Here is a 57,671-nt window from a genome sequence, read left to right as displayed (position 1 = left end):
ATGTGGCTCGGCTCATCGCAAAACGCTCCGCCACCGACTCTAATGGATGTTTCTCATCTGGTGAATGTGAAAGGTAATGGCTAAGCTTTTGGCTAAACGAGACGTTGGCACTGACAAACAATAGATGCAACACCCCTTTTTCAGCTAATTGCTGGTACAAGCCCTGCAACCAAAACTGTTGAGTCTCTTTGCTCATGCTCTGTGTATCAAAAGAGAACAGAGCATTGAGTGAGTCTTGTAAGTTTCGATCCACTTTTACTGTAGGCAGTCCCAGATCATTCGACCGTTCCTCACTTAAATCAAGCATCGCCTGAGAAGGTTGGAATTGAAAGCTGAACACTCGCGACAAGAAGCGCCCTTTGTGGGGCATGTTCTCAAAACTTAGTGAAGCTGATGCCTCACACAACAACAGCTCAGAATGTGAGAGCTCAGCCGCTGAATCTTTCCAAAACAGGCGCTTACTGCCTGTAATAATCTGAATGATACTAGGGGATAGAATCCTCACATTACGCAGTTTTTGTAACTGCTCTGCACGAAAGATCGTCACTTGATATTGATGATTCATCTCATCCCCTTGTTTACTTATTATGCACGTGTATAAGCTTTAACGTACATAAGCTATTAACGTGTATAAGTTGCGGTCAGTTTAGCTTTGTCTAAAGCCATGCTGTTCAACGTGAATCCAACCACAGCCGACGGCGTATTTTCGTCGAGGTTAAGTTTGTCCGTTGGTAATGCCCAAACCGTGAACTGGTAACGGTGCATACCATCTTTTTCTGGAGGACAAACGCCACCGTAGCCAACTGTACCGTAATCAATGCGACCTTCTTTGCCACCGACTTTAGAGATGTCGACACCGCGAGGTAGCTCGTTCACAGTTGCAGGGATATCAAACGCAACCCAATGCCAGAAGCCACTTTCAGTCGGTGCATCTGGATCATAAGCTGTGATAGCAAAGCTTTTGGTACCTGCTGGTGCATCTTTCCACATCAATTGTGGTGATTGATTATCGCCGTCACAACCCCAACTAGAGTATTCAAAAGTCTTTGCCATTGGGTGACCTTCTTGAATATCGTTGCTGGTTAATTCGAACGCATGAGCAGAGCCTGTAGCCAAAATACTGATTGCCAATACTGATTTGATGATGAGTTTCATGATGGTTCCTCTTATTAGGTATGAGCCCAGTATAGTCCCCACATTTCGCCCAATAATGACAGTAAGTACACAATTATCTATTTTATTTCAAATAAATGATACTTACTGTATTTGTACTTTATTATTTAAAAGCATGACCCACTCGACAATTTGTTGTTAAAAGAACACTTGTTGACATTCAGGTTACAAATCGCGCCCAAAACTCTTTAGACTCGCCCCACGACTTTTAACGAGAATGATTGGATGCGCAGGTTTACATTAGCTCTTTGCTTGATCTTTTGGCTCCCAACCCTAGTCAATGCCCAAAGTTTGCAAGATAAGTGGCAAACTCTGTATCAACTGAGCTGGCAATCATCCCCACTCTTAGTATCTCAACAAGAGTTGGCTCAGTATCCGAAAGTTCTGCTCCATGAAAATAGCCGCTATCCTGATTTCAACCAATTCAGTTGGGACGACATCGCAGCGTTAGCGTCAATACAAGATCACTGCCAAGCGATTGAAAGCAGTAACCCTTCATTACATGAAGCCATCGAGTTCGAGCTCGCTTTGTGTCAGCAACAAGCATTGGATTCCATTTGGTTTGCAGCACACTCCAAACGACACCCTGCAGGTGGCAGTTTTGCTGATCGTTATTTAGCCGCTTACCCAGATGTGACCGAGCAGATACGCCCATTTCTGAGTCTTACCAACCCTCAGCACCCTTTATATAACAAGCTAGAAAACCTAAGTGCACAAGGCAGAGAAGCACTGCTCAGTGGATACCGAGTTTGGCAACAGGACGATGTGCTTTGGTTAAGTGGCGAACAAGGCTGGAAAGCCATTCCCTTAAATATTTGGCAACCTATTGCAGAGCGGCAAGAGGTATCTTTGACGGGTGAAACCTGTACTTTTCGTTACAGCAACGTGTGCTTAAGCGAGCCTAGCAATGACAATCTGATCATGAAAACGTTGATCTTTACATTGCTGTTAACGTTGCTTTCCGGACTCGGTAGAGTCTTATACCTAAGAACAAAACAACGAAAAGAGAGGCAGTTCATTTTACAGCTTCTTACTCATGAACTGCGCACGCCCATTACTAGCCTAGGCTTAACCGTCGAGATGTTTAGAAATCGCTACGATGACTTTTCTGATGAAACTCAAAATGCGGTTTGGCGTTTAATATCCGACTATCAAAGGCTTTCTCAGCTCACCGAAAACAGCAAAGTGTACCTAAGTTCGGATCAGTCAGAGCCTTTGTTGAAGCAAAACGCTTCATTAAAAGAGTGGCTCGATCATGTCTGTGAAAAGCACAATATTTCTTATCAATGTGAAGCGCGTGAAGTTGAACTGAACCTTCCCTATTACTGGCTAACCATCTGCTTGGATAATCTAATCAAGAATGCCAAACAACATGGTAAAGGTGAGGTTTTGGTAAAGGTCGAACTCGGTGACAAGCTGACGATTGAGGTACAAGACGAGGGGCACTTCCCTTCACCGATACAACGGCTCATGTCTGGTGTCACGCCAAGTGAAACGCACGAACTGGATAACATGGGCATTGGCCTGACTATTGTCGAGCACTTGATGAAGCAAGCGAATGGCCGCCTCATTATTCTTCGTAACCCAACCCGATGTATTTTGGAAATTGCTTATGAACACCCTACTGCTGATTGAAGACGACCAACTGCTTGGACAAGGCCTCGTCAGCATCTTTGAATCCAATGGTTACCAATGCCTTTGGGCGAAGGATTCAGAGAATGCCAGTAAGAAATGGTTTCGAGCCGATCTTGTGATACTGGATCGACAGCTTGAAGATGGGGACAGCTTGCAACACCTTCCAAACTGGTTGCTCCTCAAAGCGCTGCCTGTGATTGTGTTGACCGCTAAAGTAGAAGTTCAACAACGTGTTGAAGGTTTAATGGCGGGTGCCAAAGACTATGTGACTAAACCATTTTCGAACGACGAATTATTCGCTCGAGTCATTACCCAGCTACGTCCGTTAGGTGTGAGCCTCTTAACTTACGCAAATATCCAAATCAACTTGTCGGAACGGATCGCTTATCTGGATGAAAGCCCTGTAACACTAAAACCTAAAGAGTTTCAGCTATTGGTACTGTTTGTTCAGAACCAAAGTCGTGTGTTTCACCGAGATGAATTACTCAATAAGATTTGGGGATATCAGGCTTTTCCTAGTACCCGAACTATTGATAATCACATACTGCGCTTACGCCAGAAGCTGCCAACATTGAATATAGAAACACATCGTGGCGTTGATTACCGCTTGGCCGGGGAATCATAATGAAAGTTACTTCGTTAACCGCACTGATCTACACATTGCCGCTCGCAAGTCATGCGGCATGGTTTACCGACACGCCATTGCAGCACACCTATCAATCTCTACTTGATGACCAACCTCAAGTTGCGTGGCAAGAGCTGCAAATCGCACTCGATCACAAATCACTCGATAGTGAGCTTTGGCTGCCAGTCAAACAAGAGATCCTGAGCCAGACTCAATGTGGAACCTTACTCAAACAAAGTGCTGAGCCAAAACACCACATCCAAGTCAGCTTCATTCGACGCTATGGCCTGTCGTCGCACGGTTATCAAATCAAAGTCTCTGCCGAGCAACTCAGCAAAGGCTCAGAAACTCAAACTCTTTCTTTGGTATCGCCTAAAGGTAAAGTCCTTCTCGATGGACAACTCGCTTCTAACACTGAGTATAAAGAGATTGAGACCAGTGAAATGTTTATCAAACCCGAATCTGGTGTTTATCAACTAAAGATAGGTTCAAACCACTATCCTATTGTTGTCGCTTTAGACAACAGCAAGCGATGGTTAACGCTCGAAAGTAAACTCAGCGAACCACATATCGTGATCACGCCACCGAAGGTGATCGACAACTGCCCTAACGCCAATGTGAGTTGGCAATGGTTTGATGATAACTACAACCTGTTAGGCTACAAAGTGCCAATCAAGACAACGCAAGCACCCGTTCCCACAGAAAGCCCGCTAGGGACTAATGCTAAGCATTTGAGTGCCTCGGTTGAAATGTTTGAATACCAAGGCGCGATTGAAGTCCAATATGTACAGCGTGTCGCGGTGCCTTTCTAATGGAAAACCACTAAAGCCAAACAGAAAATAGAGACATATAGGTGACAAAGCACTAGCGCTACTTAGGTGTAATAACCGTAGTTACCCTTTACGGAATCTAAATATGCTCAGCGTACGTCACCCACTCAATCTTTCTAATTTTGCCATTGTGGCTTTAACAACAGCTTGTCTGTTTTCATCCAACGCACAAGCGAGCCAAATAACGCTCACCAGTAACAACAATACCGTCGCTACCTCATCGAATACTTTAGAGGTCGATTGGAACGGCTTAAGCGTTAACAGTGCTGCTCTCACTGTTGATAGCCAACCTCAGAAAGCGACCAATCTGGTCATTGGCTTTTCCGATAAAGCTGACTCAGCAAAAATCGCCACTTGGACCTTAGTACCCAGTGGAATAAACGTTAAGGCAGAGCTTAATCAAGACCAGCTCACTTTTCAGTTCAGCTTACCTTCAAATATACAGGTGAAACGTAACCAGCCCGTAGAGTTGGCGTGGTTTGATCTTGCCGAACAACAAACTCAGACACTATTTCTTCCGTTTAGTGAAGGTATGCGCGTGCCTACTGACAACAAGCTTTGGGCAAGTTATCTCGTCGGTAACCATTCTGGAAGTAACACTACTCAAGACTTGAAGATGCCTTTTTGGACAGTACAGCAAAACAATCATTTCATTAGCTATCAAATGGTTAATGCAACCAACAATCAACTGCTCTTTTCAGATGCATCCTCTAATGCTTCCTCAAATACAAAAACCAAAATTGATATGAAGGCAGCACACCAATTTACGATGCTCAATCAGTCACAACCTTTTCTTGTTCGTATCACCCTCGGAGACTCGTGGTTAGATGGTGCCAAACAATACCGAGATTGGCGCATCAATAATGACCAGTCTGAAACGCTTGTAGCAAAGCAAAAGCGCAATCCAGATGTGACTAAGTTGATCGGCGCGAGCCACGTTTACCTATTTGGCAAAGACCCATTAAGCATCCAAGATGTGAGTGACTGGTGGGGATTGAAAACATGGTATCTAGAGGGCTCTAAACTCAATGTTTCTGCGGAAGCGAAAAGAGAGCTATCGTCACTCTCCAAGGGGAAAGATTGGTTCAGTCAGTACCACAAACAACTATTGTTGGACTCTATTAGCCAGTCATTGCAGGTGTTATATCCTGTTGGTAATCCGACACTCGAAGACAACACGATTAAAGCGCAATATAAAGCAGCACAGGATAAGAAGAACTGGTTGCTAGAGCACGCTTCCCCTTACCTAAACTCGTCAGAGACTTGGGGACAAGCGCTGTCTTCAGACATGGTCGCTAATCTAAATAAGGCAGGCTTAAACAAACTGTGGCTTGGATTCGATAATTGGATGCCAGCATTCTATCAACCTAACGCTGTGGGCCTGGCAAAACAGTCCGGATATCTGGTCGGTACTTACGATTCCTACAACACCGCAATTCCTGCGAAGCTCAATGACAACTGGCTAACCGCTCAATTACCAGAGCCGATGCGTCAAAGTTGTGCGATTGAAATGGCAGATGGGAGCCTAAAAAAAGGGTTTCGAGGTAACGGGTTCTATCTAAATCCGAACTGCCATTTAGAATACGTAAAACAGCGTGCTCAAGACATTATGAGATTCGGCAACTTCAACAGCTTGTTCTTAGATGTTGATGCAACCGCCATGGCACGTGAAGATTACCGCGTCTCTATAGACAGTAATGGCAATACTACCGAATCAGACATGCTTTCTGCGTTCAACAACCGAATGAAGTGGCTTAGCGAGCAACCTTCGTTAGTATTAGGCTCTGAAGACGGCAACAGCCTAACAACAAAAGGCATCGCGTTTGCACACGGCTTAGAAACGGTTGGTTTTGGTTGGACAGACAAAGACATGAAAGAGAACCGCCAATCTCCCTATTACTTAGGTCGTTGGTACCCAGACCACAAGCCCGACTTCTTCTTTAAGCCGGCCGAGGTTAAAGAGCCCTATAAGTCGCTACTGTTTTCGCCTCAATATCGAATTCCACTTTACCAAGCCGTTTTCCATGATGAAGTAATCAATACGCACCATTGGCATTCAGACAGCCTTAAGTTCACTAATGTACAAGCAGAACGTGACTTAACCGCCATGCTGTACAACACACCACCGATGGTTCACTTGACCAGAGATGAAGCTTTATCAAGTCCAAGGATCAAAGCACTCAAACACTATCAAGATGGCTTTGAACCGATGCACGAACAGTTATGGGATAAACAGTTGGTCGATTTCGACTGGTTAGACAAAAGCGGCGAAGTTCAACAAACCGAGTTCAGTGACGGGAGTAAGATCATTGCCAACTTCTCCAACAAGACCTTTCGTCACGATAACATTGATATTGCAGCCCTGTCGGTCAAAGCTATATTGGCGAATGGACAAATCGTCGATTGGCAGTCAACTTATCATTAGCTTCGATACGGTTTAGGCAAAAGCGATTAATAGGAAGCCTAAGCACTTATTTACCCGCTAAGGTTTTCCCCGTTACTTTTGCTTCCTATTTTGAAAGGCAGTCAGTAGATAGTCGATAAAGACCTTTTTACGTTTCGGCATCAACTGCCTGTCTGCATACACTAGGCTTACTGAAACTTCTGGCATCTCATATTCAGGTAACAAACGAATCAGCTTACCTGCCTTGAAGTGTTCCCGACAAATGAATTCAGGAAGCACCGCCAAGCCGAGCCCATCCACACACGCTGTTAGGCATGCCGTGATGGTATTCACCCGTAACTGACACGGCAGATCGATCAAAATCGACTCTCCGCCTTCTAATTGCAAATGCCACTTAGGTAGACGTGCCGCCTTGTTCACCACCTCAATCATTCTGAATGGCGGTTCAAGATCATTGGGCGAAGAGATTTCATCGAACTGCTCTAAATACTCAGGGCTGGCTACCAATACACGCTTCGATGTTGTGAGGTAGCGAGAAACCAAGCTCGAATCCACCAACTCACCAATTTGCGCGTAAAGATCGATCCCCTCTGCAATGATGTCAACTTCTCGATTCGACAGTTCTAAGTTCAAAGTCACGTTTGGGTGCTCTTTTAGGAAACTGTGGATGTATGTGGCTAATACTTGATGTCCCAATTCGACAGGCAACACAACATTCAACTGCCCTCGGATCAAATCCTGATTGGCAGAAACCTCTAACTCAGCTTGGTTCATGATCTCTTGCATCTGCATGCTCGACTGATAAAAGCGCTCACCCTCTGGCGTTAAAACTAAACTTCGTGTCGAACGAGTGATCAACCTCACACCTAGGTGCTGCTCGAGCTCATCAAGCTTTCGGCTGACGGTCGACTTGGTCATGTTCAATGCTTCAGCTGCGTGCGTGAAACTCCCACAATCAACAACTTGTGTAAAAACAGTCACAGCATTTAAGTCCATCGTATTTCTCCCAAAGCTATATTAGTAATGTTTTTGCAACAGTGTTTCCCTTTTTTCCTATCTTATCAATCAATCGAATTCATTTACAATTCGTTACATCTAAATAAAAACAAAATGAGAAAGAAAAAATGACAGAGAACAACAACGCTTCGCAAACAGTAAGCACAAAAAAACGTAAAAAAGCTCCGCTTATTGCTACTGCGATCATGCTGTCATTGGGTTTAGCCGGTGCTGGATACTGGTACGGCTATGGCCAGTACTTTGAATCTACCGACAATGCCTACCTACAAGGCGACATCACGAATATTAGCCCTAAGGTCTCTGGCTATATTGTTAAGTCTTATGTGAGTGATAACCAATCGGTTAAAGAAGGTGATTTGCTGGTTCAAATCGATGACCGTGATTACCAGTCAGCACTCGCTCAAGCAAACGCCCATTTAAGCGTCGTGCAATCAGACGTCAAAAATCTAGTGGCACAACAAACGTTACAACGTAGCAAGATCAATCAAGCAGAAAGCCGCGTTGATTCTGCACAAGCTGAATACGAACGCGCGATTCAACAAGTGGTACGTTCTCGTAGCTTACTAAAGCGTAACTACGCGTCTCAAGATGAAGTCGATAGCATGGTTGCACAACAAAAAGTAACTCAGGCAGATTTAGAAGAAGCAAAAGCAAACCTCGTTGCAACCAATGACCAATTAACCGTTATCGCTAGTGAGATTGAGCAAGCAAATGCATCCGTGACCGAAGCTCAAGCCCAGAGAGATCAAGCACAGCTTAACCTTGATTACACCAAAGTTTACGCGCCAGCAGATGGCGTGATTGGTAAACGCAGCGTACGTGAAGGCTTGCTGATTCAAGCAGGCGCACCACTGATGAGCTTGGTACCAAACAACCAAGTGTGGATTGAAGCCAACTTCAAAGAGACACAGCTAAGTGGTATTCACAAAGGTCAGACGGTTGAAGTAGAGCTGGATGCGTTCCCGGGGCAGCCTCTTGAAGGTGTGGTAGACAGTTTCTCCCCTGCGACTGGCGCTAAATTTGCGCTCCTACCACCAGAAAACGCGACCGGTAACTTCACTAAAATCGTTCAACGTGTACCGGTTAAAATTACTATTCCAGATCAGCAAGAGTTGAAAGGTCGACTGCTTCCTGGTTTGTCTGTGGTAGCGACCATCGATAAACGAGGCTAGACCATGAGTAACGCTGGTGTTGTCACCCAAACAAATGATGATGACGAGGTTTCGAGACGCCATTGGATCGCCCTATTTGGCGGCTTGATTGGCGCGTTTATGGCGATCTTGGATATTCAGATCACCAACTCGTCTCTCAAAGATATTCAAGGTGCGCTATCAGCCACCTTGGATGAAAGCTCGTGGATCTCTACGTCTTACCTAGTCGCAGAGATGATCGCTATCCCACTCAGTGGTTGGCTTTCTAAAGCGCTCGGTAAACGCCGTTATATCACGTGGACGACAGCCATTTTCACCATTTCATCTTTGTTGTGTTCGTTCTCTTGGAACATGACCTCGATGATCGTGTTCCGCGCGATGCAAGGCTTCAGTGGTGGTGCTCTAATCCCGCTTGCTTTCTCGCTGGTGATTCAGTTATTGCCGGTCAACAAGCGTGCTGTGGGTATGGCACTGTTTGGTGTAACCGCGACCTTTGCTCCATCGATCGGCCCAACATTTGGTGGTTGGCTGACGGAAAACTTTTCATGGCACTATATTTTCTATATCAATATTCCGCCTGCTTTGCTTGTGATCACCATGATCCGATATGGCTTGGACGATGAAAAGCTCGACCTTGGCACGCTGAAAAAAGCCGATTGGTTTGGTATCGCCACCATGGCATTAGGGCTAGGTTGTTTGGAAGTGGTGTTAGAAGAAGGTAACCGTGAAGAGTGGTTCAGTTCGAGCTTTATTATTGGCTTGAGTATCGTGTCGGCGGTGAGTTTGGTTTACTTCGTGATAAACGAACTCCAACACAAGAAGCCATTGGTTAACCTGCGGTTATTGCGGGATGGGCAATTTGCGATGTCTTGTATCGCCTATTTGATTCTAGGAATGGCATTGCTCGGCTCTATCTATGTTCTACCGATGTATCTCACTCAAATTCAGCAATATAACGCGATGGAAATTGGTGAAGTGCTAATGTGGATGGGTTTCCCACAGCTTCTGATATTCCCAATTGTGCCAAAGCTAACACAGATCATTAAGCCTAAGTACTTGGTTACCTTTGGCTTCGCGATGTTCGGTTTTAGTTGTTACGTAAATACACACATGACAATCGATTTTGGCGGGCAACAGCTGATTTTATCTATGGTTCTGCGTGCTATTGGTAGTCCGTTCATCATGGTTCCGCTGTCTTTGGTTGCCATGAAGAACATCAGCAAAATGGACACGCCAGACGCATCAACGTTAACCAACGTAATGCGGAACTTAGGGGGCGCTTTCAGCATCGCGATTATCGCTACGCTATTGGATAACAAAACCCGTGAGCACTTAGCACACATCAAGGAGTCGCTACCTTCAGTGAGTCAACTTGGTTGGCAGACGCTTCAGCAACAACAAGCGTTTTTCATTCAGTCAGGAAGTGATGCCGCAACTGCGATGCAACAAGCACAAGCAAGTTTGCTCGGCACAATGCAACGTGACGCAGCCATCATGGCTTACAACGATGTGTTCTTAATGATGACGGCGTTCTTGGCTCTAGCGGCAGTATTGATTCTAAACATGCGTGATTAACGCTAGAGTTTCGGTAAATAAAACTTCAAGCAAAGAACAACATTTCGAATAAAAACTCGAACAATAAAACAGAGAGGTGAGCTTATCGGCTTGCCTCTTTTTTATTTCTAAAACACGTATAACCCCACTAAAATCAGGTAAAAGTCACCTGCGTTTGAAGGCTTTCATAAATGTTATCTAATACTCTTTAATTACCAATAGTTTATTGAGTGTTTGTATGTGATATAGGCACCTTGACAATGTGCAACTTGACACCTAAATTAAAAAATAACATTTGGTATTAAGGAAAATGGATTTGACCTTACCAACAGACCTTCGAATTTTGATCGTCGACGACTCTAAAAGCGCAACAATACTTATTAAGCAGCAACTGGCTAGTTTGGGAGTTTCGCGCGACTGTATTTTTATTGCGACCGACTATCGAAAAGCCATTAAAGCGGTCGAGACACACTCTTTTCATGTACTCCTCATTGACTACCACTTAGAACAGTCTTTTACTGGCTTTGAGCTGTTGGGCATTCTGTATCGAAACCGCCTCATCGATCATACTGTGGCGACAATCTTGCTCTCTGGGGATATGCGTCAGGAAACAGTATTAACCGCCCTTTCAGGTGAAGCACACCACTTCGTTTCTAAACCGATTAATACTCAAACGTTGGGTAAAAAGATCCAAAGTGCCGTGTCCGTTTCAAAGAAACTCACCCAACTGAATGATTTGTATCCCATTGCCAGTCAAGAGAGATTAGCTCAAGCTTTGGCGATCTCCCCTAATGGTACTAGCGTTCAGTTCGAAGCGACATTGATTGAACATTTAATTGCAGGTAAGAAATGGCAGTTACTCTCTAGCGTCATTAACAACTCCAAAACCAACATGCACCCAACCAAATTGGTGGCTGAGGCGCTGATTCTCGACAGCTTAGGCAAGCCAAATTTAGCCATAGATAAGCTCCACAATTTTCTAATAGCACAGCCACTCTCATTGAGCGTGATTGACTGCTTAAGCTGTATCTATGAAAAACATAAAATGCTGCTGCCTGCTCTTAAATTAGCGATTCGTGCATTTGAGATGACTCCCAGCATCAGCCATCGTGCAATCAGGGCCATCGACTTAGCTGAGAACGCAGATAACACACATATGATCATAAAGTTAGGTGAGATGTATGCAACCCACATTTCAGCTGCTGACATTGATGTCATCCATTCCATTGGTGCGCACTTTAATTCCTTAAAAGCAACGTATCAGCGCGAGACGCAACTAAAGTACAAACGTATTTTGCTTGAGCACGCCAATCAATTCACCGAGTTGGTAAACCTGAAACTTCCGGTAAAACAACAGCAGCAAGTTTTGGCCAGCCTTGCCCTATTTCAGAGCAGCATATTGCTCATCGAAAATAGCCCTCAGATTGCCCACAAAAAAGTGATTAGAGCTTCGACACTGTTAGCGAACAATTTCCACAGCCAACCGACTTATTTGCTCACTCAGTTATTACCCATGCTCGCCCACTTTGGTGAGTACTCTCTTTATCATTTAACAGTGGAATGTCTCAAATCTCGTGGAGAAGCCATAAATCACCAACTTGAGTCCAAAAATGTCGACCCTTCAACGTGTATAAACATTGAAAATTTGGGTTCGATCCAAGAAATAAAGGACTACATTCACAGTTACCCATATTCAGTTGCCGCCAAACTTGACTATATATACGCCGTCAATAAAGCTCATATAGATGAGAAACTTAGCGACGACTATCTAGAAGAAATCTTACAGTTAGAACTTCCTCCAAAATGGAATCAATGGATTAGTGATTCATCAAGGTATGGTTTTTCCACTAAGCCGCCTAGCCCATTTTCAACATTCAGCCGACAGGAGTCCACATGCTAGACTTTGATGCTTTAAACGCCTATTTAGACAATGACAGAGACGTCATTTACGCCGTTTTGTCTACATATCAAGAAGACCATGGCAATTCGCTACAAGAGATCGAAGAGTTGGTTCAACAACAAGATTGGGGCAAGCTTCATTTTACCGTGCACACCTTAAAAGGCATTTTAGCCAGCTTTGGTGAAGAAACGGCCACAGTTGCATTGGAAAGAGTAGAACAAAACACACTCAATAAGCTTGCGCCGCAAGATGATGATCTTTCGGTTATCTACAGCGAAATGAAGATCATTAATCAGCAAATCGATGAGGTTCTTAGCACTTATTAGTCGATAGAATTAAAACGTGCATGGCGATACTTAACAGCCGACACAGCTAAAAGAGTTGAGGTGCTTGGAAACATTGAACCTCGACTCTTAACATTTTTCTCATCATTTCTCCTCTCAATTATAGTTCTAACCCACACCTATAAATTCACGTCATTTATCTAGATAAACCGATGTATAACACATGCTTTATAAACTATCCGTCTTAATGTTTTAAACGAAAAACCAACACACTTGATGAGATGCAAAATAGTTAAATATTTGTAGATCTTTTTGTGACATAAACATACGAAATTGCATTTTATTTATTGGTAAAGAAGAAATTGTTATCTACACTCTAATGAAACCAAGCGTTAATCACTTGGTGGCATAATAAAAAAACTAAAACGTTCAGTCGGCTAGATAAGGACAAGGAAATGAACAACGATAGTTTTGCTGCGTTTCAGGGGCTCACGGATGAAACACCCATTACCGAATCATTTTCTACCAGTGCAGACCCTTATGCTCATTATCTGAAAGATATTGTTGGCATTGATCTGCTGTCGCGTGAAGATGAGGTGTATTACGCAAAATTGAATCGCGCGGGTGATAATAAAGCGCGTGATGTCATGATCGAATCAAACCTGCGCCTTGTTGTGAAAATCGCAAAGAGTTACCTAAAACGTAAAGGCAATAATTTCACCCTGCTCGACCTGATCGAGGAAGGCAACATTGGCTTGATTAAGGCCATCGACAAATACGATCCAGAACCAGGCTATCGTTTTTCAACCTATGCTGTTTGGTGGATCCGCGAAAACATTGAAGCCGCACTCATGAACACGGGTCGAACCGTTCGATTGCCAGCCCACGTGTGTAAAGAAATAAACAGCCTCGCCTCAAAAAAGCTCGATGTAAGCAAAAAAATGAGTAAAGAGGTTTCAATTTCTGAGCTATCAGACAGTTCAGGTGTAAAGGCCGAACGCGTCGATCAACTGGTGGCGTTAAGCGGGTTTATTGACGTGACGACAACGGTTGGAACTAGCCATGCGCCTATGGTGCTTGATCAATGCGAAAGTGAATATATCCCAGACCCTCAACAAGATTGTGAGGATCAATCCTTTACCCAAGCTCTAGAACAAATCATCTATACACTTCCTCCAAAATTACAAAAGGTGCTCATCCACCGTTTTGGTTTCTTTGATAACAAGGTGAAAACGCTGTCTGAGGTCGGACAAATGTTGGATGTGAATGTTTCTAATGAACGTGTTAGACAAATGCAGAAAGAAGCGGTCGAAAGAATTCAAAAACGACTCAAATTTGATGGTTGGGTGTAAGTCGTAACCCAGTTGAGAATTAGTTGAAAATAACGTTAAGCCAAAACAAAGACCTTTAGGGTGAGCCTCCAAGCTTGCCCTTTTTGTTTGCTGATTCGTTAGAAAAATAAAAAGATCGTAAGCACACGAACCCTAAGTCGCTAATCCCTAATGCCTAATGCCTAATGAAAAATGACAAATGCCACACCATTAACTTACCTTAAAGAAGTGACTCGCTCACTGCGCAAAATGAGATAATTGATATAAGTGGTTTCAAGACAATCTTGTTCCCACACTGATAAAATCCGTTTAGCCGCAAAATAATAATCTTTGTTTCTCAACAACATCCCAACGGTGCGGCTAAGCTTTTCAAATCGAACGTGATCGCTCGCAGAGATGTAGTCATCGTCACTTTCAATAATGGGCGCTAAACCATCAGCAAACCAATTATTCAATATTTCTCGCATCTCTAATTCAGACTCAGGCACATCCACACTCGACAACTCTCGATGTTGAGGCGGTGGCACTATGTACTTCGACGCTTGCGGTGAACTGACATAACGATACATGCCCTCACTCCTTTTTAACTCTTTCTTATAGTAACTAAGAACATTCTTGTGGATTCTCAAGTTTTTTGAAGCCAAAGAATGAATCTCAGCGACAAATAAGAAAGCCATGCAAAGGTCACTCTACATGGCTTTGCTCAGGGCAACTTTACGCTGCCCTATCTCCTTGTTGGTTTAGACTAAATGTCGGTTCAGATTAAAACCAAGCCCTCTCGATTAAATTGAGCTTTGGTCGAAGTCGTTGCCTTGATCAGTTCCAGTTTGAGAATCTGAATCGAAGCTTCCAGAGTCGTCCGTGAAGTCAACACCTTGGTCTTGGCCTCCCGCACTTGTCCAGTCGCTGCCACCAGATTCCATACCCGCCATGTCTGGTTGCTGCTCTTGCGTAGAGCCTTGCATGGTGTATTGATCATCGACCTCAACTTCAACAGAACCGCTAGCACCGTCTATTGAGCTACCCAATTCGTCGTAACCTTGGAATTGGATCTCGCTAGTACCTTCATAACCTTCTGGAAGTTCAACGGATAAAGGCTGCTCTAGGTTGCCACTGATTGTGAAGCTACCATCACCGTTATCCAGTGCGTTGCTCACAGTAGCTCCCTCAGGTAAGCCAGACATATCAGCGTAATCAACCGATTCGTTACCACTCACCTCATCTGGAATCGAGATAGAGATGGTATCACCCGGTGCCGCGGTTACATCTGCTGTACTATCTTCAGTTTCAGCATCTTGAGCTTGGTCATCAGCTTGTTGAGCCACTTCCACTTGTTGCTCTTCTGTTGCTTGAGCAGCTTGGACTTGTGGTTCATCACTTTGTACTGAATCATCTTCAACTTGGATACTTAAGCTGTGGCTTGATACTTCACCGCCGTCGTTAACTTCAACATTCATCGCTAAATTGCCATCGAAGTCTTCGTTCGGCCAGTAAGTCCACTCACCTTCTCCTGATTCGGCAAAGAAGCCAGCATCGTTCGCGTCTGCAACATCAACAACTTGTGCAGAATCACTCACGCCCAATTCATCCACCAGCTGTGCATCAGTGATAGTTAGTGAACCATCATCAGCTAAGGCATAACCTTCGCTCGCCGCAGCTTCATCTCCGCCTTGGATATCCACATTGAAGAAGCTTTCGATACGATTTTCGCCATCGGTCGCTATAAACCCAATTTGAACATCACCGGTGTAGTCTTCAGCTGGTGTGAATTGATAGTTACCTTGGTTATCGCTCTCAATTACGCCCTGACCTTCCATCAAGCTCACAGACTCAATGCTCAAGCTATCGCCTTCTGCATCGCTCAGATTCGCTAACATGTCTTCATCAGTGAACGACAAGGTTGCATCCGCTGCGATTTCCGTCGTCGTGATACTGTTAACTTCTGGTGCCGCATTCTCTTGCGAGTCGCCTTCTTTCACGACTACGCCAGTTTGCTCATCATGAAGCACACCATCTTTATCAACCACGTAAGCTATATCTGCTTCGCCCGTGAAGCCTGGTGCTGGTGTGAACGTCCAAGTGCCATCGCCATTATCGACAATCTCACCTTGGCTGCGGTCGGCAAGATGAACCAGTTTCACTTCATCATCGCTGTCGGCATCCACATTCTCAGCCAAACCGATTAGGTCGTCCGCCGTTAGGATGATGGAATCACCCGCTACGGTTTCGAAATCACCAGAATCGATGCCATCTTCAAACGCTTCCGGCTCATCTCCGTAATCAACCGTTGTTGCGCTTACGGTTACGAAGAACTCACCATGGAAGTCTTCAGGAGGCGTCATTTGAATGTTTGAGATATCCCAATCGAACAGGTCGATGTATTGACCCAGCTCGGTGATCATCACGGTATTCACACCATCTGTTACCTCGAATCCAACAGGGAAACCTGTCATCACTAGGTTACTTAGTGTTTCTGAATCATCGACTAGGCCAACATTCAGTCCTAAGTGACCGGTTTCATCCTCACCGAACACCAATGGACCGTCATGGTCAGTTGAAATAACCGCGCCATCTGCGACAGGACGTACGTACACAGGAACATCGAGAACGGTTTCAAACTCACCGTCACTCACGACAACTTGTAGGTCAGAAACACCCGCAAAGTCGCCTGTTGGTGTGAATGTCCAAGTACCATCACCGTTGTCTGTTACTTCTCCGCCATCTTCACCGTCTGCGGTGATAATGCGAGAAACAACAAGGTCAGCGGTATCGATGTCACCGAACAAGTTCATCAAGTCGCCAGCATCGAAGGTGAACGCGCCATCTTCGTTGGTGGTCATCATTGCGTTGCCGACGTTAAACGGTGCGTCGTTAACAGGAATGACATCCACATTCAGCGAGCCATCAACCACTTCTTCGCCGTCAGTCGCTTGATAACCCAGTTCTACCAAGCCATTGAAGTCTTGCGTAGTCACTAAGTGATACATGCCGTCTGGTTGCTGAGTTAAGGTCGCGTTCGCTGGAGCTCGAACTGTGATGCTCTCAATGCTGATCTCATCGCCATCAAGGTCTGTCACTTGATCCGCGATGTAAGCTGGGTCAATCACCATGACCACATCTTCTTCGCCTTGCATCTCAATCATTGGTGCTTCAGGTGCATCATTCACTGGCGTGACATCGATGTTGCCGTCGACTGAAATTGTCTCTTGGCCATCGCTAACGTTAAACGTCATTGGCACATCGCCATTGAAGTTTTCGTTTGGCGTAAATGACCAAGTACCATCTTCGTTGTCTAGCAACTCACCCAAGCTAGAGTCGATTTGTAGACCAGAAGCTGACAGCTCATCTGCGGTGTTATCGATGTCGGTAGCTTGAGCTAACAACATGTCTTGTGTGATAAGGATGGTGCTGTCTTCGGCTGTGGTTAGTTTCACATCCTCAGACTCTGGTCCATCGTTCACAGCCAGAACTTCGATACCTGCCGTTGTTGTTGCAGTTGCACCGTCATCATCGGTCACGACCACATCTAGGCTGATATCACCGTTAAAGTTCTCGTTTGGCGTGAAGGTCACAGACCCGTTATCGTTTTGAACCAAGGTGCCGTCAGAGCCTGAGTAAGTCACGCTTTCAAGCGACACTTCACCATCAACGTCAGAGCTATTAGCAATCAACTGCTCAGGGCTAATAGTAATCGTGCCATCTTCGTTCATTTGGTAAGACGTAGAACCCGCTACCGGCGCATCATTAACATCCGTTACCGTTACATCAATATTGGCATCGACGGTCTCAGTGCCATCAGACACTGTGAAGCCAAGGTTTACATCGCCATTAAAGTTCTCGTTTGGAGCAAAGCTGTAAGTGCCATCACCGTTGTCAGTGAACACGCCCTCTGCGCCCGTGTAAGACACGTCAGCGATAGACAGGTCATCGCCGTCAATGTCTGCAGCACCTGCTAGTAGGTCTGCATCCGTGAAGATTAGCGTTCCATCTTCCTCAACAGTAAAGTTTTGGTCTTCTGCTGTTGGTAGGTCATTGACTGGGTTAACCGTTAGGTCGACGCCAGCTTGAACAGTTTCAAGGCCATCTGACACATCGAAGCTTAGGTCTATGTCGCCGTTGAAGTCAGCTTCCGGAGTGATAGTAAATGAACCATCATCGTTCGCTGTTACGGTCGCATTGTCACCTGCAGATAGGTTGCTTGCGGTCAGTGCATCACCATCAACATCGGATGCGTTAGCCAGCAACTGCTCTTGAGATAGCGTAATTGAACCATCTTCATCAACCGAGTAAGCCACGTTTCCGGCCACTGGTGCGTCGTTAACTGCAATGACTTCAATACCAGCGGTAGTCTGAGCCGTCGCACCGTCGTCATCAATAACCGTCACATCAAGGTTGATGTCGCCGTTAAAGTTTTCGTTTGGTGCGAACGTTACCGAACCATCTTCATTTTGAACCAAGATACCGTCTGCACCTGAGTAGCTCACGCTATCAAGCGACACCTCACCGTCCACATCGGAGCTATTAGCAATCAACTGCTCAGGGCTCAATGTGATGGTGCCATCTTCGTTCATTTGGTAAGACATTGCGCCTGCCACTGGTGCATCGTTAACGTCTGTTACCGTTACGTCGATGTTTGCGTCAACCGTCTCTGTACCATCAGATACTGAGAAGTCCAGACTTACGTCACCATTGAAGTTCTCGTTTGGTGCAAAGGTGTAAGTGCCATCGCCATTGTCGGTGAACACACCCTCTGCGCCAGTGTAAGACACGTCGGCAACTGAAAGTTCATCACCATCAATATCAGAGGCACCCGCTAGCAGTTGATCGTCTGTAAAGGTAAGTGAACCATCTTCTTCAATGGTGTAAGCGACATCTTGTACAACCGCGATGTCATTTACTGGATTCACAGTAAGGTCGGCCGTTGCCACAACCGTTTCAGTACCATCAGAAAGGTCGAAGCTTAGATCAATGTCGCCATTAAAGTCGGCATCCGGTGTGATAGTAAATGAACCATCATCGTTTGCCGTAACGGTAGCGTTATCACCTACGGTTAGGTTCGCCGCGGTAAGATCATCGCCGTCCACATCCGATGCTTGAGCAAGTAGCTGCTCTTGGCTTAACGTGATTGAACCATCTTCATCCACTGAATAAGCCAAGTCACCTGACACTGGCGCGTCGTTGACTGCGATAACATCTATACCCGCAGTGGTTTCAGCCGTTGCACCCTCTTCATCAGCAACGGTTACATCTAGGCTGACATTGCCGTTGAAGTTTTCATTTGGTGCGAAGCTGTAAGTACCATCACCATTGTCAGTAAAGATACCGTCTGCGCCTGAGTAGGAAACGTCGCTAACGGATACATCACCTTCAATGTCTGAGCTATTCGCAAGAAGCTGTGCTTCAGAGATGGTAATCACGTTATCTTCGTCAACGCTGTAGGTCGTTGAACCTGCAACCGGCAAGTCATTAACAGCAATGACGTCGATACCTGCGGTTGTTTCAGCGGTTGCGCCATCTTCATCCATAACAGATACATCAAGACTGATGTCACCGTTAAAGTTTTCGTTTGGAGCAAAGGTGTAAGTACCATCACCATTATCAGTGAATACACCATCAGTGCCGCTGTAGCTTACATCGCTGACAAACACTTCCCCTTCAACATCCGAGCTGTTCGCCAGAAGTTGTGCATCGCTTAGGGTAATACTGCCGTCTTCTTCAACGCTGTAAGAGGTTGTGCCTGCTACTGGTACGTCATTGATTGGAACCACTTGAACATCAATGTTCGCCGATACAACATCAGTACCATCACTCACATCGTAAGTTAGGTCGACGCTGCCATTGAAATTCTCGTTTGGCGCGAAGGTATAAGTGCCATCGCCATTATCCGTGAACACACCGTCGGTGCCTTCGTAATTAACCGACTCGACAGAAAGGTCATCGCCATCAATATCCGTTGCACCAGCCAATAGCTGTTCATCGGTAAAGGTCAGCGAGCCATCTTCATTAATGGTGTAGTCGTGGTCGTAAATAACCGAAAGGTCGTTAACTGCTGTTACAGTAACGTCTAGTTCCGCAGGCGTAACCCCGCCGTTGCCATCGTCCACGTTGTAACTAATCGAGAATTCACCATTGAAGTTCTCTTCCGGTGTAATGGTGTAAGTACCATCACCATTGTCAGTGATAAGAGCGTTCTCAATGGAAACATCTCCAACACTTGGTTCGTTACCACCCGTTTCACCAGAATCATCACCTTCCTCGCCGGTTAGCAATTCAGAGATATCAATGCCGTTTTCATTCGCGAGTGCTTCTTCTGCTGTTGGCAAGTCGAATGCATTTTGAGTGCCTACATCTTGGCTTGGAACAATAACGCCGTTCACGATATCGAATACATGCCAGTGGTCACCCGATGGGCTTTCAGATAAATCAGGGCTAAAGGTTTCAACCAATGTATCGCCTACAAACACCTGAACTTGTACATCTTCAACACCATCTACATCCCAACTTCTGCTGGTGTAGTTGTGTACTGAATAGTGCATGTCCGCATCTTGGTAGTTTGGAATGGTGATGGTTTCAGGGCCGCCACCATTTGTGTCATCTACATCTTGTTGAACAACGTTACCTTCACCAAGATCATGGCTCATGTCGCGATAGTAAATATGGTCTAGCTCACTGCCATTCTCTGTATCGTAGAGCCATAGGTGGTTGTCCATATCACGTGGGCTGTCACCCCATGTGACCACGATACGCATATCTGTTTCTTCAAGTACTTCGGATATAGCGGTTACGCCACCGTTGGTATCTTCGCCTGCTGGAACTAGGAAGCTGCTAGTAATAGAGCCTTCTTGTTCAATCGTAACGGTACCTTGGTCAACAACAGGACCGCTCACAGAGTAGTTGCCGGATTGATCCGTCTCCGCCGTGTAAGAATGACCTGCGTTGTCGGTTAGCGTAACATCCGCACCTGCGATTGGATTACCAGTTTCCGCATCCAACACAGTACCGGTAACGGTCGTTTCATCGCCTTGCTCTCCAATAATTGCGGTCATGTCATCGTCTTCGATGTCAGTCGCGAATTGTAGGAGCTCTTCTTGAGTAATGGTGTATGAACCGTCTTCTTCAATGGTTATCGCCACATCAGCAGAAACAATTGGCGCGTCGTTAACTGGGTCAACGGTCAAGCCTAAGTTAGCGGCAATTGGTGTGTCGCCATCGCTGATGCTGTAGGCAACATCGATGTAGCCATTGAAGTTTTCGCTTGGAGTGATTGAAAACGTGCCATCGCCATTGTCGACAATCGTTGCATCGTCACCGACCAAGGTTAAGTCGGAAGCGACAAGGTCGTCGCCCTCAATATCAGCGGCATTAGCAAGTAACTGCTCCTGCGTGATAGTGATGACATTATCTTCATCAACGTTCGCATAAACATCAGATGTCGTTGGCAAGTCGTTGACTGGGTTTACCGTCAGATCGGCGTTCGCCACAATTGACTCAGTACCGTCCGAAATATCAAAGCTTAGGTCGATATCGCCATTGAAGTTCGCATCTGGCGTTACCGTAAAGGTGCCATCGCCATTATCAACAACAGTTGCATTATCGCCTGCGCTTAGGTTGCTTGCGGTCAGGTCATCGCCATCCACATCAGAGGCTTGAGATAGTAACTGCTCTTGAGTCAGAGTAATCGAACCATCTTCATCAATGCTGTATGCCAAGTCTCCCGATACTGGTGGATCGTTACTTGGAAGAACATCAATACTTGCGCTGGTGGCTACTGTCGCACCGTCTTCATCAGTCACCACTACATCGAGGCTAACATCGCCATCGAAGTTTGCATTAGGTGCAAAGCTGAATGTGCCGTTACCGTTGTCAGTAAAGATACCGTCAGCGCCTGTGTAGTTCACGCTATCAATCGCCACTTCACCTTCAATATCAGAAGAGTTCGCCAACAGTTGCTCTGCACTGATGGTGATAACTTCATCTTCGTTTACTGAGTAACTGGTTGAGCCTGCGATTGGCGGATCGTTCACCTCAAGTACAGTGATTCCCGCTGTGGTCGCTTCTGTTGCCCCTTCTTCATCGGTAACAACAACCGCTAAGCTCACATCACCATTGAAGTTCTCGTTTGGCGAGAAAGTATAAGTGCCGTCACCGTTGTCTTCGAACACACCGTCACTGCCAGTGTAAGACACGCTATCAATCGCAACCTCACCTTCAATATCTGAAGAGTTGGCTAATAACTGTTCATTACTGATCGTGATTGAGTTGTCTTCATGCACAGTGTAAGACGTGCTGCCTGCCACTGGTGGATCGTTCTCAGGCGTCACGCTCACATCAATGTTGGCTTGAACCGTATCCGTGCCATCTGACACATCAAAGCTGAAGTTCACATCACCATTGAAGTTCTCGTTTGGCGCAAAGCTGTAGCTTCCGTCACCATTGTCGGTAAGCACACCATCAGCACCCGTATATGTCACACCTTCGACTGTTAGGTTATCACCTTCAACATCCGTTGCACCCGTTAACAGGTCAGCGTCAGTGAAGTTAAGAACCCCATCTTCACCAATAGTGAATGCTTGGTCTTGTGGCTCTGGCGCATCATTGACAGGTGTTACCGTCAAGTCTAGGCCAGCCGCGACCATGTCTTCCCCATCGGTTACATCGTAACTAAATTCGATATTACCGTTGAAGTTTTCACTCGGTGTAATGGTGAAGCTGCCATCGTCGTTCATTTGAACGGTCGCATTTTCATCATTGGTAGTTAGGTTGATTGCTGATAAATCATCACCATCAATGTCAACAGCGTGCTCTAGCAACTGCTCTTGAGTTAGCGTGATGCTGTTGTCTTCGGCTGTCACAGCACTGATGTCACCATCAACTTCTGGAGCATCATTCGCTGGCGAGATATGAATCGTCACATCTTGTGTTGCCGTTGCGGTGGTGCCCGTATCAACATCAGTCGACGTCGCATTCACGGTTAGAACCACATCCCCATTGAAGTCACCTGAAGGGATAAACTCTAGCCCTTCTAGCTCACCAGGTTGCAATGACCAAGTGCCATCACCGTTATCAGTACCTGCAGAAAGCGAGCTGCCTTCCGGCACATCTTCAATCAAAATAGCAAGGTTTTCTGAACCATCGGTATCGGTTAGAGCGGCATCAATATCGAGTGGTACAGGTGTATCTTCGGTACCAATGATTTGGTAATCCGCGTCAGACACTGTGATTTCGATGTTGTCGATACCAAACGACTCATCACTCACACCTTGGTTCAAGGTTGAACCGAAGCCTAACTCAAGTTGGCCGTCTTCAACGGGTACCGTTAGGTTGATTTGGTGCGCTTGGTCGTTCCAACCACTGAAGCCTTCACCTTGCGACACGCCGTGAACAACTTCACCCACTTCATTGCCCGCTGAATCGTACAATGTTGTAGTGCCATCTTGAGTTTGGAACGCCGAGTTGTCTAACGAAGTTAGCTCTTCGCCGCCGACAAAGATTTGGAATGACTCACCATCCCAAGAATCAATTTCGTAGAAACTGAACGAGATATTAACTTCGCTCACATCACTTGGAATGTCGTAAGTTTTGCTGACTGCTTCATCGCCACCAGTGCCACCAATACGACCTAGCATGTCACCTGATTCGAAGCCTTGTGAGCTTTCAGTACCGGTATTCCAACCGTTTGAGCCAGACTCGAAGTTGTCTGACGCAATCACTAGGTCAGACGCAATCGACAGCTCTGGCATATCAACCACAGATTGAACATCAATCGTCGCTTCTGCTGGTACTGTCGCGGTACCGTCATTCACGTCGAACGTCACATTTACATTGCCGTCGAAGTTTTCATTCGGTGCGAATGTGTAAGTACCGTCGCCGTTATCAACCAAAGTACCGCTATCTGAAGCCACATTTTCAACCGATAGGTTATCGCCATCAATGTCGCCCGCATTTTGCAGCAGTTGCTCTTCTGTGAAGGTAAAGCTGGTGTCTTCTTGAGTCACAAATTGTGGCTCACCGACTGTTGGCAAGTCATTAACTGGGTTAACCGTTAGGTCAGCTGTTGCTTGAAGCGTCGCATCACCATCGGTAATGTCGAAGTTCAAATCAATGTCGCCATTGAAGTTCGCATCTGGCGTGATAGTGAAACTACCATCATCGTTTGCAGTAACTGTCGCATCACCACCAACGGTCAGGTTAGCCGCTGTTAAGTCATCGCCGTCAACATCGCTCGCTTGAGCAAGTAATTGCTCTTGGCTCAAGGTAATTGAACCATCTTCGTCCACGCTGTACGCCAAGTCGCCCGATACCGGAGCATCGTTAACAGGCAGAACATCAATGCTTGCGTTGGTCGCTACGGTTGCGCCGTCTTCATCAGTAACGACAACATCAAGGCTTACATCGCCATCGAAGTTTGCGTTCGGTGCAAAGCTGAATGTGCCGTTACCGTTGTCAGTAAAGATACCGTCAGCGCCTGTGTAGTTCACGCTATCAATCGCCACTTCACCTTCAATATCAGAAGCGTTCGCCAACAGTTGCTCTGCACTGATGGTGATAACTTCATCTTCGTTGACTGAGTAACTGGTTGAGCCTGCGATTGGCGGATCGTTCACCTCTAGTACGGTGATTCCCGCGGTGGTCGCTTCTGTTGCTCCTTCTTCATCGGTAACAACAACCGCTAAACTCACATCACCATTGAAGTTCTCGTTTGGAGAGAAGGTGTAAGTGCCGTCACCGTTGTCTTCGAACACACCGTCACTGCCAGTGTAAGTCACACTATCAATCGCAACCTCACCTTCAACATCTGAAGAGTTGGCTAATAGCTGTTCGTTACTGATCGTGATTGAGTTGTCTTCATGCACAGTGTAAGACGTGCTACCTGCAACCGGTGGATCGTTCTCTGGTGTCACGCTGACATCAATGTTGGCTTGAACTGTATCCGTGCCATCTGACACATCAAAACTGAAGTTCACATCACCATTGAAGTTCTCGTTTGGCGCAAAGCTGTAGCTTCCATCGCCATTATCAGTAAGAACACCATCCGCACCTGTGTAAGTAACGCCTTCAACCGACAGGTCATCCCCATCAATGTCAGTCGCACCTGTCAGCAAGTCTTCATCAGTGAAGTTCAAGATGCCGTCTTCGCCGATGCTGAACGTTTGATCTTGTGGTTGTGGAAGGTCATTGACTGGGTTAACGGTTAGGTCAGCCGTCGCAACCAGCGTATCTGTACCATCGCTAATGTCGAACGTTAGGTCAATGTCACCATTGAAGTTCGCATCTGGCGTAACGGTAAAGCTGCCGTCATCGTTAGCAACAACCGTCGCGTCTCCATCAACAATCAAGTTAGAAGCAGTAAGGTCGTCGCCATCTACATCACTCGCTTGCGAAAGAAGTTGCTCTTGGCTCAAGGTAATCGAACCGTCTTCCTCAACACTGTATGCAAGGTCGCCTGATACTGGTACGTCGTTGATTGGTAATACATCAACCGTAATAAACGTATCAACTTGAGCGCCGTCTTCATCTTGAATGGTCACATCCAACTGCACTTGGCCGTTGAAGTTTTCATTCGGAGCGAAGCTACATGTACCGTCACCATTGATTGAGAAGATACCGTCTGGGCCATCGTAGTTGATCTCAACAAGCTCAACATCACCTTCAATATCAGAAGCGTTCAACAGAACTTGAGACTCATTGAAAGTCAGTACTGAATCTTCATCGATGGTGTATGACGTTGGGCCAGCAACTGGCGGATCGTTCACCTCAAGGACTGTAATACCCGCCGTTGTTGCTTCAGTCGCGCCATCTTCATCCGTCACGACAACATCTAGGCTAACTTCGCCATTGAAGTTCTCGTTTGGAGAGAAGGTATATGTGCCGTCACCGTTGATTTCCAGAACACCGTCGCTACCACTGTAAGTCACGTTATCAATTGCGACTTCGCCTTCGATATCCGAAGAGTTCGCTAGCAATTGTTCGTTACTGATCGTAATAGAGTTGTCTTCATGAACCGTGTAAGACGTGCTACCCGCAACCGGAGGATCATTCTCTGGCGTCACGCTCACATCAATGTTAGCGGTTACCGTATCGGTTCCATCTGATACATTGAACGAGAAGTTCACATCGCCATTGAAGTTTTCATTCGGCGCGAAACTGTAGGTGCCATCGCCATTATCGGTTAGGACACCATCTGCGCCAGTGTAAGTTACACCTTCAACACTTAGGTCGTCCCCTTCAATGTCCGTTGCACCTGTTAATAGGTCTTGGTCATTGAACGTTAACACGCCATCTTCGCCGACTGTGAATGCGTGGTCTTGTGCTTCTGGACCGTCATTTACTGGTGAAACTGTTAACTCAAGGTTGGTAGAGACAACATCATCACCATCAGACACATCAAACGTAAAGCTCACATCGCCATTGAAATCAGCATCTGGCGTTAATGTGTACGTACCATCACCGTTATCGGTAATCGTAACGCTCTCATCATCGGTTGCTAAATTCAGAGCCGTCAACTGATCGCCATCTAAATCACGCGCATTAGCCAATAAGTCTTCTTGCGTAATGATGATTGAACCATCTTCTTCAACCGTTGCAGAAACCGGAAGTGCTTCAGGTGCGTGCTCAATGTGCGCGCCTGTCGCGTTAATGTAGATGGTTTGAGATACCGCTTCAGAATCATCATTCGATAACTCTGTCGCAGTTGCGGTTACATGAACTTCAAGCTGCTCATTGAAGTCTTCTGGTAACTGGATTTGTAACGCATTTTCGATAGCCGTTGTTGGTAAGTTCACCGTACCATCAGGGCCAACCGTTACTTCACCGCTGTAGATTTGGCTGTTCACTTCACCGACATCGATTGTGAAGTTGAAGTCAGAATAGTCAGCATCACCGCCGCCATACAAATCTTCAAATCCGTAAACCAGCTCGCCGTCTTCATTAACCGTAGTACGAGTATGTTCGATACCATCTTGGTTTAGCTGAGAGCTTGAACCACCATGGAAGATCGCGTCACCATTTTGGCCTTGAATCACTGTCTCGGTTCCATCAGCAGCCACAAAGACAAGTTGAGGATCAACCGTATCCATGTTCGCAGGCGAACCATCCTCAGCACGGAACTCGTACTGACCGTCTTGCATCGCATCAAAGTCGTTGTGCTGATGTCCGTTTGGAATTAAGAACAGGTTAAAGCTTTCGCCTTCCTCGACTTGGAAGCTGAATTGATCTTGCCCTGGAACAAGGTCGCCGCCACCACCAACTTGTGATGCGTTTTCGTAAACAACTTCAACACCTGTGATGTTGCCGTCTTCGTCTACTTTGTAATAACCCGCAGCGTTTTGGTAGCCAGCCGTCTCACCTTCAAACGTTACTGTGATTTCAGTGTCGTTGTAACTGGTGATACCGTTCTCTTGGTCATTCAGAACGCCTTCGTTATCGTATTGAATAACCGAACCTTCTGGCACACCATCTACTGTAACAGTGAGTGTTTCAGACAAGTCTTGGTCGACAAGTGCCGCAGCAATGTTCAGTTCAACAATACCGCCTGGCTCAACCAAAATCGCCTGGTCGTCGACGTTCACACCATCACCATCCGTGATAACTAAGTCAGGCGCATCAGCAACTGCTTCAATGTGAACATTAATGTCTTGTTCAACTTCATCCGTACCGTCTGTCACAGTAAAGCTGAACTGCAGATCACCACTGAAGTGCTCTTCAGGAACGAAGCTGAACGTGCCATCGCCGTTGTCGGTTACTGTGCCTTCATCACCAGAGTAATTGATGCTGGTAACGCTTAGGTCGTCGCCATCAATATCAATTGCAGCACTCAATAGATCTTCTTGAGTGAACAGGATGCTGCCATCCTCTTCGATGTGGTACATTCCTGGAGCAACAATTGGAATGTCATTCACCGGATTAACGGTCAATGTCATATCATTAGACGTGCTCAGCTCACCGTCGCTCACCTCATAAGTGAATGCAATATCGCCATTGAAGTTCTCTGAAGGTGTCACTGTGTACGTGCCATCACCATTGTCTACAATGCTGACATTTGGATCGTTAGTTTCAAGCGCGCTTGCAAACAACTCATCGCCATCTTGGTCGCTCGCGTTCTCCAACAACATTTCTTGTGTAACGAGGATTGAACCATCTTCGTCGACATCTGCCACCATTGGCGTCGCTTCTGGCGCATCGTTGACGAACTCAACTTTTAGGTCGATGTTTGCGGCAACCACATTAGTGCCATCGCTCACATCAAACGCTAAGTCAACGTTACCGAAGAAGCCCTGCTCTGGTGTTAATGTGTATGTTCCATCGCCATTGTCTGTGACTTCTACCGTGTCGCTTGCACTCGTCACATTCACAACTGACAGTTCGTCGCCTTCAATGTCTGTCGCTTGTGCTAATAGTTCAGCTTCGGTAATGGTAATCGCTTGACCGTCTTCCGTAGTGAAAGACATGTCAGGCACGTCTGGAGCATCGTTGATAGGGTTTACGGTTAGGTTGAGGTCAGCCGCAACAGTTTCGATCGCGTCAGTGACATCATAAGTAAACTCAATCTCACCAAAGAAATCTGCACTTGGTGTAATAGTGAAGCTACCGTCTGGGTTTTCTACAACAACCGCATTTGGATCGTTGGTCGCTAAGTTAACGGCTTCAAGGTTGTCGCCATCGACATCCGTCGCATTCGCTAACAGATCCTCTTGAGTGATAGTGATTGAACCATCTTCATCAACAGCGGCTTCAATTGGACCACCAACCTCTGGGCCTTCATTGACAATTTCAACGTCAACTCTTGCTGTACTTGGTGCGCTTGCTTGGCCATCACTGATATCGAAAGTCAGATTCACTTCACCGTAGAAGTCTTCTGCAGGTTCGAAGGTAAAGGTATTATCACCGTTATCCGTTAACGTACCTTGCGTTTGGTCTGCAAGTAATAGGTTTTCGACATGAAGAATGTCGCCATCAACATCGGTAGCACCAGACAATAGGTCTTTCGCTTCGATGATCATGGAGCCGTTTTCAAGCATTTGGGTGTGCAATGGTTCACCCGGAACCGGCACATCATTGACTGGTACGACCGTTAGGTCTAGATGCGTTGCAACTTCATCAGTTCCATCAAACACCTTGTAGTCGATGTCGATTTCACCATTGAAGTTTTCATTCGGCATGAAGGTAAACGTACCATCGCCGTTATCAACTAGCTCACCGTTATCACCACCGTAAGTGATGTCAGAAATAGACAGCGTATCGCCTTCCACATCTGTGGTGTTCGCTAGCAAGTCATCTGCACTGAACGTGATACCTTCATCTTCATCTGTCGATAGAACAATCGGGCCAGAAACGATTGGCGCATCATTTACTGATTCGAAATTGATATTGATGATATTGCTGTCTGTCAGCTCACCATCGGTAACTTGGTAACCAAGTTCGATTTCACCATGGAAGTTTTCATCCGGTGTTACCGTCCAAGTGCCATCACCATTATCGGTGAGTGTTGCATGCTCTGAGTTTTCACCCACTAGCTCTAGATTTTCAATATCAAGGTCGTCGCCATCAATATCAGATGCTTGCGCCAGTAGTTGCTCTTCGGTAATCACAACCGAAGCAAACTGGGCAGAACCATCGGTATCGACAGTAATATTCGGAAGATCAGCCGTTAACTCGATTTCGTTGTCACCCGCATGGATATTCAACTCAACCGTTTCAGTAATCTCTGAGCCATCTACACCAATCGATGTAAACACCGCTTCATCATGACAAGTTTGTGACACTGTCATGTTTTGAACGACGTAAGTACCATTGCCTTGCACGGTACCGAGCTCAAAGTAGGACACTGGTTGATCAACCGTTAGCGTGTAATCTGTCTCGAAAGTACCACGGTCTTCTTTGTGGTAAGTCATCGAGTCAATTAGGTCGCCATCCTCATTGAACGCTTTGATTTCTACTTCTGTAAAGTGACGAGACTCTTCCATGAACCAGCCACCCAAACCATCTAGGTGGAAACTGATTTCATTGATGTCTTGACCTTCAACTGAAACCGTCAGTTTCTCATCACCACTTAAGCCTTGGCGGTCAGTATCACCGATACCATGACCAATGTGGGTGTTGCCATTCCAGGCACCAAGAGGGTCATCGTTACTTTGAACAGTTACCGTTAAGTCACCATCTGAGAACTCACGCGTATAAGGGTCAACTTCTGTACCCCAATCATCCACACTCGCGTTATCGTCAAACGTACCGATTTGTGTGGTGTGTGTACCTTCAGCAAGAGCATCTTCACTTGGAACAAAGCGCACTTCGGTATCTGCAGGAACTTCTTGTCCTACTTCCAGTACCACCCATTCGTCATTCACATTTGCTTCAATGATGCCGTTTTCTGGCGCTTGGTCTAAACGTAGTGCTGGTTCTTCACGAAGTGTCACACCAACTGTTTGGTCTTCTTGCGCTTGGATGAAGATTTCATCGCCCGCTTCTGGCGCATCGTTGACAGGGTTAACCGTCAAGTCGAGTGTCGTCAGAACTTCATTCTCACCATCACTGATGCTGTATGTGAAGTCCAACTCGCCATTGAAGTTTTCTGTGTGCGTAATAGTGAATGAACCATCGTCATTAGTAACAATTGTCGCATCTGGATCGTTGGTTTGTAGGTTAGATGCCGTTAACTCATCACCTTCAACATCGGTCGCATTAGCGAGTAACTGCTCTTGAGTAATGGTGATTGAATTATCTTCATCGACTTCAGCCTGAATGCCCGAAGTTTCAGGTCCATCATTCACAGCAATAACATCGATGCCAGCGGTTGTGGTTGCGGTTGCACCGTCTTCGTCAACGACAACAACGTCTAGTGAAATATCACCATCGAAGTTTTCATTTGGCGTAAAGGTGTAAGTACCATTGCCATTATCAACAAAAGAGCCGTCATCACCGGAGTACGATACTCCAGACAGTGAAACATCACCTTCTACATCGAAAGAGTTTGCCAATAATTGCTCATCACTGATCGTGATTTGGCCATCTTCTTGAACTGTGTACGATGTTGAGCCCGCTACTGGTGGGTCATTCTCAGGCGTTACGCTGACATCAATAACAGCTGATGTTGAATCAGTACCGTCAGAGACATCGAATGAGAATTGAACATCACCATTGAAGTTCTCGTTTGGAGCAAAGCTATATGTGCCGTCGCCATTATCGCTAAGAACACCATCTGCACCAGTGTAGAGCACGTTTTCAATCGACAGCTCGTCACCATCAACATCCGACGCGCCTACAAGCAGGTCAGCATCGGTGAAGAGTAACGTACCGTCTTCTTCAATCGTGAACTGTTGATCTTGCGCTTGTGGCAAGTCATTAACCGGATTCACGGTAATGTCTAGGCCAACTTGAACTGAACCACCATCGTTATCGATGATATCGAAGTTCAGATCTAGGTCACCGTTGTAATCTGCGTTCGGTGTGATGGTGTAGCTGCCATCATCATTGTGTTGGATGGTCGCATTTTCATCAGTAGATAGGTTGATAGCTTCTAAGTTGTCGCTATCGATATCACCTGCTCTTGCTAGCAATTGCTCTTGGCTTAGCGTGATGGAGCTATCTTCATTGATGGTGTAAGCCAAATCGCCCGATACTGGCGCATCATTGATTGGCAATACATCAACGTTAATGTGTGTTTCAACCGTTGCGCCATCTTCATCTTGAATGGTCACACCCAGTTGAACCTGACCATTGAAGTTTTCGTTGGGTGCAAAGCTGCATGTACCATCACCATTTACAGTGAAGATACCGTCAGAGCCATCGTAGTTAATGCCAACAAGTTCTACATCGCCTTCGATATCCGAAGCATTCACAAGAATCTGAGATTCACTGAACGTCAGAACCGAATCTTCGTCAATGGTGTATGACGTTGGACCCGCAACTGGTGGATCGTTCACTTCAAGAACGGTAATACCTGCTGTGGTTTCATCAATTGCACCTTCTTCATCTGCAACAATCACATCAAGGCTGATATCACCGCTGAAGTTTTCATTAGGAAGGAAGGTATAGCTGCCATCGCCGTTATCTTGGAACACACCATCAGTGCCACTGTAAGTCACAGTATCAACCGACACCGCACCTTCAATATCCGAAGAGTTAGCTAGCAACTGTTCATCAGAAATTGTGATGGCATTGTCTTCATTGACCATGTATGAGGTTGAACCCGCAACTGGCGGATCGTTCTCAGGAGTCACACTCACATCAATGTTAGCGCTAACGGTTTCTGTGCCATCAGACACATCGAAACTGAAGTTCACATCGCCATTGAAGTTTTCATTTGGCGCAAAGGTATAAGTACCATCACCGTGGTCGGTCAGTACGCCATCACCACCTGTATAGCTAATACCTTCAACGGTTAAGTCGTCGCCATCAATATCGGTGGCACCGGTAAGTAAGTCGGCGTCTGTAAATTGAAGCGTACCGTCTTCTGCGATACTGAATTGTTGGTCTTGAGGAACCGGCAAGTCATTAACTGGGTTAACAGTAAGATCGGCGGTTGCTTGAACCGTGTCAGTACCGTCAGTGATGTTGAATTGAATATCAATGTCACCGTTGAAGTTTTCATCTGGCGTAATCGTGAAACTGCCGTCATCGTTAGCTACAACCGTCGCATCACCACCAACTGTTAAGTCACTTGCGGTTAGATCTTCGCCTTCTACATCGGACGCTTGAGACAACAGCTGATCTTGGCTCAGTGTGATTGAACCATCTTCGTTAACGTTGTAAGCCAAATCACCAGACACTGGCGCATCATTGATTGGTAATACGTCAACATTGATGACGGTTTCCACTTCTGCACCATCTTCATCACGAATGGTGACATCAAGCTGAACTTGGCCATTAAAGTTCTCATTTGGAGCGAAGCTGCAAGTGCCGTCACCATTTACTGAGAAGATGCCCTCAGGGCCATCGTAGCTAATACCAACAAGATCAACATCCCCTTCTACATCTGAGGCGTTAAGCAACACTTGAGACTCACTGAAGGTAAGTACTGAGTCTTCATCAATGGTGTAAGACGTAGGGCCTGCAACCGGCGGATCGTTCACTTCAAGAACATTGATGCCCGCGGTCGTTGAGTCGGTCGCACCATCTTCATCAGCAACAACCACATCCAGTGCAATTTCACCGCTGAAGTTCTCATTTGGCGAGAAGGTGTAAGTGCCGTTACCATTGATTTCGAGGACACCGTCGCTACCAGAGTAAGTCACGCTGTCTATCGATACATCACCTTCAATATCTGAAGATGTTGCCAATAGTTGTGCATCAGAAATGGTAATCGAATTATCTTCATTCACCGTGTAGGACGTTGAGCCCGCAACAGGCGGATCGTTCTCAGGAGTCACGCTAACATCAATGTTTGCAGACACGGTATCGGTACCGTCTGACACATCGAAGCTAAAGCTAACATCACCATTGAAGTTTTCGTTTGGAGCAAAGCTATATGATCCCTCACCCAAGTCAGTCAGTACGCCATCAGTGCCTTCATAAGTGATGCCCTCAACCGTCAGGTTATCACCTTCAACGTCTGTCGCGCCTGTAAGCAGATCCGCGTCTGTGAACTGTAAAGTACCGTCTTCTGCAATACTGAACTGTTGATCTTGAGGGACTGGCAGGTCGTTAACTGGGTTAACGGTTAGGTCAGCTGAAGCTTGAACGGTGTTAGTACCATCTGAGATATCGAAGCTAATATCGATATCACCATTGAAGTTCTCATCTGGCGTGATGGTGAAGCTGCCGTCATCATTAGCTACAACCGTCGCATCTCCACCAACCGTAAGGTCGCTAGCCGTAAGGTCATCGCCCTCTACGTCAGATGCTTGTGAGAGCAATTGCTCTTGGCTTAAACGGATAGAACCGTCTTCATCGATTGAGTACGCTAGGTCGCCAGACACTGGCGCATCATCAACCGCTGTTACGCTCACGTCGATGTTTGCTGATACCGTATCGGTTCCGTCAGAGACATCGAAGCCGAAGTTTACGTCACCATTGAAGTTTTCGTTTGGAGCGAATGTGTAAGTACCATTACCGTTATCAGTAAGGATACCGTCGCCACCATCGTAGGTCACACCTTCAACCGTTAGGTTGTCACCTTCAATGTCGGTAGCGCCTGTTAATAGGTCTGCATCAGTAAAGATTAACGTGCCGTCTTCTTCAACGCTGAACTGTTGATCTTGAGGTACTGGCAGGTCATTAACTGGGTTAACGGTCAGGTCTGCTGAAGCTTGAACGGTATTGGTGCCATCTGAGATATCGAAGCTGATATCGATGTCGCCATTGAAGTTGTCTGACACATCGAAGCCGAAGTTTACGTCACCATTGAAGTTTTCATTTGGCGCAAAGGTGTACGTACCGTTGCCATTGTCAGTAAGGATACCGTCGCCACCATTGTAGGTCACACCTTCAACCGTTAGGTTGTCGCCTTCAATGTCCGTTGCACCTGTTAATAGGTCGGCATCGGTGAAGATTAACGTGCCATCTTCTTCAACGCTGAACTGTTGGTCTTGAGGGACTGGCAGGTCATTAACTGGATTAACAGTAAGGTCAGCCGAAGCTTGAACCGTGTTGGTACCATCTGAGATATCGAAGCTGATATCGATGTCACCGTTGTCTGACACATCGAAGCCGAAGTTTACGTCACCATTGAAGTTTTCATTTGGCGCAAAGGTGTACGTACCGTTGCCATTGTCAGTAAGGATACCGTCGCCACCATCGTAGGTCACGCCTTCAACAGTAAGGTTATCACCTTCAATGTCGGTAGCGCCTGTTAACAGGTCGGCATCAGTAAAGATAAGCGTTCCATCTTCTTCAACACTGAACTGTTGATCTTGAGGGACTGGCAGGTCGTTAACTGGGTTAACCGTTAGGTCAGCTGATGCTTGAACCGTATTGGTGCCATCTGAGATATCGAAACTGATATCGATGTCACCATTGAAGTTTTCATCTGGCGTGATGGTGAAGCTGCCGTCATCATTAGCTACAACCGTCGCATCTCCACCAACCGTTAGGCCGCTAGCAGTCAGGTCATCGCCTTCAACATCAGATGCTTGTGATAACAGTTGCTCTTGGCTTAAACGGATAGAACCGTCTTCATCGATTGAGTACGCTAAATCACCAGACACAGGCGCATCATCAACCGCAGTCACACTTACATCGATGTTTGCTGACACCGTATCGGTGCCGTCAGAGACATCGAAGCCGAAGTTTACGTCGCCATTGAAGTTCTCATTTGGCGCAAAGGTGTATGTACCATTACCGTTGTCGGTAAGAATACCGTCACCGCCATCGTAGGTCACACCTTCAACCGTTAGGTTGTCGCCTTCAATATCAGTCGCACCTGTTAATAGGTCAGCATCAGTGAAAATAAGTGTGCCGTCTTCTTCAACGCTGAACTGTTGGTCTTGAGGTACTGGCAGGTCATTAACTGGGTTAACGGTTAGGTCAGCCGATGCTTGAACCGTATTGGTACCATCTGAGATATCGAAGCTAATATCGATGTCGCCATTGAAGTTCTCATCTGGCGTAATCGTGAAGCTGCCGTCATCGTTTTGAGTAACGGTTGCATCACCGCCAACCGTTAGGCCGCTGGCAGTCAGGTCATCGCCTTCCACGTCAGAGGCTTGAGAAAGCAGCTGCTCTTGGCTTAGACGAATCGAACCGTCTTCATCGATTGAATAAGCTAAGTCACCAGACACAGGCGCATCATCAACCGCTGTTACGCTTACGTCGATGTTTGCTGACACCGTATCGGTGCCGTCAGACACATCAAAACCGAAGTTTACGTCGCCATTGAAGTTTTCATTTGGCGCAAAGGTGTACGTGCCGTTGCCATTGTCGGTAAGGATACCGTCGCCACCATCGTAGGTCACACCTTCAACCGTTAGGTTGTCACCTTCAATGTCTGTCGCACCAGAAAGGAGGTCAGCGTCGGTGAATACAAGAGTTCCGTCTTCCTCGATTTCAAACGTTTTATCTTCAGGAACAGGCGCGTCATTAATCGGGCGTACCGTTAAATCAATTGCGCTGCTAATCGTTTCTTGGCCGTCACTGATGTCGAAAGTAAGGTCAAGTTCACCATTAAAATCAGCTGAAGGAACAACGGTGAAAGTACCATCACCATTGTCTTGAACTGTTGCATCATCACCAACTTGAACGTTAGAAGCAACAAGCTCGTCCCCATCTACATCACTTGCGTATTCGAGTAATTGTTCTTGAGTGAATGTTATGGAGCCATCTTCATCCATGATGTAAGCCAGATCTTGTTCAGCTTCTGGCGCATCATTTTCACTTTCCACTTTGATTTTAAACGTTTCGCTTACCGTTTCAGAATCAAAGTCATCCTCTACTTCGCTAATGGTCTCTTCGTCAGAAGCTTGAACATCAACTGCAAACGTCTCTTCTACTGTTTGTGAATCTAGCTCATCACCAACTTGTTGGTCACCCGACTCTGAAGATGTCGCACTCGGCGCTGCTGAAGTACGCGCAGCTTGGCCTTGTTCTTCATTACCTTCAGCGTCTACACCACCTGTCGCAGCCTCTGCGATATCACCACCTACAGCTTGTGCGCCCGCTCCAGCACCGCCACCACTGCCAGCAGCGTTATCCGAGCCAGCTTCAGAAGCGGCTCCACCAACTACATTGGATTGTGCAGCGTCTGAATCTCCATCACTTTCTGGCGTCTCTTCTTGCACAGCCGCACCAGAAGCAGAGGCATCTTCAGCATTACCTGCACCACTCGGATTTTCGTCTAAAGCCTGGTTAACTTCGTCTGCCGCATCCGCATTTTCAGCACCCGTCGCTATTGTCGACGCAATCGTGTTTTGTTGATTTTGTTGATTCTGCTGTTGGGAGGGCGTACCCGCGTCGTTCGTGTCCGTTTGTTCTACCGCGTCATTTAGATCTTCATTTTGGTTGTTTTGGTTATTTTCGCCTGCCATTACAGCCTCCGTTGCTACTAGCTAACTGATCGTATTTATAGAGGCATTAAAGGACATCATTTTGAAAAACCAATTTTTTATACAACATTTTTCATAATTTCTTTTTAAAGAGAAAGAATCAAAAAAAATTTGAAAACTGCCTTTAAAGATCCTTAGTTATTGTGATTAAAGCAATTAAGGGAGTGGAGCGATGATAGACATGACGAATTTGTTGCGCTCGGTCGACAACAACCACAAAGGGCTGCAATTGCTATTAGGCGACTTTTACAATGACTTTTCTGACGCAGCCCTAAATATAGAAGCGCTTCATAAAGGTAATCGTTTTGATGAACTCAACAGTTACTCAAAACGATTGAAGACCATCTTAACGTTGCTTTGCGACCAAGACCTTCCGCCAAAAATGGCCAAATTGGAACACTTGAGTAGACACGAGTTTCCTGCGCCGGAAGATCTAATAGAGGATGTAAAAACTGAATTGAACAACGTCAATCGACAAATCAACCACTTGTTGGATATTAAGGAAGTAATAGATGGCAAGTAACCGAGGTCAGTCATGAGCAATAACCAAATAGAACATCACCTCAGAAAAGCACTTGTTTCCAATAACGAGGCTTCTAAGGTCACAGCTGATGACACTATTGTGCTTGCTAGTGCCATGACCAGCGTTCACAAAACGTTGCTCATTATATTCTTGCTCGCTTTGGTCGCTATCGCCGTGGCGTCACAAGCACGTATTGACATTGTTGTTTCTGTACGTGGAGAACTGCTATTGGAATCGGATGTTGAGAAAGTTCAACATTTAGAAGGCGGGATATTAGAAGAATTGTTAGTCAGAAAAGGGGAAGTCGTTTATGAGGGCCAACCTATCGCTCGAATACGCTCACTTGACCGTAACACTCAACTTGATACCGTCAATACTGAAATTATTCAGATAGAGCTCGATAAGATTCGTTATGAAAGCTTACGCGACATGATAGAGCCTAACTTCGACGCTTTCATTGAGAAATACCCTGAGCAAGTTCAGGTCAACATGAATACCTGGAGACAAGAATTCTCTAAAAACCGTTCAAATGAAGAACTCATTACACACGATATTAAGCACAAGAACTCGTTGATCAGTTCAATGTTAAAGCGTCGCAAAAGTTCAGAGAATCAACTCTCTCTGATACGTAAGCAGCTCAACATCAAAAACACCCTCTATAAAGAAGAGATGGCGTCTTATGTCGACGTTCTTAACATGAAAGTACAAGAGTCGAATATGGTGCGTGAGATTGAGAACCTTGACGAATCTGTGATGAATGAGCGTTTCCAACTCGACAAACTGGAAAAGCAACACCGTGACTTGGTTGAGAATCGAAACTCTGAGTACCAAGCACAAATCATTCAAGCGAACAAAGACCTCAAGCTAAAGCGAATCTTACAACCGCAGCATTCCGACAAGGTTGATCGCCTAGTCGTCTACTCGCCAGTCGATGGTGTGGTCGATAAACTTCACTTCAATTTCCGTTCTGCTGTGATTCCGCCAGGAGAAAGTATCGCCGATATTGCCCCAATAAATAATTCGTTACACGGTGAAGCGAAGATCCCACGTAAAGACATGGGATTTGTCGAAATTGGTCAGGCAGTGAAAGTAAAAATGGATACCTATAACTTTGCAAAATACGGGTTTGTTGAGGGAACCATCGCCTCAATCAGCCGTTCATCATACGAAGAAGAAGACGCTGAATTCTATTTAGCTGAGATTGAAATTGACCGAAACTTTCTTGAACGAGGAGGCACTCAATACAAGTTATCACCTTACATGGAGTTTACCGCTGATGTGAAAACAGGCTCGCGTCGCGTGATCGAATACGCTGCGAAACCGGTGATGTCAGCCATCGAGGATGCTTTCGATGAGAGATAATCAATGAGCGGTAAACCTTCGTACAATATTTCCATACCCGCCCTACGTCTAAGCATACTATTTAGCGTGGTATTGGCTGCGCTCGCTTTCTATTTATACTTTTCTTGGTCAAAAATAGATTCAGTCGCACAAGTGCAAAGCGCCCCACTGCTCATACAAGCCCAGAAGCTTAATCAGACCATAGAACAAGATATTCAAACTCTGCAACAGTGTTTAAGTACCAACACTTGCGGCACTAACGAATTCAACCTGGTTAACTTGAAGCTTGAAATTGATGAATTTCGCTCTTTAGCCTCGTTGAACAAAACCGAGTTCAGCTTGGTTGGGGCAACTGAATACACACAACTGGAATTGGCGATTAATCGTTTCTCCGATAGCGCAAAAACACGTAACGACGTATTAGGCTTGTACCTTTCATTGACCAATAACTATCTGCAGATGGACGACAACTATCGCACCATGTTTAACAACCATGCAAATGACTTAATGTCAGAAAAAAACGAGTTCTTTATCTGGTTGTTTATGGTGGTCGTGATATTGGCTGTGATTACGATTCTATCCAACTCAGTTGCTATGTTGAAGCTAAAGAAATCCAGTTCTAACGAACGCGAAATCGACTATGAATTCGATGCCCTGTATCAAGAGCTGAAGCAGCTAGATTTACAACGTCTTGAAGAGCTTCTTAATGAAGTTAGCATCAACCCCAAGCAGCGTCAGATTTACTCTCATCTCAAACTTATTTTCAGTAAATTAGAAGACCAAAAGCGCAATAACGATCTCTACAAACAGTTGTATGCGCTGATCGGTTATGAGATTCGCGGAATTACAAACACCATCAACGGTGGCGTCCAATATCTGGTTCAAGAAACCGATGAAAACGGCGTGTTGATGGCGAACGATATTACCTCTGCGTGTAGCACACTATCTGAGTTAGCAGAAAACTATAATCGCTTGATATCACAGGGTACGGAAAGCAAGTCGAAAGAGTTCTCTTTACTGAGTGTGTTATCTGAATTAATGATTCATATCAGTGCCAAAGTACAACGTAATGAAAGCCAACTTGACTGTTTTATCTCTGACAACTTACCCAATCGTGTAGAAGGTCAATCCACCAGCTTGTTCTGGATATTGTTCCTGCAGCTTTCCAATGCCATTCAACTCAAATCAAATAAGAAACTGTTTGTAACGATTGAATCGGGTGCGGCTTCAGACATGGAAAATACCCGTGTCACCATCAACCTCAACTTCTTATCAACACTGGATGTTTCTGTTGCCAAGCTCAACAAACTCCATTGGAGCGCACACAAAGACCATACAGCCAGCACAGATGACTTAGCGAAAAGCGTTCTGAAGGATTACGGATATTACGAGAGCCACTGGTTCCAGTCAGGGGCTCAGGAACGTTTTCAGATCGAGCTTGATCTTAAGGCTAAGAACTTCCACACAGAGAAAACTCGCTTTGATGGCAAGCGTTTACTCTTGTGTGCTAATACTCAAGTTCGCATCGATGTGATGAAGAAAATGCTCAGTAACTTGGGGCTTGATATCACCGAGATTCGCACTGCAAATGAGCTTTTCTCAGCGGCGAAAACGTTCGGTGATTACGATGCGATTATGCTCACCGATACCTTTGAACCCAACAAGCTGCCGTCGTTGAGCAAGACGGTGAAATCTCAGCTTAAGAACCACCCAAATACCAAGTTACTGTTGTCAGTGACCAACACTCAGCAAGCACAAGAGTGTCATAGCTTCGTCGACAAAATCATCAACGCTCCTGCTATCCCTTACGAGTTCATTCCAAACCTACTCACCATTATGGAAGCGGAAGCATCGGAAGAACAGATGGAAAACAGCTCATTCCTTATCGTAGAGGATGACCGAGTTCAACAAATTTTACTGAAACGAATCTTGACCAAACAAGAATATGAACCAGACATGGTTGGCGATGGCGCCGATGCCGTGAAGCACTTTATGAACAAGCGTTCTGACATCATCTTCATGGATTGCATCATGCCGGGTATGGGTGGCATCGAAGCCACAAAACGCATTCGCCAATTCGAACAAGAAAACGATAAAAACCCTTGTACCATCATAGGTGCAACCGCATTGACCAGCAGTAACGAACACCAGGCTTGTATTGAGGCCGGAATGGATTACGTGATCAGCAAACCTTATAAAAGCGACCAAATCATCAAGGTGATCAACAAGTATGTGGCGGTACAAAAACTTAACTAGCAGCATCATGGCTGCGCTTGTATTAAGCACGACACCTTCAGCATCGGCGACTACCCTGCTTGAAGCGGTAGAGCTCGGCCTGCAAAACAGCCTGTCTCTTCGCGCTAGTGATAAGGGCGTGGAAGAAAACGAGTACAACATTGGTATCAGTCGCTCTAAGTTTCTGCCTTCACTCAATGGTGCTGCCGATACCACATGGAATGAAAATGAAACCTTGCTATCAAGTGTGCCTGATGAAACTTCAAGCTATAACTCGAACAGCTACAGCCTTTCCCTTTCTCAATCGATCTTCAATCTGGGCGATATTTTCAAATATGGGACGGCAAAGCTCGACTTCAACATTGAAGAGATTAAACACGAGAACAAAATCCAAAGCACTATTTCAGAAATCGGCTCTCAATACTTTGAGTATTTGAAAAACAACGCACAAATTAAAGCGACCAAGGTAGAGCTTAAGTCGTCTGAGACGCGTGAACATCAGATGCGACGCAATGTGGAACTCGGCAATACAGCCGCCAGTGAGCTTTACGAAGTGATTGCTCAGAAAGAAGGTGTGTCGAATCGATTGAGAACCTTGCAGAAAGACCGTCGCGTCATTCTCAACGGGCTATCGATTCAGATTCAATACCCTATCACTCCGTCTCAAGATATCTACGAAAGTGTGCCTTTAAAAGAGATAAACGAAACCGAACAACGATCAATCATGGATCAAGCGTTAAAGCTCAACAACGACTTGTTAGTGGCTAAGAAAAACGTCGAGAGAAGCCGCAGAAGCTTAAAAGAGAGCGGTTCGAACTTCTTACCGACCGTATCGCTTTCAGCCAGCTATCGACACGATGACGCCAATAACTTCGACAAAACCGACATTACAGCGACAGGCGAAAGTAACTCAACCAGTGTTGGGTTAAACCTAGCAGTTCCTATCTTGTCTGGTGGCTCTGATTACTACGGCTATCAAAAATCATCGACGGCCATCGAACGTACTGAGCTGCTTTACCAAGATTCGCTTTACACCACACGTAACAGTGTGAATACCTCCGTGCTCAACATTAACGATTTCTCCCAGTCTATAAGCAGTTACGAAAACATCATTCGCGCCAACTACGCGTCTTATAAAGGGATCCAAAGAGCCTACCAATTGGGCACGCGTACTATCACCGACTTGCTGGCGGCGGAAAGTAAACTATTCAGCGCCTTAAGAGACTACGAAAGCGCACGATACGACTACATCATCGAGACCATCAAGCTTGAGCAAATTAAGGGAATACTCTCAATTCAATCTATCGAAAGCGTGATGCAATTAATGAGCGATATTGAGGGACGAGACAATCAAGATTTGGTGCCTAAACATCTTCTCTCAACGGAGTCGTTGAGGAAAGGAGGTCGCAATGCAAACTGAGCAGTTTTCGCAAAAGATCAACATGGCAGATAAGTGTTATCTGACTTTCTCAACGATAATATCAACCCTGTTTGGTTTGGTACTGCCCTTCTCCATTCTGATCATTTTTGACCGAGTGTTACCCAACCAAGCACAAGATACTCTGTTCTTATTGTTCGCGATTATCTTGATTTCTATCTTCCTCGACTATCACTTAAAAAATCAGGAAGAGAAGATTTCCTCTGTCATCATGAGGCAGTTTGAGACCAACTTAACCAATAAGGTATTTCAATCCATCTGTTTGGCGGAAATCTCTAAGTTCCGACGTTTGGAGCCAGGCGAATACCTAGAACGAATCTCAACCATTCCTGAATTGAAAACCTTCTTTGGTGGCGAATCGGTTCGAGCGCTTATCAACCTTGCCGTCAGCGTGATCACTATCCTCATCATAGGACTCATCAACATATGGGCTGGCATTACCCTTCTGATTGCCTCTGTCATCTTGGCTATTTTTGCGTGGAGCCTTTCCAAACAAAAGATTGGTAGTTTGCAGAATAAGTCAGACATCGAAGGGTTAACTACCTCCAAAATCATTGAGATCATCTCTAGCCCGCTTGATATCAAAGCTCGAAATATGGAATACCGCGTTGAAAGCCTGATGACACAAATGGTCGAAGAGCGCGAAGTTGAGAACATCAAATATGAGCAGATTGAATCTAACTTCAGCCTAATATTGGCGCTCATCCAACAGCTTTCTATAGCTTGTGTTGTTGTGGTACTGGCAACGGCCGTTATCAATATGGAATCTAGCCAAGGCATCATGGCCGCGATCATCATGCTAACCAACCGTTATTTTGCGCCTTACCAACAAGTGATGCGCACCGCGAGCCGTTGGGAGTTAAACAAACTCCATATTCAGCGTATCGTTGACCTCCTTGAATTGGCCGCCTCTGTTGAACACCAACATGAAACAACAGAAGTAGAACGTATCTCGGTTAAGTATTCTGAAAAGCAGCGTATCGAGTTCGAACTCGGACAAGCCTATTTGCTGACAGGGAAAAGTGGTTCAGGTAAGACCCACCTCGCTAACTGTATTACGCGTCAGAACAGTGATAGCAAACTAGATATCATGATTAACGACACGCCTTTGGATGACGTCAATTACAACGTTTGGCGTAACAGTGTTCTGATGGTTGATAAGACCAGTTCGTTCGTAGAAGGGACGATTATCGATAACCTCACCTGTTTCCGCCCAAGCTTGAATAACACGGCGTTTGCACTGTGTGAAACCATGAACATCAAAGCCCAAATTGATGGGCTTCCTGCCGGTTTTTATACAGAACTCAAAGGCCATATGCGTAACCCATTCTCACGCCAAGTTGGCTACGCCCTATTATTAGTTCGCGCCCTGCTCGCCAGTAAGCGCGTATTGATATTTGATGACATCGACTGTGTGTTTGATGAGGAATTTGCACGAATGGTTCTCACCAGTACGGCTTATCGAGCCAACGACAAAATCTTGATCATCGCCAGTAATAAAATGGACAAGCTTAACCATCGCCTCAAACGCGTAAAACTTACCGGAGGTGACCAATGAGTATCTTAGTCGACTTCAATAATGTACCGCAACGTGTCTTGGATTTTGAATCCAGCGGATACGACGAACGTTACAGTCAATCGCCACTTATCCGCGGTTTGGCCTACACCTTGATAGCACTCGAATGGGAAGGCACACCCGCGATACTCAGCGATGCTTTTATTCCGAAACACAAAGACAGCGACAGCTTTACAGCAACCATAGAGCGTCTTGGGTATCGCTGTGATGTGACCAAATTAAAGACACTCGAGAATATAGATAAACACCCTCAGCCATGCTTTATTGAAATAGAGAATCTAAGTGCGATTTTCTTAGGCACCAAAGATGGAAAGTTGCTGCTGTTTGATTACACGAACAACAACACCATTGAATACCCAATGTGCAAAAAGCCCTGTTTGCTGATTGCGATTAGCGAATATTCTCGTCTGTTCCGCGAGCCACCTCCGGAATCGCAAGACAGAAGCAATTGGATTAAATACGCTTTCTATCGTTATAACAATGAACTTAAAAGCCTGATCATTCTCAGCTTCGTCATCAGTATTCTCGGTGCATTGCAGCCATTCTTTATTATGAGTGTATATAACTTCGCACTGACTTCGAGCTCCGAAGCCACACTCTATTGGCTAACCTTATTCGCCATTATTGTCGGCTTCTCTGAATACTTCTTTAAGAAAATGCGGGTCAACATCATTGCCACTTCCGGTAAAGACCTCGCCGTGCACATCTCGCAAGCCGTTATATCTAAATTGCTTTGGCTACCCTATGCGATGACATCTACTGCTGGGGTCTCTTCTCAGCTAGCACGTTTGAAAGATATCGATACCTTCCGACGCTTGGTGACTGCCGAATCGACGCTCAGCTATTTTGATATGCCGTTTGTGATCGTATTTATCATCGCCATTGCTCTGATGTCTGGTACAGCGGCATTAGTGGTGATGGGTGGTTTAATCCTGATGTTAGTGTTCTGTATTTACTCTCGCTATATCTACTCGCAAGCCACATCCAAAAGTTCGCGCGCCAATGCGATGGTCTCGTATCAATGGAACGAAATCCTTCGTGGTATCAAAACAATCCAAGGCCTGCCTTTACTTCGTGTCGTTCAATCTCGATTCAGTGCATCGCATATGCAAAGCACCAGCGATGCAGAGAACGTTGCCGTGACTAACAGTAAGATTCAGGCCGCTGGTGGCAGTTTGATTCAAGTGATTGGTACAGCAAGTATCGTGACCGCGGTAATCGGCGTGATGGAAGGTACTTCTGATGCGGGTGCCATGCTCGCAACCGTTATTTTGGTTTGGAAAGCGTTAGGCCCAATCATGGGTATCTATAACTCAATTTCCAAGTTCCAATCGATCAAGGCTTCATCAGCACAGATAAACAACCTGATGTCGATGAATGACGACAAATTGACCTTAGAAAAAAGCCCACCTATTCGCCTGTTCCAAGGAAGCATTGTGGGCAGCGGTGTCAGTCACCGATATGCAGGAGCGGCGACCGGCTTAACCAACCTTGGTTTCAAAGTGCCACCCAGTGCCAAAGTGGTCATTTGTGGCCCTACGGGCTGCGGTAAAACCACCTTAATTTCAATCATTGCTGGGTTAGAAGACCGCTATCAAGGCGCTGTATCTGTCGATGGTTACAACATTAAACAGTTCAATAGCTACCGTTATCGCACGTCGATTAACTACATCCCTTTCAATTTGCATATTTTTGAAGGCTCACTTGAGACCAACTTCATTTTACACAACGGACTGATTCCAACAGACAAGATGCAAGAGATGATCAGCTTCTTCGAATTAGATGAATGGCTTCCGGAAGGCTTGGCTACTCAGTTAAGCGTGGATAAATGCAAAAGTCTTCCGAATGGAATTCAACAAAAACTGCGTCTGGCACTTGGCCTAGGTAACTGTGAGCAATCTCTGATTATCATTGATGAACCGTTCAACGGTGCAGAGCAAGAAAACGCTCAATACTTTAATCGCCTGTTCTCCGATAAATTGTTGAATAAGACCGTGATTTTTTCGACTAACGACCCTGGTTTGATCGCAACATCAAACATGAGTTTAGTGTTAGAGCCGGATGGAAATTTGAAATATTTTGGCTTAACAGACAAATACTTAAACAGCTTAAGCTAAAACCTCAACGCTTAATCACAATTCGCTATTTAGGGAAATGGATATAATTGACAAATTCATAAGCGAGAGGGATGATTCGCCCCAATACCACAGGTAACAAGGAAGAATATGTACACATTCGTTGCAGACAAGCTTGATGTAGCTTACTTATCCGCAATTCCTGAAAACCACCAACTTCAGGAGTGCGATGTACCTGAAGAAGAGATGGAGCTTCGAGAGATCGTTGAGGTTTGGTATGAGTCTGCCTTCCTACCCGCTTTCAATCTTCAGAAAATAGACATTGAGAACAAAGCAGAGCTCACCATCGTACAAATGCACGTATTCAGCAATGATACGAGCACACTCGCCTTCCTACTAAAAAACAGAGTGTATCGCGCCGCACTTAACAGAATGCTCGGTATTTGGACATTAGAACCCTCTGCAAAAACCGTATTAGAGCAACTTCTTTTCGAATTAAGCCTCGATAACAATCGTCCTCATTAGTAAGCTTTTTAAGTGATTCATCAATAAGCATAAAATTAAACAAACTGCCAAACGCTATAAATTACTAATAAAAGAACGCATTTCAAAATAAGCTCTGGAATCACAAGAACTTATACCTCTCCCACACTTACGTAAAATTTACCGTTTCAAAGTTTCCATATCGGCATTTTTATTCTACTGTTTTTATATAATGACAGTTGGATGGATCCTTATATGGCGATTACGGTTTGGAATAACCTTTCAGTCAAACATAAACTCTTTGGCTTAGTTCTACTTCCCATTTCATTATTACTCTTCCTAGCAGGTAGACAGGCTTATATATTAACGACTCAGTTAACCGATTTTGAACGAACCAATCAGTTATCTGTCTATCTTCAAGATATTTCTATTTTGTATAGAAGTACCTTAGCCTCTAGCCCTGAAGAGTTTGCTACTCAAAGCAACCAAGTAAAGGCAGAACTTAAAAACCTGTCTCCCATCATTTTTTTAGACGCATCTGGTGAAATGAATCAACTTGTTGCCGATTTCAGCGAAGCGACCTTATCGACGATGCAAGTGACTGACACTTACGATAAATTGGATGCCCTCGAATGGCAGAGCGATTTATACAAGCAACTGTTACTTGAAGTAGAGAAAGTCCCTTTTGAAAACACTAAACGTGAAATTCAACAGCACCTCACTGCCCTTCAACAACTTGAGTGGTTGATGTTTTGGTCGAACGAAGAGTTCAAGCTTGGTAGTTCACTGATTGAGATCTTCCAAATCAGCCAAGAGTACGACCCAGAACTCGCCGAACAGATCAAAACCTTGAGTGAAAGACAGCAATTGTTCTTAGAGCGCTTTGTTTCATTGAACGCCAACGAACATCAAGTTTCTTTGATGGTTGAAGTGTTTCGAAATGATGTGTTTGCTCAAAGCCAAGAGATAAGAAGCGCGCTACTCGACCTAAATACAATCAGCCAACTGACGCCACAAGAAGTGTCTGTCGGCTTAGAAGCGATGAGCGCACGGCTCAACTTATTACAAAGCCTTGGCGGCGTAATCAAGCAAGAGTTTCAACAAGAAGTTGAGCAAGCCATCTATGACGCGCAAATACAACGAACCCTGTTTATTTCAATCGTCGCTTTGCTGGCAGCGATTGTTATGGGTTTAACTCTTAGCTTGGCGAGACAAGTCACTAACAACCTTAATTTGGTGTTAGCTTTCTTAAAAAGCGAAAATGATGACACGCGCCCTTCTTTAGATAAATTAATCCAAGGTAAAGATGAACTCAGTCTGTTTGCTCAGCAAGTTGAACGATTGACCATCGAACGAGAGCTCGCGAAAGAGAGATTGACGGTAGCAAAAGAAGACGCAGAGAGAGCCAAAGAGGATGCCGAACACGCGAAAGACAACGCAATACAAGCCAGCAAAGCAAAAAGTAGCTTCTTGGCCAACATGTCTCATGAAATTCGCACCCCGCTCAATGGTGTTATTGGTATTTCGGAAATCCTCGCAGATACGCCGCTTACACCGACACAACGTGACTATGTTGATACGATCGAAACTTCATCCCAACTGCTCCTTAGCTTAATCAACGATATCTTAGACTTCTCTAAAATTGAGTCTGGCATGCTATTAATCAGCCCGCATTCTGCATCGATTAGAGAGTCGATATACGACATCGCCTCTATTGTGGCACCAAAAGCGAAAGAACAAAGAATATCGATTAACGTTGATATCAGCCCAGATACACCAGCACGCGTGATGATAGACGATCACCGTTTAAGACAGATCTTGATGAACTTTATGTCGAATGCGGTGAAGTTTACGGCTGAAGGTGGCGTCACATTATCAATTCAAACGCTCAACAAAGCAGATAACAATGCCACCATTCGATTTGCTGTACGAGATACGGGTATTGGTATCGATTCACTGCAACAAAAACAGATATTTGAACCATTCGCTCAAGAAGACGATTCAACCACACGTCAATTTGGTGGTACTGGTCTTGGTCTAGCCATCAGTACACAGTTGGTAGAGCTGATGGGTGGTCAAATTCAACTCGACTCCGTCAAAGGTGAAGGAAGCTGTTTCTACTTCGACTTGGTATTGCCTGTTGACTTGATACTGCCAAAACCAAGTACAGCAACGGCTGATATTTATGTGCTGGGTAACGAAAACATGCTCTCCGAGCGAATCGAGTCCGACCTTAACCTTTATGGTTTGAAGGTTACCGATAAAACGAATGATATAACGGCAATTACAGAGCAGCTCTCCACTCAAAAACACACTAAACCTATTACTGTTGTTTTCGCCGAAGATGACGCATTCCTAGCTAATACCCACGCAGATAACTTAGAAAAGCTGCACCAAAACGGCATCACTATCTGTTTGATACGTTCCTTCTTAAGTGAGCCAGCGAATCTTGGTGACAGCGTTACTGCACAAGTCACACAGCCCCTACTCGGCTTGCGTTTAATTAAAGCTATTGAGCTTTGTGATACACGAGGTTTGGCGGAACTATCAGAAGCAAGCCAGACATCAGTCGAGATCCAACACAAAATCCTCATCGTTGAAGACAACAAGATCAACCAAAAAATTGCTGGTCTTCATGTCGGTAAAAGTGGTTTTGAATTCGAGTTCGCTAATAATGGTCAAGAAGCTGTGGACATGTTCACCGCTAATCCTCATTACGCGGTGATACTCATGGACTGCATGATGCCGGTTATGGATGGCTTTGATGCAACAAGCAACATCCGAAGAATTGAAAAAGAAACAGAAGCGACGCGACGCATCCCTATCATTGCATTGATCGCCAGTGTCATCGATGACGATATTCAGAGGTGTTTCGACGTTGGTATGGATGACTATGTACCAAAACCATTCAAGTTCGAAATGCTTAAAGAGAAAGTACTCACCGCGGTAGAAACTATGCCACTACCAGCTTCCTATAAAGCTCAACCTAAGAAACAACCTGCAACTGTCACTCCAATTATCAACGGGGCTGCGACCAAACGTACTTTGCCTGAAGAAGCGGAACAAAACGCAATTCCGAGCAAATCAGAGAGAATCTTGCTAGTCGAAGACAACCGCGTCAATCAAAAAGTAGCTTCTATCATGCTGAAGAAGGCCGGATATGCCTTTGAAATTGCAGACAACGGACAAATTGCCGTTGATATGTACCAGAACGACAGTAGCTTCGACATTATTTTGATGGATTGCATGATGCCTGTTATGGACGGTTTCACGGCAACTAAGGAGATTCGAGAACACGAGAAAAACCAAGGCTTAAGCAAAACTCCTATTATCGCGTTAACCGCTAGTGTTATCGATGATGATATTCAAAAGTGCTTTGATTCCGGAATGGATGGATACGTAGCGAAGCCCGTAAGAAAAGAAAAGCTATTCCATCAAATAGAAAGTGCGACTTGTTAGGAGATACCTCATGGATTGGATTAGAACAATAAAAACACTTCCCCGCAGAGTCATGTTGCCAGTCTCGGTAGGGCTATTAGGAAGCTTGCTTTTTCTAAGCCCTGCTCACGCCGCTGAAGATTATGCCATATTTTCTTTAGACTCCGGATTTGAAGAGATATCAATAAACAAAGCACGAAAGCTCTATAGAGGGAAAACTAAGCACCTCAATGGCAAACGTGTTGAACTGTCTGATTGGCCTGAGAACAGTGCCGAAAGAGAGGACTTTTATCAGCTTTTGCTTGGAAAAAATGCCGCTCAAATGAATGCACACTGGGCTGGTTTATCTTTTTCAGGAAAAGCGCGTTATCCAAGAGAAATCAAAACGGCGTCAACCGACAGCTTAGTCGACTGGCTTGATGACAAACCAAACCGTATTGGTTACTCCCCACTCTCTTCGGTTCCTCAAAATGCCAACGTTCTCTACGTTATAAGTTCGGAGAAATAATATGAAAAGAATAATTACGTCAGTGTTATGTGCCTCAATGGCCTCTCCGGCTTTTGCGAATATCGAACTTACCGATAATTTATCCTTGAGTGGCTTTGGCTCAACGTCTTGGGCAACATCGGATAACGATAATCCATTAATCATCAACCGCGGTTTTACTGATGAGAGCTGTTACGACTGTGATACCACATTTGGTGTTCAACTCGATTACTTCTACAACTCATTCAAAGCTTCCGTGCAAGTCGTCAAGCCACCCCAATATGATTGGAGTGAGCCGCAGCTAGAGTGGGCTTACTTAGGTTATGAATTTAATGACTTTGATGTCAGCATTGGTCGATTACGACTGCCACTGTTCCTTGCCTCTGAGTACTACTATGTAGGCCAAGCCTATATAACCGCGAGGCCACCTACAGAGGTGTATAACAGCGTTCTCGGAATCACAGCTTTCAATGGCATAAAAGTGAGCTGGACTCACGATGTCAGTGACGAAGCTACTCTTTTACTTACTCCGTTTATCGGCATAAAAGATAAAAATGACGTAGATTTCAACTCGACTACAAAACTGGAATTTGAAACCAATCGCATGTTCGGTGCCAATCTTCAATTGAGCGGTGAAAACTATCGTTGGAACTTGTCATTCCTCGACTCCAATTTTGATCAAACCGTTTCTGGCACGATTACAATCCCTGGGACTTCGATAACAGCTCCATTCAGTAGCAAACAAGACAACCAACACATTCAACTTTGGTCGTTAGGTGTTGAGTATGAATTAGGTCAAGCGGTGCTTGCAAGTGAAGGACAGATCAGTGACATCTCGTCCTCGATGTACGCTAGTTTGGGCTACAGACTAGATTTATTCACTCCATACGTCGTTTACGGAGCAGAGTTTGATTCTCACGAACACCTAACAGGAAACAGCTACCTAATTGGTGTGGATTACGATGTGTTACCTAACGTCTCCATCAATGGCGAAGTGCAATATTTTGAGGCTCGTAAAGCAAACGGTGCCTTTGTTGAGAATTTCAATGCACTTACTGGTTTTGATGACAAAGATGCCGTCCTTTATACGATCATGTTGAGTTTCGTCTTCTAACCCGAATCCTTTTCCAATTACGCCAGACGAAACTGGCGAAGAGTTTATGGTAAGTGCAACGAATCCATATGTAAGCAGCACTGGGTATTCGGTACTCAAGCAAGGAGGTAATGCAGTCGATGCAATGGTGGCGATGCAGATGACAATGTCGGTGGTTGAACCGGATATGACTGGGATTGGCGGCGGTACTTTTGCGCTGTTTTACCAAAAAGACAAAGACCAAGATTGATCGCACCAAACCTTATGACCCAACGGGTTTGCTCGTCGAAAAGAAAACCTACGCCGAAATGTTAGTACCAGAGTTCATGCAGATCGGTTATCCGGTGCATGTCATTCCAGTCGTCAGTGGCTTGAATGCCATTGATGTCAAAGATGGCAAGATCTATGGCGCGACCGACAGACGCCGTGCATCAAGCTCTATGGGTGAATAATAAAACGAAATGGGCAAGTAACAGGCTTGCCCTTATTTTGTCTTTAGTTGCTTGAACCTCGTCTAAGCAGTTCATGGATGCGAAAAAGCCAGTCGAACGTGTCGACTGGCTTTTCATTATAGGCTTCGCTAATTACTCATTAGGATATTATGAGCTTGGCGCTACTCGTTTATCTTTCAACTGATCAATAACATAGTCAGGAGCTACTTTACCTAGCTCACCTAAGCAATCATCGGTCTTTTCATTTCCGTAGCGCACATAGATATCGCATACCGCGTATAGCTGCTCTGGAGAACCAGAGATCAAATATGCTTTCTCGAACGATTTAGTCGACTTGTCGATATCCAACTCTTCTTGTAATACCCCATTTAGGTACCAGTAGTAGCTGTTATCTTTCGCTAGCTTCGCAGCCACTTCAATCTCTTTGGCTGCCGCAGTTTTGTCTTCAAGGCGAACCAGAGTCAACGATTTCGAATAATGCAGAGCGGCGTTGTTTGGCACGCTCTCCAAACCACGATCTAATACTTCGACTGCTTGCTTATCTTTGTTCTGAGCTCGAAAATTATCTGCGTAGCTCAACCAAACTTGCGCTTCTTTTGGATGCGTATTGATCAGCTCTAGATAAACCGTTTCCGCCTTATCCCAGTCATTGTGCCAACGAAGCACATCAGCAAACAGTAATTGGTACTTTTCAGATTCTTGCGTTTCCAAGAAGCTAATAAGCTCTATGACTGGTGGTTCAATTTGTGCTTTCTGCTCGTCATCCAATGCATTGAAGTCACGGACTAGGTTTGACGTTGCCGTATGGCGAACCATGGTATCGCTGTCTTTTAGCAAGGGGGAAACTAACGCCCAGCGATGTTCAAGTTGGTAAGGTTCAGAACCGATAACCGCCGCTTCACGAACTTCAGGGTTTTGATCTTTTAAGCCTCTTGCCACCGCCACCAGCGCATTTTGGCTTGGATATGAAGCAAGCTCTTGCAGTGCACCAGTACGATTTTCAACAGATTGATTCTGATCTTGTGCCATGTAAGACAACTGTTGAATGCGGGTTTGAGTGTCCGTCATTTCAAGCACTTGATTGATATTTTGTGCTGGCGCGTCAACCGTTTGTTGAACGCTATTCGCAGCCATCGCAGACGTTGAAATTAATGCGGACGTTGAAATCAATAAAGCAACAGCCGTCGCTAAACTCTTCTTCATCATAGTATTACCTTAAACTGGAGAACTTAGCCTGTCCTTAGACTCGTATCTGATTAAATTTATCTTGGACCTGTTGATCCAAAGAACGAGTTAAAACTTGGTCTCGAATGTAGCTTGTTGCGCCTGTTTTGCTCGATGCGCCATCAATACTGAGTCGCTGAATTTACCATGAGCAACCGGATGCCCCATCGCGCGAGCGATGTACGCCATCGACTTATCGACATGAGAAAAGAACTTATGCCAACCTGCACATAAGTAGTTCAAGCCCGGTTCGCCTGCACGAGTTTTGATAAAGCGGTTCTTAGGGCACTCACCATGACAAGCGAACTTGTAATCACACTGCTGACATTGACTGGTCAGTGTACGGGATTTAGCAAAACCAAACTTTTGCTGTGGTGCGCTGTACGCCAAATCATCAAGTTTCTCGTGATGAATATTGCCAATCTTGTATTCAGGGTAAACATAATGGTCGCATGAAAATACGTCGCCATTTGGCTCCATTGCCAAGCCCTTTCCGCATATCTCATTCAAGGTACACAGTGGGTTCGGACGCCCAATCCATGTTTCTACGCTCGCTTCAAAATACTGAACAAACACCTTGCCGATGTCGTTCTTGGCCCACTCGTCAAACACAGAAATCAAGAAGTTACCCCAAGCCAAGTCCGACACACACCACGATTCCATGATTGAATCTTTATGGCCGGGGATCAGGCGTTTGTCGCCTTGTTTAAGCTGCTCGCTTACTTGGGATGTTTGTGGTGCAACCGTTCGGAACGTTTTCTGTTCAACGATAGGAATAAACTGCATTTGTGGCGACTTCACCACATCACGTAAGAATCGGTACACTTCTAGTGCATTTTGACTGGTCAGGTTGTTAACGCAGGTTAACGTCGCGAATTTCACTTGGTGCTTGTGCAACAGCTCAACAGCCGCCATCACTTGTTTGAATGTGCCACGGCCAGCTCTGTTAACACGATAGGCATTGTGCAGCATTTCGGGACCATCAATACTCAAACCGATCAGGAAGTTGTTCTTCACAAGAAACTCCGCCCAATCATCATTCAGCAAGGTACCATTGGTTTGTAAATCGTTTGAAATCAATACACCTTCAGGTTGGTACTTTTTCTGTAGCTCAACCACGCGTTCAAAATACGCCAAACCTAGCATGGTCGGTTCACCGCCCTGCCATGAGAAGATGATTTCTGCCGTGTTTTGACCTTCGATGTATTGTCGGATGTAGGTTTCTAACGTCTCATCATCCATTCTTGGAGAACTGCCTTTCTTGTACTCCAACAAATCTTGCTTACTTAGGTAGTAACAATATTTACAGTCAATGTTGCATGCTGCGCCAATCGGCTTAGCCATGACATGCAAGCGCTTAGACGCTTTACCGTTATATTGTGGACCTTGAGTAATATGCATGATTTACCTACCTATTTTAGTATTCTGGACCCATCATAATTCCTATTCGAACAGGTGACACGTTATACCCTTTATAACCAATAGGAATGACCTTAAACGTTAGAATTAGACCCTATTTCGAACATCTGAGGCACGTGATGAAATTTCTTAATTACAAACAGTTAGCAACAATTAGCAGCGTCACCATGACTATCCTTCTGAGTGGCTGTGCAAGCGTGCCTACACACCCCATCGCCCAACAAATTGACCAAGAGATGGTGTTGGTTGAAGGCGGCACATTCACCATGGGGTCGAACGGTCCAGAAGCGACCAAAGCAGAGCGTCCTGCACGTAATGTAACTGTAGATAGTTTCTATATTGCGAAGTTTGAGGTGACTCAAGAATTGTTCGAATCGGTGATGGGTTCATCTCTCAGTTATTTCCAAAACCCACAAGTTCCGGTCAATAACCTTAGTTGGCAGCAAGCAAACTATTTTGTTGAGCAGTTGAATGAATTAACGGGTGAAGAATACCGTCTGCCTACTGAAGCTGAATGGGAATTTGCAGCCAAAGGTGGCAATAAAAGTAAAGGCTATACTTACAGTGGTTCCAATAACTTAGATGATGTTGCGTGGTACTCAGCAAATTCTAAAAATAGCGCACATCCAGTCGGGCTAAAGAAACCAAATGAACTAGGCTTATATGACATGACAGGAAACGTGGGCGAGTTTGTTATCGATGCCTTCGATGACACCTTCTACCGATTCGGTCCAACAGACAACCCTAACAACGCAAAACACAGCGACGTCGGTTTATCACACAAATCGGTTCGCGGTGGCAGCTTTGCTTATGACGAAAATGAATCTGAAAGTTACCGTCGTGACTTCGCAAGCCAATCGATCACTATGTCAGATATGGGGCTGCGTTTAGTTAAGGATGTGAACTAGCTAACGAAGCGAACTAACTAAAGATGCCGAAGGTTATGGTTCACTAATCGTCACCAACAATACTAAAAATACGATTCGCACTGCACACACGTTACAAATCTGGCCAAACGTTGGAAACCTGACCAAACATTAGAACTCAGCGGCAACAGTGAATAAGGAAACTCTATGCAATACACCAAGCTTTCAGGACTAACCCTCGCGTTACTCTGCGCTCTCCCAGCTTCAGCTGAGGAAAAGCCAAATCTAGTCCTTCAAATCACGGTAGATGGCCTGCGCGCAGATCTAATCGAACGATATAAGCACAACTTCGGTGAAGGCGGTTTCCGGTACTTAATGGATGATGGTACCTACTACACCAACGCAAACTACCAACATGGCAACACGGAAACGATCGTGGGCCATGTGTCGCTTGCAACAGGTGCTCCACCGAGCGTACACGGCATGGTAGGTAACGTTTGGTATGACCGTAGCGAAGAACGTTTGGTGTATAACGTAGAAGACGGTAACTACCAAATGCTGACCTCTGGTGCAGGTGTCGATAAAGCAACAGAGATCGACCCAACGCAGAAGACAGCACAAGGCGATGGCCGCTCTCCAGAGCCAATACTCTCCACCACGTTTGGTGACGAACTGACGATTTCCAATAGTGGCAAATCAAAAGTATTCGGTGTATCAGTGAAAGACCGCGGCGCAATCTCATTGGCAGGACACAGTGGTAAAGCCTTCTGGTTCTCCAAAGCACAATCGGAGTTTGTCACCAGTAACTATTACTATGACGAGTATCCAGATTGGGTATCACGCTGGAACGAGAAAGCGATTGCTGCTCAGTATTCCAAACAGAAATGGGAGCTCTCATTACCGCGTGATAAATACACGTTGCAAGAACACGATACCGAACACAAAGTGAAACTCGGTGACTTCCAACGCACCTTCCCTCATCCTTATGGCCCGGCAAGTTACAAGTACTACAGCACAACGCTAACCGTCAGCCCTGCTGGTGACGAAATCACGGAAAACTTCGCTAGCACCTTGTTGATGCAAGAGAAGCTTGGCCAAGGCGACGTGACCGATTATCTGTCAGTGAGTTTCTCATCAAATGACTACGTGGTGCACCTTTACGGCCCTGAAAGCCTAGAAACAGAAGACAACCTTATCCGACTTGATAAGACTCTCGCTAAGCTTTTCAAAACCGTGGATAACCAAGTCGGGCTAGAAAACACATTGATTGTGCTGTCTGCCGACCACGGTGTACCTGAATCTTCACCTGCGGCAAATGCGCTTGGTTTCAATCAAGCTCAATACTTCAATAAAGACACACTACTCTCGAGTGGTGTTGAGAAACGATTGAAGGATGAATTTGGTTTAACCAAAGACGCGATTCGCTTGTACGCACAACCTTACATCTATCTGAATCATGATCTGATCGCTGAGAAGAAGCTTGATCTGGCTAAGGTCCAAGAAGCTATTGCGGATGAAATTGCAAAAGTGAAAGGTGTTGCGTTTGCTGTATCAAGTAGTGACATTGCGGCTAACCGAGTACCGGATACGCATGTGATGCAGCTAATTAAAAACAACTACCACCCTGCTCGTTCTGGCGACGTGTACGTAGTATTTGCACCGCGCAGCTACATTAACGACATGGAAGGCCTCCAAATTGCCTCTACACATGGTTCTCCGTGGAAATACGACACTCATGTGCCTGTGATCTTTGCAGGCTACGACGTTGAAGCTAAGAAGGTATCGCGACCAGTGACGCCATATGACATTGCGCCAACGCTTTCGAACAAACTGGGTATCACCCAACCAAGCGGGTCAATCGGAGAAGTGCTGCAAGAGATCACTGAGTAGACTCAATCTCTAAGGTTTCGTGAGCTAGATTTCGAATCCAGCACCCACTCAATAAAAAAGCCGTTTATCTGTTTCTGACTCACTAGGTCGAAACAAATAAGGTTCATCGCGGATTAGCGGGAACTAAAAACAAAAACGGTAGTAAGTGACATGGTTTAGTCGCCAAACAAAAATCATACACAAACTACCGTTTTCATGCCGAATCATACTTTCCTATCTTCATTCTGGGAAGGCTTTCAAATAGTAAAGTCTCA

General features: G+C 45.4%; 29 protein-coding genes and 1 pseudogene (1 of these 30 running past the window's edge). 23 read left to right on the top strand and 7 right to left on the bottom strand.

The features are described 5' to 3' along the window. On the bottom strand, nucleotides 1-565 hold the 5' portion of the coding sequence (locus tag F0229_RS07950; RefSeq protein WP_017064666.1) for a helix-turn-helix transcriptional regulator. Its footprint begins 233 nt before the window's first position; only the first 565 of its 798 coding nucleotides appear in the window; its start codon is at nucleotides 563-565; the stop codon falls past the left edge of the window. 56 nt (nucleotides 566-621) lie between these two features. After that, nucleotides 622-1,155: a YbhB/YbcL family Raf kinase inhibitor-like protein gene (locus tag F0229_RS07945; RefSeq protein ID WP_017060498.1), complete on the bottom strand. Its 534-nt coding sequence runs from the start codon at nucleotides 1,153-1,155 to the stop codon at nucleotides 622-624. Nucleotides 1,156-1,398: 243 nt separating this feature from the next. Here F0229_RS07945 and F0229_RS07940 point away from each other — a divergent pair, with 243 nt between their 5' ends. The 4 genes from F0229_RS07940 (at nucleotide 1,399) to F0229_RS07925 (ending at nucleotide 6,688) form a co-directional block, all read left to right on the top strand. Next, the gene (locus tag F0229_RS07940; protein ID WP_171732588.1) at nucleotides 1,399-2,808 is read left to right on the top strand and encodes a DUF3404 domain-containing protein; all 1,410 of its coding nucleotides are present in this window, start codon (nucleotides 1,399-1,401) and stop codon (nucleotides 2,806-2,808) included. Then, nucleotides 2,786-3,433, top strand: coding sequence for a response regulator transcription factor (locus F0229_RS07935; protein WP_171732587.1), 648 nt, complete (start codon nucleotides 2,786-2,788; stop codon nucleotides 3,431-3,433). Before F0229_RS07940 ends, F0229_RS07935 begins: the two co-directional genes overlap by 23 nt. Continuing rightward, complete coding sequence (locus tag F0229_RS07930; protein ID WP_171732586.1) at nucleotides 3,433-4,245, top strand: DUF2861 family protein; 813 nt, start codon at nucleotides 3,433-3,435, stop codon at nucleotides 4,243-4,245. Before F0229_RS07935 ends, F0229_RS07930 begins: the two co-directional genes overlap by 1 nt. Nucleotides 4,246-4,348: 103 nt before the next feature. After that, nucleotides 4,349-6,688, top strand: a complete 2,340-nt coding sequence (locus tag F0229_RS07925; protein ID WP_171732585.1) for a glycoside hydrolase — start codon at nucleotides 4,349-4,351, stop codon at nucleotides 6,686-6,688. A gap of 72 nt (nucleotides 6,689-6,760) precedes the next feature. On the opposite strand, the gene F0229_RS07920 is transcribed toward F0229_RS07925, so the two are convergent. Further along, nucleotides 6,761-7,663 carry a LysR family transcriptional regulator gene (locus tag F0229_RS07920; protein ID WP_171732584.1) on the bottom strand — a complete coding sequence of 301 codons (903 nt, stop codon included), beginning with the start codon at nucleotides 7,661-7,663 and terminating at the stop codon, nucleotides 6,761-6,763. 128 nt (nucleotides 7,664-7,791) lie between these two features. On the opposite strand from F0229_RS07920, the gene F0229_RS07915 reads away from it, so the two are divergent. The 5 genes from F0229_RS07915 to F0229_RS07895 all read left to right on the top strand — a co-directional run bounded on the left by F0229_RS07915 (nucleotide 7,792) and on the right by F0229_RS07895 (nucleotide 13,925). Next, entirely contained in the window at nucleotides 7,792-8,856 is a 1,065-nt protein-coding gene (locus tag F0229_RS07915) for an HlyD family secretion protein (protein WP_017066726.1), read from the top strand. Between the two features lie 3 nt (nucleotides 8,857-8,859). After that, a complete protein-coding gene (locus tag F0229_RS07910; RefSeq protein ID WP_017060506.1) occupies nucleotides 8,860-10,410 on the top strand; it encodes a DHA2 family efflux MFS transporter permease subunit in 1,551 nt (516 codons plus the stop codon). Between the two features lie 289 nt (nucleotides 10,411-10,699). After that, on the top strand, nucleotides 10,700-12,289 hold the full coding sequence (locus F0229_RS07905; protein ID WP_017064673.1) for a response regulator: 1,590 nt from the start codon (nucleotides 10,700-10,702) through the stop codon (nucleotides 12,287-12,289). Continuing rightward, nucleotides 12,283-12,615 (top strand): Hpt domain-containing protein, encoded by a 333-nt coding sequence (locus F0229_RS07900; RefSeq protein ID WP_017060508.1) that lies wholly within the window; start codon nucleotides 12,283-12,285, stop codon nucleotides 12,613-12,615. The genes F0229_RS07905 and F0229_RS07900 overlap by 7 nt, the downstream gene beginning before the upstream one ends. Before the next feature lie 413 nt (nucleotides 12,616-13,028). Beyond that, complete coding sequence (locus F0229_RS07895) at nucleotides 13,029-13,925, top strand: RNA polymerase sigma factor RpoD/SigA (RefSeq protein ID WP_171732583.1); 897 nt, start codon at nucleotides 13,029-13,031, stop codon at nucleotides 13,923-13,925. A 194-nt stretch (nucleotides 13,926-14,119) separates the two neighbouring features. On the opposite strand, the gene F0229_RS07890 is transcribed toward F0229_RS07895, so the two are convergent. Next, entirely contained in the window at nucleotides 14,120-14,473 is a 354-nt protein-coding gene (locus F0229_RS07890) for a hypothetical protein (protein ID WP_017060510.1), read from the bottom strand. A 213-nt stretch (nucleotides 14,474-14,686) separates the two neighbouring features. After that, nucleotides 14,687-36,859: a tandem-95 repeat protein gene (locus F0229_RS07885; protein WP_171732582.1), complete on the bottom strand. Its 22,173-nt coding sequence runs from the start codon at nucleotides 36,857-36,859 to the stop codon at nucleotides 14,687-14,689. A 190-nt stretch (nucleotides 36,860-37,049) separates the two neighbouring features. Here F0229_RS07885 and F0229_RS07880 point away from each other — a divergent pair, with 190 nt between their 5' ends. The 12 genes and pseudogenes from F0229_RS07880 to F0229_RS07825 all read left to right on the top strand — a co-directional run bounded on the left by F0229_RS07880 (nucleotide 37,050) and on the right by F0229_RS07825 (nucleotide 52,018). Then, nucleotides 37,050-37,400: a hypothetical protein gene (locus F0229_RS07880; RefSeq protein WP_171732581.1), complete on the top strand. Its 351-nt coding sequence runs from the start codon at nucleotides 37,050-37,052 to the stop codon at nucleotides 37,398-37,400. 12 nt (nucleotides 37,401-37,412) lie between these two features. Next, nucleotides 37,413-38,762 carry an HlyD family type I secretion periplasmic adaptor subunit gene (locus F0229_RS07875; RefSeq protein ID WP_017060459.1) on the top strand — a complete coding sequence of 450 codons (1,350 nt, stop codon included), beginning with the start codon at nucleotides 37,413-37,415 and terminating at the stop codon, nucleotides 38,760-38,762. A gap of 3 nt (nucleotides 38,763-38,765) precedes the next feature. Continuing rightward, on the top strand, nucleotides 38,766-40,997 hold the full coding sequence (locus F0229_RS07870) for a response regulator (protein ID WP_171732580.1): 2,232 nt from the start codon (nucleotides 38,766-38,768) through the stop codon (nucleotides 40,995-40,997). Continuing rightward, entirely contained in the window at nucleotides 40,972-42,396 is a 1,425-nt protein-coding gene (locus tag F0229_RS07865) for a TolC family protein (protein ID WP_102428972.1), read from the top strand. Before F0229_RS07870 ends, F0229_RS07865 begins: the two co-directional genes overlap by 26 nt. Continuing rightward, on the top strand, nucleotides 42,386-43,972 hold the full coding sequence (locus tag F0229_RS07860) for an ABC transporter transmembrane domain-containing protein (protein ID WP_017060462.1): 1,587 nt from the start codon (nucleotides 42,386-42,388) through the stop codon (nucleotides 43,970-43,972). The genes F0229_RS07865 and F0229_RS07860 overlap by 11 nt, the downstream gene beginning before the upstream one ends. Continuing rightward, on the top strand, nucleotides 43,969-46,107 hold the full coding sequence (locus tag F0229_RS07855; RefSeq protein ID WP_136975020.1) for an ATP-binding cassette domain-containing protein: 2,139 nt from the start codon (nucleotides 43,969-43,971) through the stop codon (nucleotides 46,105-46,107). The genes F0229_RS07860 and F0229_RS07855 overlap by 4 nt, the downstream gene beginning before the upstream one ends. A 108-nt stretch (nucleotides 46,108-46,215) precedes the next feature. Next, entirely contained in the window at nucleotides 46,216-46,590 is a 375-nt protein-coding gene (locus F0229_RS07850; RefSeq protein ID WP_017060464.1) for a hypothetical protein, read from the top strand. A gap of 213 nt (nucleotides 46,591-46,803) precedes the next feature. Beyond that, on the top strand, nucleotides 46,804-50,007 hold the full coding sequence (locus F0229_RS07845) for a response regulator (protein WP_171732579.1): 3,204 nt from the start codon (nucleotides 46,804-46,806) through the stop codon (nucleotides 50,005-50,007). A gap of 10 nt (nucleotides 50,008-50,017) precedes the next feature. Further along, on the top strand, nucleotides 50,018-50,494 hold the full coding sequence (locus F0229_RS07840) for a hypothetical protein (RefSeq protein WP_171732578.1): 477 nt from the start codon (nucleotides 50,018-50,020) through the stop codon (nucleotides 50,492-50,494). 1 nt (nucleotide 50,495) lies between these two features. After that, nucleotides 50,496-51,587: a porin gene (locus F0229_RS07835; RefSeq protein ID WP_171732577.1), complete on the top strand. Its 1,092-nt coding sequence runs from the start codon at nucleotides 50,496-50,498 to the stop codon at nucleotides 51,585-51,587. A gap of 16 nt (nucleotides 51,588-51,603) precedes the next feature. Further along, a pseudogene (locus tag F0229_RS07830) lies at nucleotides 51,604-51,810 on the top strand (gamma-glutamyltransferase); the annotation flags it as partial. Next, nucleotides 51,779-52,018 carry a hypothetical protein gene (locus tag F0229_RS07825; protein WP_171732576.1) on the top strand — a complete coding sequence of 80 codons (240 nt, stop codon included), beginning with the start codon at nucleotides 51,779-51,781 and terminating at the stop codon, nucleotides 52,016-52,018. The pseudogene F0229_RS07830 and the gene F0229_RS07825, both read left to right, overlap by 32 nt. A 147-nt stretch (nucleotides 52,019-52,165) precedes the next feature. Here F0229_RS07825 and F0229_RS07820 read toward each other — a convergent pair whose 3' ends face one another. Further along, complete coding sequence (locus F0229_RS07820) at nucleotides 52,166-53,224, bottom strand: HEAT repeat domain-containing protein (protein ID WP_017060468.1); 1,059 nt, start codon at nucleotides 53,222-53,224, stop codon at nucleotides 52,166-52,168. Nucleotides 53,225-53,311: 87 nt separating this feature from the next. Then, nucleotides 53,312-54,643, bottom strand: coding sequence for an anaerobic sulfatase maturase (locus F0229_RS07815; protein WP_171732575.1), 1,332 nt, complete (start codon nucleotides 54,641-54,643; stop codon nucleotides 53,312-53,314). Between the two features lie 137 nt (nucleotides 54,644-54,780). Here F0229_RS07815 and F0229_RS07810 point away from each other — a divergent pair, with 137 nt between their 5' ends. Together F0229_RS07810 and F0229_RS07805 are read left to right on the top strand one after the other, a co-directional pair. Continuing rightward, a complete protein-coding gene (locus F0229_RS07810; protein ID WP_017060470.1) occupies nucleotides 54,781-55,569 on the top strand; it encodes an SUMF1/EgtB/PvdO family nonheme iron enzyme in 789 nt (262 codons plus the stop codon). A 165-nt stretch (nucleotides 55,570-55,734) separates the two neighbouring features. Continuing rightward, nucleotides 55,735-57,417: an alkaline phosphatase family protein gene (locus tag F0229_RS07805; RefSeq protein ID WP_017069461.1), complete on the top strand. Its 1,683-nt coding sequence runs from the start codon at nucleotides 55,735-55,737 to the stop codon at nucleotides 57,415-57,417. Nucleotides 57,418-57,671: the final 254 nt, after the last annotated feature.

It is taken from the genome of Vibrio sp. AIC-3 (genome assembly GCF_013114515.1).
Lineage (GTDB): Bacteria > Pseudomonadota > Gammaproteobacteria > Enterobacterales > Vibrionaceae > Vibrio > Vibrio crassostreae_C.
Note: the sequence above shows the minus strand (reverse complement) of the source record. Positions and strands in the feature narration are given on the sequence as shown.

What these genes read in the sequence shown, in the direction of transcription:
- F0229_RS07945 (WP_017060498.1), bottom strand. Translation starts at nt 1,155, where the DNA reads ATGAAACTCATCATCAAATCAGTATTGGCAATCAGTATTTTGGCTACA.
- F0229_RS07940 (WP_171732588.1), top strand. Translation starts at nt 1,399, where the DNA reads ATGCGCAGGTTTACATTAGCTCTTTGCTTGATCTTTTGGCTCCCAACC.
- F0229_RS07935 (WP_171732587.1), top strand. Translation starts at nt 2,786, where the DNA reads ATGAACACCCTACTGCTGATTGAAGACGACCAACTGCTTGGACAAGGC.
- F0229_RS07930 (WP_171732586.1), top strand. Translation starts at nt 3,433, where the DNA reads ATGAAAGTTACTTCGTTAACCGCACTGATCTACACATTGCCGCTCGCA.
- F0229_RS07925 (WP_171732585.1), top strand. Translation starts at nt 4,349, where the DNA reads ATGCTCAGCGTACGTCACCCACTCAATCTTTCTAATTTTGCCATTGTG.
- F0229_RS07920 (WP_171732584.1), bottom strand. Translation starts at nt 7,663, where the DNA reads ATGGACTTAAATGCTGTGACTGTTTTTACACAAGTTGTTGATTGTGGG.
- F0229_RS07915 (WP_017066726.1), top strand. Translation starts at nt 7,792, where the DNA reads ATGACAGAGAACAACAACGCTTCGCAAACAGTAAGCACAAAAAAACGT.
- F0229_RS07910 (WP_017060506.1), top strand. Translation starts at nt 8,860, where the DNA reads ATGAGTAACGCTGGTGTTGTCACCCAAACAAATGATGATGACGAGGTT.
- F0229_RS07905 (WP_017064673.1), top strand. Translation starts at nt 10,700, where the DNA reads ATGGATTTGACCTTACCAACAGACCTTCGAATTTTGATCGTCGACGAC.
- F0229_RS07900 (WP_017060508.1), top strand. Translation starts at nt 12,283, where the DNA reads ATGCTAGACTTTGATGCTTTAAACGCCTATTTAGACAATGACAGAGAC.
- F0229_RS07895 (WP_171732583.1), top strand. Translation starts at nt 13,029, where the DNA reads ATGAACAACGATAGTTTTGCTGCGTTTCAGGGGCTCACGGATGAAACA.
- F0229_RS07890 (WP_017060510.1), bottom strand. Translation starts at nt 14,473, where the DNA reads ATGTATCGTTATGTCAGTTCACCGCAAGCGTCGAAGTACATAGTGCCA.
- F0229_RS07885 (WP_171732582.1), bottom strand. Translation starts at nt 36,859, where the DNA reads ATGGCAGGCGAAAATAACCAAAACAACCAAAATGAAGATCTAAATGAC.
- F0229_RS07880 (WP_171732581.1), top strand. Translation starts at nt 37,050, where the DNA reads ATGATAGACATGACGAATTTGTTGCGCTCGGTCGACAACAACCACAAA.
- F0229_RS07875 (WP_017060459.1), top strand. Translation starts at nt 37,413, where the DNA reads ATGAGCAATAACCAAATAGAACATCACCTCAGAAAAGCACTTGTTTCC.
- F0229_RS07870 (WP_171732580.1), top strand. Translation starts at nt 38,766, where the DNA reads ATGAGCGGTAAACCTTCGTACAATATTTCCATACCCGCCCTACGTCTA.
- F0229_RS07865 (WP_102428972.1), top strand. Translation starts at nt 40,972, where the DNA reads ATGTGGCGGTACAAAAACTTAACTAGCAGCATCATGGCTGCGCTTGTA.
- F0229_RS07860 (WP_017060462.1), top strand. Translation starts at nt 42,386, where the DNA reads ATGCAAACTGAGCAGTTTTCGCAAAAGATCAACATGGCAGATAAGTGT.
- F0229_RS07855 (WP_136975020.1), top strand. Translation starts at nt 43,969, where the DNA reads ATGAGTATCTTAGTCGACTTCAATAATGTACCGCAACGTGTCTTGGAT.
- F0229_RS07850 (WP_017060464.1), top strand. Translation starts at nt 46,216, where the DNA reads ATGTACACATTCGTTGCAGACAAGCTTGATGTAGCTTACTTATCCGCA.
- F0229_RS07845 (WP_171732579.1), top strand. Translation starts at nt 46,804, where the DNA reads ATGGCGATTACGGTTTGGAATAACCTTTCAGTCAAACATAAACTCTTT.
- F0229_RS07840 (WP_171732578.1), top strand. Translation starts at nt 50,018, where the DNA reads ATGGATTGGATTAGAACAATAAAAACACTTCCCCGCAGAGTCATGTTG.
- F0229_RS07835 (WP_171732577.1), top strand. Translation starts at nt 50,496, where the DNA reads ATGAAAAGAATAATTACGTCAGTGTTATGTGCCTCAATGGCCTCTCCG.
- F0229_RS07820 (WP_017060468.1), bottom strand. Translation starts at nt 53,224, where the DNA reads ATGATGAAGAAGAGTTTAGCGACGGCTGTTGCTTTATTGATTTCAACG.
- F0229_RS07815 (WP_171732575.1), bottom strand. Translation starts at nt 54,643, where the DNA reads ATGCATATTACTCAAGGTCCACAATATAACGGTAAAGCGTCTAAGCGC.
- F0229_RS07810 (WP_017060470.1), top strand. Translation starts at nt 54,781, where the DNA reads ATGAAATTTCTTAATTACAAACAGTTAGCAACAATTAGCAGCGTCACC.
- F0229_RS07805 (WP_017069461.1), top strand. Translation starts at nt 55,735, where the DNA reads ATGCAATACACCAAGCTTTCAGGACTAACCCTCGCGTTACTCTGCGCT.